Annotated in this window: 45 protein-coding genes and 2 tRNA genes (1 of these 47 only partly in view); 23 read left to right on the forward strand and 24 right to left on the reverse strand. The window is 68.5% G+C overall.

Annotated elements, in window-relative coordinates; genetic code table 11:
• Window positions 1-20 precede the first annotated feature (20 nt).
• A complete protein-coding gene (locus ACFXIV_RS38150; RefSeq protein ID WP_379379392.1) occupies window positions 21-362 on the forward strand; it encodes a WhiB family transcriptional regulator in 342 nt (113 codons plus the stop codon).
• An 81-nt stretch (window positions 363-443) separates the two neighbouring features.
• Here ACFXIV_RS38150 and ACFXIV_RS38155 read toward each other — a convergent pair whose 3' ends face one another.
• From ACFXIV_RS38155 to ACFXIV_RS38165, 3 genes are all read right to left on the reverse strand, one after another.
• Window positions 444-1,832, reverse strand: a complete 1,389-nt coding sequence (locus ACFXIV_RS38155; protein ID WP_379401847.1) for an ABC1 kinase family protein — start codon at window positions 1,830-1,832, stop codon at window positions 444-446.
• 44 nt (window positions 1,833-1,876) lie between these two features.
• Window positions 1,877-2,737, reverse strand: a complete 861-nt coding sequence (locus ACFXIV_RS38160; protein ID WP_379401804.1) for a TOMM precursor leader peptide-binding protein — start codon at window positions 2,735-2,737, stop codon at window positions 1,877-1,879.
• 111 nt (window positions 2,738-2,848) lie between these two features.
• Window positions 2,849-4,261 (reverse strand): zinc-dependent metalloprotease, encoded by a 1,413-nt coding sequence (locus ACFXIV_RS38165; protein ID WP_379401803.1) that lies wholly within the window; start codon window positions 4,259-4,261, stop codon window positions 2,849-2,851.
• Between the two features lie 85 nt (window positions 4,262-4,346).
• On the opposite strand from ACFXIV_RS38165, the gene ACFXIV_RS38170 reads away from it, so the two are divergent.
• On the forward strand, window positions 4,347-5,372 hold the full coding sequence (locus ACFXIV_RS38170; protein WP_379401802.1) for a PDZ domain-containing protein: 1,026 nt from the start codon (window positions 4,347-4,349) through the stop codon (window positions 5,370-5,372).
• A gap of 6 nt (window positions 5,373-5,378) precedes the next feature.
• Here ACFXIV_RS38170 and ACFXIV_RS38175 read toward each other — a convergent pair whose 3' ends face one another.
• Entirely contained in the window at window positions 5,379-5,987 is a 609-nt protein-coding gene (locus ACFXIV_RS38175) for a PPA1309 family protein (RefSeq protein WP_379401801.1), read from the reverse strand.
• Window positions 5,988-6,166: 179 nt separating this feature from the next.
• Here ACFXIV_RS38175 and ACFXIV_RS38180 point away from each other — a divergent pair, with 179 nt between their 5' ends.
• Window positions 6,167-9,151, forward strand: a complete 2,985-nt coding sequence (locus ACFXIV_RS38180) for a UPF0182 family protein (protein ID WP_379401800.1) — start codon at window positions 6,167-6,169, stop codon at window positions 9,149-9,151.
• Window positions 9,152-9,350: 199 nt separating this feature from the next.
• On the opposite strand, the gene ACFXIV_RS38185 is transcribed toward ACFXIV_RS38180, so the two are convergent.
• A complete protein-coding gene (locus ACFXIV_RS38185; protein WP_379401799.1) occupies window positions 9,351-10,475 on the reverse strand; it encodes an Lrp/AsnC family transcriptional regulator in 1,125 nt (374 codons plus the stop codon).
• 133 nt (window positions 10,476-10,608) lie between these two features.
• Between ACFXIV_RS38185 and ACFXIV_RS38190 the strand changes: the two genes are divergently transcribed.
• Window positions 10,609-11,469: an NAD(P)H-binding protein gene (locus ACFXIV_RS38190; protein ID WP_379401798.1), complete on the forward strand. Its 861-nt coding sequence runs from the start codon at window positions 10,609-10,611 to the stop codon at window positions 11,467-11,469.
• 88 nt (window positions 11,470-11,557) lie between these two features.
• Here ACFXIV_RS38190 and ACFXIV_RS38195 read toward each other — a convergent pair whose 3' ends face one another.
• Window positions 11,558-12,097 (reverse strand): transglycosylase family protein, encoded by a 540-nt coding sequence (locus ACFXIV_RS38195; RefSeq protein ID WP_379401797.1) that lies wholly within the window; start codon window positions 12,095-12,097, stop codon window positions 11,558-11,560.
• Between the two features lie 533 nt (window positions 12,098-12,630).
• On the opposite strand from ACFXIV_RS38195, the gene ACFXIV_RS38200 reads away from it, so the two are divergent.
• A tRNA-Met gene (locus ACFXIV_RS38200) sits at window positions 12,631-12,704 on the forward strand.
• Between the two features lie 164 nt (window positions 12,705-12,868).
• Here the strand turns inward: ACFXIV_RS38200 and ACFXIV_RS38205 are convergent.
• Window positions 12,869-13,198, reverse strand: a complete 330-nt coding sequence (locus ACFXIV_RS38205) for a hypothetical protein (protein ID WP_379401796.1) — start codon at window positions 13,196-13,198, stop codon at window positions 12,869-12,871.
• Between the two features lie 212 nt (window positions 13,199-13,410).
• Here ACFXIV_RS38205 and ACFXIV_RS38210 point away from each other — a divergent pair, with 212 nt between their 5' ends.
• From ACFXIV_RS38210 to ACFXIV_RS38220, 3 genes are all read left to right on the forward strand, one after another.
• On the forward strand, window positions 13,411-14,169 hold the full coding sequence (locus ACFXIV_RS38210) for a PP2C family protein-serine/threonine phosphatase (protein ID WP_379401795.1): 759 nt from the start codon (window positions 13,411-13,413) through the stop codon (window positions 14,167-14,169).
• A gap of 93 nt (window positions 14,170-14,262) precedes the next feature.
• Complete coding sequence (locus tag ACFXIV_RS38215) at window positions 14,263-16,260, forward strand: YhgE/Pip family protein (RefSeq protein WP_379401794.1); 1,998 nt, start codon at window positions 14,263-14,265, stop codon at window positions 16,258-16,260.
• A 64-nt stretch (window positions 16,261-16,324) separates the two neighbouring features.
• Window positions 16,325-16,398: transfer RNA gene (locus ACFXIV_RS38220), tRNA-Met, on the forward strand.
• Between the two features lie 143 nt (window positions 16,399-16,541).
• On the opposite strand, the gene ACFXIV_RS38225 is transcribed toward ACFXIV_RS38220, so the two are convergent.
• Together ACFXIV_RS38225 and ACFXIV_RS38230 are read right to left on the reverse strand one after the other, a co-directional pair.
• On the reverse strand, window positions 16,542-16,991 hold the full coding sequence (locus ACFXIV_RS38225) for a CoA transferase (protein ID WP_379401792.1): 450 nt from the start codon (window positions 16,989-16,991) through the stop codon (window positions 16,542-16,544).
• Window positions 16,927-18,912, reverse strand: coding sequence for a sulfatase-like hydrolase/transferase (locus tag ACFXIV_RS38230; protein WP_379401791.1), 1,986 nt, complete (start codon window positions 18,910-18,912; stop codon window positions 16,927-16,929). Before ACFXIV_RS38230 ends, ACFXIV_RS38225 begins: the two co-directional genes overlap by 65 nt.
• A 157-nt stretch (window positions 18,913-19,069) precedes the next feature.
• On the opposite strand from ACFXIV_RS38230, the gene ACFXIV_RS38235 reads away from it, so the two are divergent.
• A complete protein-coding gene (locus tag ACFXIV_RS38235) occupies window positions 19,070-20,086 on the forward strand; it encodes a LacI family DNA-binding transcriptional regulator (protein WP_379401790.1) in 1,017 nt (338 codons plus the stop codon).
• A 111-nt stretch (window positions 20,087-20,197) separates the two neighbouring features.
• Here ACFXIV_RS38235 and ACFXIV_RS38240 read toward each other — a convergent pair whose 3' ends face one another.
• The 4 genes from ACFXIV_RS38240 to ACFXIV_RS38255 form a co-directional block, all read right to left on the reverse strand.
• Complete coding sequence (locus tag ACFXIV_RS38240) at window positions 20,198-20,518, reverse strand: hypothetical protein (protein WP_379401789.1); 321 nt, start codon at window positions 20,516-20,518, stop codon at window positions 20,198-20,200.
• Between the two features lie 110 nt (window positions 20,519-20,628).
• Window positions 20,629-21,324 carry a hypothetical protein gene (locus ACFXIV_RS38245; RefSeq protein WP_379401788.1) on the reverse strand — a complete coding sequence of 232 codons (696 nt, stop codon included), beginning with the start codon at window positions 21,322-21,324 and terminating at the stop codon, window positions 20,629-20,631.
• Between the two features lie 303 nt (window positions 21,325-21,627).
• Window positions 21,628-23,139, reverse strand: a complete 1,512-nt coding sequence (locus tag ACFXIV_RS38250) for a DUF1254 domain-containing protein (RefSeq protein ID WP_379401787.1) — start codon at window positions 23,137-23,139, stop codon at window positions 21,628-21,630.
• Between the two features lie 39 nt (window positions 23,140-23,178).
• The gene (locus ACFXIV_RS38255; protein ID WP_379401786.1) at window positions 23,179-24,672 is read right to left on the reverse strand and encodes a DUF1214 domain-containing protein; all 1,494 of its coding nucleotides are present in this window, start codon (window positions 24,670-24,672) and stop codon (window positions 23,179-23,181) included.
• Window positions 24,673-24,791: 119 nt separating this feature from the next.
• On the opposite strand from ACFXIV_RS38255, the gene ACFXIV_RS38260 reads away from it, so the two are divergent.
• The 4 genes from ACFXIV_RS38260 (at window position 24,792) to ACFXIV_RS38275 (ending at window position 28,976) form a co-directional block, all read left to right on the forward strand.
• Window positions 24,792-25,685 carry a helix-turn-helix domain-containing protein gene (locus ACFXIV_RS38260; protein ID WP_379401785.1) on the forward strand — a complete coding sequence of 298 codons (894 nt, stop codon included), beginning with the start codon at window positions 24,792-24,794 and terminating at the stop codon, window positions 25,683-25,685.
• 302 nt (window positions 25,686-25,987) lie between these two features.
• The gene (locus ACFXIV_RS38265) at window positions 25,988-27,358 is read left to right on the forward strand and encodes a cutinase family protein (RefSeq protein WP_379401784.1); all 1,371 of its coding nucleotides are present in this window, start codon (window positions 25,988-25,990) and stop codon (window positions 27,356-27,358) included.
• 114 nt (window positions 27,359-27,472) lie between these two features.
• Window positions 27,473-28,108: a TetR/AcrR family transcriptional regulator gene (locus ACFXIV_RS38270; protein WP_379401783.1), complete on the forward strand. Its 636-nt coding sequence runs from the start codon at window positions 27,473-27,475 to the stop codon at window positions 28,106-28,108.
• A 688-nt stretch (window positions 28,109-28,796) separates the two neighbouring features.
• The gene (locus ACFXIV_RS38275) at window positions 28,797-28,976 is read left to right on the forward strand and encodes an alpha/beta fold hydrolase (protein ID WP_379401781.1); all 180 of its coding nucleotides are present in this window, start codon (window positions 28,797-28,799) and stop codon (window positions 28,974-28,976) included.
• 6 nt (window positions 28,977-28,982) lie between these two features.
• Here ACFXIV_RS38275 and ACFXIV_RS38280 read toward each other — a convergent pair whose 3' ends face one another.
• A complete protein-coding gene (locus ACFXIV_RS38280; RefSeq protein WP_379401780.1) occupies window positions 28,983-30,188 on the reverse strand; it encodes an Ig-like domain-containing protein in 1,206 nt (401 codons plus the stop codon).
• Window positions 30,189-30,362: 174 nt separating this feature from the next.
• Complete coding sequence (locus tag ACFXIV_RS38285; protein WP_379401779.1) at window positions 30,363-31,901, reverse strand: DUF4185 domain-containing protein; 1,539 nt, start codon at window positions 31,899-31,901, stop codon at window positions 30,363-30,365.
• Window positions 31,902-32,061: 160 nt separating this feature from the next.
• On the opposite strand from ACFXIV_RS38285, the gene hrpB reads away from it, so the two are divergent.
• A complete protein-coding gene (gene hrpB / locus ACFXIV_RS38290) occupies window positions 32,062-34,509 on the forward strand; it encodes an ATP-dependent helicase HrpB (protein WP_379401778.1) in 2,448 nt (815 codons plus the stop codon).
• Between the two features lie 222 nt (window positions 34,510-34,731).
• Complete coding sequence (locus ACFXIV_RS38295; RefSeq protein WP_379401777.1) at window positions 34,732-35,712, forward strand: zinc-binding alcohol dehydrogenase family protein; 981 nt, start codon at window positions 34,732-34,734, stop codon at window positions 35,710-35,712.
• Between the two features lie 12 nt (window positions 35,713-35,724).
• On the opposite strand, the gene ACFXIV_RS38300 is transcribed toward ACFXIV_RS38295, so the two are convergent.
• From ACFXIV_RS38300 to ACFXIV_RS38310, 3 genes are all read right to left on the reverse strand, one after another.
• Entirely contained in the window at window positions 35,725-37,110 is a 1,386-nt protein-coding gene (locus ACFXIV_RS38300; protein WP_379401776.1) for a DUF2252 domain-containing protein, read from the reverse strand.
• A gap of 270 nt (window positions 37,111-37,380) precedes the next feature.
• Window positions 37,381-38,943: an FAD-dependent monooxygenase gene (locus tag ACFXIV_RS38305; RefSeq protein ID WP_379401775.1), complete on the reverse strand. Its 1,563-nt coding sequence runs from the start codon at window positions 38,941-38,943 to the stop codon at window positions 37,381-37,383.
• 57 nt (window positions 38,944-39,000) lie between these two features.
• Window positions 39,001-39,621 (reverse strand): TetR/AcrR family transcriptional regulator, encoded by a 621-nt coding sequence (locus ACFXIV_RS38310; RefSeq protein ID WP_379401773.1) that lies wholly within the window; start codon window positions 39,619-39,621, stop codon window positions 39,001-39,003.
• 183 nt (window positions 39,622-39,804) lie between these two features.
• On the opposite strand from ACFXIV_RS38310, the gene ACFXIV_RS38315 reads away from it, so the two are divergent.
• From ACFXIV_RS38315 to ACFXIV_RS38335, 5 genes are all read left to right on the forward strand, one after another.
• Window positions 39,805-40,683: a DMT family transporter gene (locus ACFXIV_RS38315; protein ID WP_379401772.1), complete on the forward strand. Its 879-nt coding sequence runs from the start codon at window positions 39,805-39,807 to the stop codon at window positions 40,681-40,683.
• Between the two features lie 193 nt (window positions 40,684-40,876).
• A complete protein-coding gene (locus ACFXIV_RS38320) occupies window positions 40,877-42,070 on the forward strand; it encodes a diguanylate cyclase domain-containing protein (RefSeq protein WP_379421402.1) in 1,194 nt (397 codons plus the stop codon).
• A 129-nt stretch (window positions 42,071-42,199) separates the two neighbouring features.
• Window positions 42,200-42,859 carry a phosphate uptake regulator PhoU gene (locus ACFXIV_RS38325; RefSeq protein ID WP_379401770.1) on the forward strand — a complete coding sequence of 220 codons (660 nt, stop codon included), beginning with the start codon at window positions 42,200-42,202 and terminating at the stop codon, window positions 42,857-42,859.
• Window positions 42,860-42,980: 121 nt separating this feature from the next.
• Complete coding sequence (locus tag ACFXIV_RS38330) at window positions 42,981-45,509, forward strand: MFS transporter (protein WP_379401769.1); 2,529 nt, start codon at window positions 42,981-42,983, stop codon at window positions 45,507-45,509.
• 129 nt (window positions 45,510-45,638) lie between these two features.
• Complete coding sequence (locus ACFXIV_RS38335) at window positions 45,639-46,538, forward strand: SGNH/GDSL hydrolase family protein (RefSeq protein WP_379401768.1); 900 nt, start codon at window positions 45,639-45,641, stop codon at window positions 46,536-46,538.
• A gap of 9 nt (window positions 46,539-46,547) precedes the next feature.
• Here the strand turns inward: ACFXIV_RS38335 and ACFXIV_RS38340 are convergent, their stop codons facing one another.
• A complete protein-coding gene (locus tag ACFXIV_RS38340) occupies window positions 46,548-48,512 on the reverse strand; it encodes a molybdopterin-dependent oxidoreductase (RefSeq protein ID WP_379401767.1) in 1,965 nt (654 codons plus the stop codon).
• Between the two features lie 182 nt (window positions 48,513-48,694).
• Between ACFXIV_RS38340 and ACFXIV_RS38345 the strand changes: the two genes are divergently transcribed.
• A complete protein-coding gene (locus ACFXIV_RS38345) occupies window positions 48,695-49,105 on the forward strand; it encodes a hypothetical protein (protein ID WP_379401766.1) in 411 nt (136 codons plus the stop codon).
• Between the two features lie 240 nt (window positions 49,106-49,345).
• Window positions 49,346-50,098, forward strand: coding sequence for a DUF6319 family protein (locus ACFXIV_RS38350; protein ID WP_379401765.1), 753 nt, complete (start codon window positions 49,346-49,348; stop codon window positions 50,096-50,098).
• A 77-nt stretch (window positions 50,099-50,175) separates the two neighbouring features.
• Here the strand turns inward: ACFXIV_RS38350 and ACFXIV_RS38355 are convergent, their stop codons facing one another.
• Entirely contained in the window at window positions 50,176-51,696 is a 1,521-nt protein-coding gene (locus ACFXIV_RS38355; RefSeq protein ID WP_379401764.1) for a diguanylate cyclase domain-containing protein, read from the reverse strand.
• A 272-nt stretch (window positions 51,697-51,968) separates the two neighbouring features.
• Here ACFXIV_RS38355 and galK point away from each other — a divergent pair, with 272 nt between their 5' ends.
• Window positions 51,969-53,081 (forward strand): galactokinase, encoded by a 1,113-nt coding sequence (galK, locus tag ACFXIV_RS38360; protein ID WP_379401763.1) that lies wholly within the window; start codon window positions 51,969-51,971, stop codon window positions 53,079-53,081.
• A 310-nt stretch (window positions 53,082-53,391) separates the two neighbouring features.
• On the opposite strand, the gene ACFXIV_RS38365 is transcribed toward galK, so the two are convergent.
• From ACFXIV_RS38365 to ACFXIV_RS38380, 4 genes are all read right to left on the reverse strand, one after another.
• On the reverse strand, window positions 53,392-54,114 hold the full coding sequence (locus ACFXIV_RS38365) for a hypothetical protein (protein WP_379401762.1): 723 nt from the start codon (window positions 54,112-54,114) through the stop codon (window positions 53,392-53,394).
• A gap of 134 nt (window positions 54,115-54,248) precedes the next feature.
• On the reverse strand, window positions 54,249-55,724 hold the full coding sequence (locus ACFXIV_RS38370; RefSeq protein WP_379401761.1) for a PepSY-associated TM helix domain-containing protein: 1,476 nt from the start codon (window positions 55,722-55,724) through the stop codon (window positions 54,249-54,251).
• Between the two features lie 241 nt (window positions 55,725-55,965).
• Window positions 55,966-56,541: a hypothetical protein gene (locus ACFXIV_RS38375; RefSeq protein ID WP_379401760.1), complete on the reverse strand. Its 576-nt coding sequence runs from the start codon at window positions 56,539-56,541 to the stop codon at window positions 55,966-55,968.
• 76 nt (window positions 56,542-56,617) lie between these two features.
• Window positions 56,618-57,671, reverse strand: the 3' portion of a protein-coding gene (locus ACFXIV_RS38380) for an acyl-CoA synthetase (RefSeq protein WP_379401759.1). Its footprint extends 608 nt past the window's final position; the window shows 1,054 of its 1,662 coding nt (coding positions 609-1,662); its start codon lies off the right edge, out of view; the stop codon is at window positions 56,618-56,620.

The following is a 57,671-nucleotide window of genomic DNA, read 5'->3' on the forward strand; positions in this document are numbered from 1 at the left end:
CGCGAAACACCGAACGACCGATGCACGAGCTGAAGGAGCCCGACGTGTCCACCACGGTCATCCGTGAACGAGTGACATGCCGCAACACCGTGGCCAACACGACGACCCGCACCCGCCGGGGAGTCACCATCACCCTGCCCTGCCGAGTCGGCAACCCGGACCTCTGGTTCGCCGAGGCCCCCGCCCAGCTGGAAGAGGCGAAGGCGCTGTGCGCGTCCTGCCCGATCCGCCAGGGCTGCCTGTCGGCCGCACTGGATCGCGGTGAGCCCTGGGGTGTCTGGGGCGGTGAGATCTTCGACCAGGGTGTCGTGATCGCCCGCAAGCGCCCGCGTGGCCGCCCGCGCAAGGTCGCGGTGGCATGACCGCCCCGGCTTCCGGGGGAGTAGAACGCATACGACCCGCTTACCAGACGGTAGGCGGGTCGTTTTGCGTCGCAGGGGAATTCAGCTCGCGGCGCCGAGGGTCTCGACGTAGCCGGGGACCCAGTCGTTCATGAGCTTCATGAAGGGGATTTCGGCGTCGAGCTGGGCGCAGATCCCTACCGAGCCGCCGAGGACTCGGAAGATCATCACGTGTTCCGCCGGGAGTTGCAGGGAGCGAGCGGTTTTCATCATGTCGGCGTTGGAGATGTCGGTGGCCTTGCCCGCCACGCGCTGCATCCACCGGCGGGTGAAGTGGAAGGTTTCGGTTTTGATGGGGTCGGTGAAGGGTCGCAGGTAGTCCTGGATCTCCTGGATGCTCACGGTCTTGCCCGGGATGACCCAGCCGTTGTCGTGCAGCAGCGCCGTCAGTTCGTCGTAACGCTGCTGGACCTCGAGCGCCACCATCTGGCCCAGGATCTTGGGGAAGCCATTGGGCAGGGGAGCGCAGGCACCGTAGTCGATGACCGCGAGGCGGCCGTCCTCGAGCACCATGAAGTTGCCCGGATGCGGATCGGCGTGCAGCAGGCCCGCGATCGACGGTGAGCTGAAATGGAATTCGCCCATCAGCGAGGCCGTCCGATTGCGCAGGTCGACCGTGCCGGCCGGGTCCGCCATACCGCGCTGAATGATCTTCGAGACCGGGGTGGCATTGTCCAGCCACTCGGTGACGATCACCTTCGGTGCGCTGGCCACCACCTTCGGCACGAGGAAGCGCGGGTGCCCCTCGTAGGCCCGGGCGAACTGGCGCTGATGCCCGGCCTCGATCCGGTAGTCCAGCTCCTCCTCGGTGCGCTCACTGATCTCGGCGAGGATCGGCTTGATGTCGGCGCCCGGAATGAGCGCGCTCATCATGCCCGCCATCCGGTTGAGCGTCTTGAGATCGGCCCGCAGCGCCTCGTCGGCGCCCGGGTACTGCACCTTCACCGCGACCACCCGGCCGTCGGACCAGATCGCCTTGTGCACCTGGCCGATGCTGGCCGAGGCGGTGGGCGCGTCGTCGAATTCCCGGAAGCGTTGCCGCCAGCCGGTTCCCAGCTGCTGGTCCAGCTGCCGGTGCACGGCCGCGGCCGGCATGGGCGGCGCGGCGGCCTGCAGCTTGGTGAGCGCCTCGCGATAGTGCTCGCCGAACTCCTCCGGGACGGCGGCCTCCATCACCGACAGCGCCTGACCGAACTTCATGGCGCCGCCCTTGAGCTCACCGAGCACGGCGAAGAGCTGTTCGGCGGCCTTCTGATTCAGCTCGGCGTTGATCTCCTGCTTGTCTCCCCCGGCAAGTTTGCGGCCGAAACCCACGGCCGCCCGCCCTGCGATGCCGAGTGGAATCTTGGCCAGCTTGGCATTGCGGGAAGAGCGCTTGCTCACAATCTCTGACACGTTCCCATCATGCCGATGTCCCAGACGGTCCGCCATGGGATTGGGGTGTTCTTCCGGGTTGGCGGCGATAGTGGTTTCCATCACACCACGGCGCTTTCATGGCAACCGCAGTTCGGATGGACGGGCCACGGACGCCGATCCAGGTGCGGAATCTCCGGATCCAATTCGAGCGTGGCATGCAGCGTGGCCGGTGGCCGCTCCGCCCGGCCGAAGGACACGGTCTCGATCTCCTTCAGCGCCAGCGCCGCGGTCATGGCCACCCCCGCCGGGGATGCGTACCCGACCCGCCCCAGCAACTGCGCCGCCAGTTGCGGCCACGCCGGTTCGGACTCGGCGCGATACATGTCCGCGCAACGCAGGCAACCGGTTTCGCCCGGCAGCACCAGCGGGCCGACGATCCCGCGCCCATCGCGGATACGGACCTGCAGATGGGGAATGCGGCGGCGCATGAGCGCGGCCACCAGGGCCGGATCCGGGACCAGGGTGTCGGACAGCACGAGCAGATCCGGCCGATCCGCCTCCAGACTCTCGATGCCCGGCTCTCCGCAGCGCGCGTGGGAGTGCTTGGCCCGCAGGCCGATTCGGCGCAGGCCGTCCAGCAGTGCGTCCGCCAGCGGCCCGCGGCCGTGGACCCGCACCTTCCGCAATCGTGCCCGCGGCTCATCCGCGGCCAGTAGCTCCGCGGCCGCCATCTGCCCGAGCAGCGACTGCGCGATATCGGTCCCGAATCCCAATTCCCGGGCCTGCCAGAGAATCTCGGCCTCGGTGCGGGACCCGTCCAGTAGCCGCAGCAGCGCGGGCACCGCCTCGATCGGCCCCGGCGGTTGCAGGATGACCGCGTGCTCGGGATCCCAGCCGAGCTGGACCGCGCCATTCGGGCGCACCAGCACGGTGATTCGGGGATGGAGCATCGGTCCACGGGTCGGCAGCACAGTCGTCATGCCATCAGCGTGCATGCTCCCGGAAACGCCGAAACCCGCGAAAACGCTAGTTCATCAGCGCTTTCACGGGTTATCCACAACTCGGGTCAGGGCCTTGCACCCATCCACAGGTCAGGCGGTGGCGTCGCCCTCGGGCTTGTCGCCGGTAGCATCCTCGCCCTTGCCTTCCTTTTCGGCGCGCTCCCGCGCCTCCGTCTCGGCCAGCTGCGCCAGCGGATCGTCGAACACCGCCGCGCCGCCGCCCAGCACCGAATCGATGAAGCCCGCCGGGGCGTCCAGGTCGGAGGAGTCGGGCAGCAGGTCCGGGTGCGCCCACACGCCGTCGCGCTTCTCCAGCCCCGCGTCGGTGGTCAGCCGCCGCCACAGGGCCGCGGCCTCGCGCACCTTGCGCGGCCGCAGCTCCAGGCCGACGAGAGTGGCGAAGGTCTGCTCGGCCGGCCCGCCGGTGGCGCGACGACGGCGCAGCGTCTCGGCCAGCGCGCCCGCACCGGGCAGCCGATCGCCCACGGCGTCGGTGACCACGGTCTCCACCCAGCCCTCGATCAAGGCCAGCAGCGTCTCCAGTCGCTCCAGCGCGGCCTTCTGTTCGGGGGTGGTCTGCGGTTCGAACGTGCCCTGCGACAGCAGCTCTTCCAGCTTCGACGGATCCTGCGCCAGCGCCATGGGATCCAGGTTCTGGGCGGCCTGCTCGATGGCCGAGAAGTCCATCTTGATGCCGCGGGCGTAGTCCTCGACCGCGCCCAGCACCTGCTGGCGCAGCCACGGCACGTGCGCGAACAGCCGCTGGTGCGCGGCCTCGCGGGCGGACAGGTAGACCAGGATCTCGCTCTCCGGCTGCTCGAGCCCGGCGCTGAATTCCGAGATGGCCGCGGGCAGCAGTGCCGCGGTGCCGTCGGGACCCAGCGGCAGGCCGATGTCGGTGGAGGTCAGCACCTCCTTGGCGAGCTGGCCCAGGGCCTGGCCCAGCTGCGAACCGAATGCGAGTCCGCCCATCTGGCCGAGCATTCCGAACATCGGCGCCGCGAATTCCTTGGCCTCGGCCGGGAGTGTGGCGGTCCACATGCCCGAAACCTGTTCGGCCACCGGATCACACAGCCGCTTCCAGGTGGGCAGCGTCTCCTCGATCCAGTCGTTGGCGGTCCACGCGACGGTCTTGGTCGCGCCCGCGGGGAAGGTGGTGGCGGCGTCGAGCCACAGCTCCGCCAGGTGCGCCGCGTCGGCGACCGCGCGCTGCGCGCCGGCCGAGACGGGCGGGACACTGGACCCGAGCTGCTGGCGGGCCAGCCGCTTGGCGATGTCGTAATTGACCGGACCGGTCTGTGCGCCCGGCTGTCCCATGCTCGAGAACATGGCACCCAGCTGCGTCAGCATCTGACCGAGTTGCGAGGGATCGAATCCGCCGCCGCCCGGACCGCCCATGGCGAATCCGAACGGGTTGTTCGCACCAGAATCGCTGGACTCGTCCCCGGGCTTGCGCTCCGGATCGTCGTCGCGATTCGAGAATCCGAACGGAAAATCACTCATACCCACTACGGTACTGGAGCCGCGGATCACGCGAACCGCCGAGCGGAGCGCGGCAATGGCCTCGATGACCAGTACCCTTGGCCGCGTGAACCGTCGGATATTCACCCTGCTCGCCGCTCTGATCCCGATTCTGGCGCTGGGCATACTGGGCAGTGTCGTCACCGTTCCGTTCGTGGCGCTCGGACCAGGGCCGACCTTCAATACGCTGGGCGAAGTCGACGGAAAACAGGTGGTCGACGTGCAGGGCGCGGCGGTCAAACCGGTGTCCGGCAATCTCAATATGACGACCGTCTCCGTTCGCGATCGGCTGAATATTTTCGAGGCGATCGGCTTGTGGATCGACGGCCAGCACGGTTTGGTGCCGCGCGCGGAGGTCTATCCGCCGGGACAGTCGCGTGATGATGTCGACAAATCCAATCAGCAGCAGTTCAAGGATTCCGAGGACTCCGCGGAATTGGCGGCCCTCAACTATCTGAAGCTGCCGACCGCGGTGCAGCTGGCGAATGTCGCCGACGACGGCCCGGCCAAGGACATGCTGAAGAAGGGCGACGAGATCGTCAGCATCGACGGTAAGCCGATCGCCACCACCAAAGACGTTGTGACCGCGGTCTCCTCGGCCAAGCCCGGCACCACCGTCCCCGTGGTGGTCCGCCGCGACGGCGTCGAGCAGACCGCCGAGATCACCCTGGGCGCGCGCCCCGACGATTCCGGTAAGGGCTACCTCGGCATCACTCCCGACGAGATCAACAAGGGCCCGATCAAGGTCGACTTCAACCTCGGCGAGATCGGCGGCCCGTCGGCGGGCCTCATGTTCACCCTGGCCCTCATCGACAAGCTCACCACCGGTGACCTGTCCGGCGGCAAGTTCGTCGCGGGCACCGGCACCATCGACCCCGACGGCAAGGTCGGCCCGATCGGCGGCATCCAGTACAAGATGATCGCCGCCCGCGAAGCCGGCGCCGAGACCTTCATGGTCCCCGCCGCCAACTGCAACGAGGCCGCTCAGCGCACGCCCGCTGGCCTGCGCCTGGTCAAGGTCGAAAACCTGTCCGGCGCAGTCCAATCGCTCGAGGACATCAACGCGGGCAAGGAAGTCACCAGCTGCGGCTGACCTCGTTCAGAAGTCGTCGGGATCGTTCTCCAGCGTGTGACGCAGGGCTTCGACGAGATTCGGTGCGAGGTTGGGGGCGGTGCGCAGATCGAGGTCGGCGAAGGGATCCTCGTCCTCATCGCTGGGGCGGACCTGCAGCAGCGACAGCGAGGTGCCGTCGCGCAGGACACCGACGAACAGGCGGGCGTCGCGGCGCTCGGCGTGGGTCATGGCCGCGCGGCGGGCGGCCTGGTCGGCGGCGTCGCGGTCGGCGAGCAGGGGAGCGATGGCATCGTCGAGGGTCTGCTCGGCGGCCGGCGGCAGCACCACGATCTGCTGTACGAGCACACAGCCCGCGACCGACGGCGGCCAGCTGGTGGTGGCGAGGAACTCGTCGAGCGCCATGGCGTCGGCCTCGCCCGCGATGTCCTCGGGGAAGGGTTCCTGCGCAATGGGAGTCAGGGCGTCCTGCTCGTCCAGCTGATCCAGCAGTCCGGGTTCGGCGGCGGCCAGATCCGCGGTCGGTACCAGGGCGAACATCTGCGGAGGGCGGTCCCAGCCCTCGCCGTCGACATATTCCGCGACTTCCCGGATACACCGGTACAGGGCCGAGGCCGCCCACTGCTCAGGATTCACCCGGCAATCCTCGCATCCCGCTCGTGTCCGGCGTACGCGGCAGGTGTTGGGCCGCGCGGCGGGCGTTTTACGTAGAGTGGGGCGCGAACGGTCCCCTGGGACCAACTCGCATCATCGGACTGCGACGCTGCGTGCCGGTATCCCGGCCGGGGCGTCGCCGGACCTGGGAGAGTGGCATCGTGGGCATGCGCCCCCCGACCGGCTTACCTTCGCTGTCGCGACGCAGCCGCATTCTGCTCGTCACTGCGCTGGTGCTGGCCGCCCTGTTACTGGTCGGGCCCCGGCTCACCGACGCCTACACCAACTGGTTGTGGTTCGGGGAGGTGGGATTCCGCAACGTCTACACCACCGTGTTGTTCACCCGGATCCTGTTGTTCCTGGTGGTCGCGGTGGTCGTGGCCGTCATCATCTGGCTGGCGCTACTGCTGGCGTACCGGTCGCGTCCGGTCTTCGTGCCGGCGAACGGACCCGCCGATCCGATAGCCCGCTACCGGACCACGGTGATGAGCCGGCTGCGTCTGTTCGGTATCGGCATCCCGGTACTCATCGGCGTGCTGTCGGGTCTGGTGGCGCAGTCGAGCTGGGTGACGGTGCAGCTGTTCCTGCACGGCAGCTCCTTCGGGGTCAAGGATCCGCAGTTCCATCTGGATGTCGGCTTCTACGCCTTCGATCTGCCGTTCTATCGGATGGTGCTGAACTGGCTGTTCGTCTCCGTGGTGATCGCTTTCTTCGCGAACCTGGTGGCGCACTACGTCTTCGGCGGGCTGCGGCTGTCCGGCCGCGAGGGCACGCTGAGCACCTCGGCGCGCGTGCAGCTGGCCATCCTGGCCGGACTCTTCGTGCTGCTCAAGGCGGTCGCGTACTGGCTGGACCGCTACGCGCTGCTGTCGAGCACCCGCAAGGAGCCGACCTTCACCGGTGGCTCCTACACCGATATCAACGCGGTACTGCCGGCCAAGCTGATCCTGCTGTCCATCGCGGTCATCTGCGCCATCGCCTTCTTCGCCGGAGTCGTGCTGCGCGACCTGCGGATTCCGGCCATGGCGGCGGCGCTGCTGGTGCTGTCCTCGGTGCTGGTGGGCGCGGTGTGGCCGCTGCTGGTGGAGCAGTTCTCGGTGCGCCCGAACGCGGCCACCAAGGAACAGGCCTACATCGAGCGCAATATCGAGGCCACCCGCGAGGCCTACGGGCTCACCTCCGACAAGGTCGAGTACGTCAACTACAAGGGTGAGGCGACCAAGGACCCGGTCGCGGTGCCCGCCGACCAGCAGACCATCAAGAACATCCGGCTGCTGGACCCGAACCTGCTGACCCAGACCTTCATTCAGCGCAACCTGCAGCTGCAGAACTTCTACGGCTTCCCGGACCCGCTGGACATCGACCGCTACACCATCAATGGTGAGATGGGCGATTACATCGTCGCCGCGCGCGAGCTGCAGCCGCAGAACCTGTCCGGTAACCAGACCGACTGGATCAACAAGCACACCGTGTACACGCACGGCAACGGCTTCGTGGCCTCGCCCGCCAACAAGGTGAACGCGGCCCCGCCCAAGGAATCCCAGCAGGCCGGGCAGTCCGCGGGCAGCGATTCCGGTGGCGGCTACGGCTATCCGGTGTTCAATGTCGGCGACCTGTCCACGGTCAGCGACCTGTTCACCGACAAGGCCAAGGAGGCCATCCCGGTCGATCAGCCGCGCATCTACTACGGCGAGCTGATCTCCAAGTCGGATGCCGACTACGCGATCGTCGGCAGCAACAACCAGCCCAAGCGCGAATACGACACCCCCACCGACCAGTTCACCTACGACGGCGCGGGCGGCGTGCCGCTCGGCAACTGGTTCAACCGGCTGGCCTTCGCGGCCAAGTACGCCGAGCGCAACATCCTGTTCTCGGGCGCCATCGGACCGGATTCGAAGATCATCTTCAATCGCAATCCGCGCGACCGCGTCACCCAGGTGGCGCCGTGGCTGACCGCCGACGGCGATGTGTACCCGGCCGTGGTGAAGGGCCGCATCGTCTGGATCGTGGACGCCTACACCACCCTCGACAACTTCCCGTACGCGCAGAAGACCTCGCTGGACGGCGTCGTCGAGGACTCCATCGACCAGACCACGGGGCGTCTACTACCCCGCAAGGAGGTCTCCTACATCCGGAACTCGGTGAAGGCCACCGTCGATGCGTACGACGGCACCGTCAGCCTGTATGAGGTGGACAAGACCGATCCGGTGCTGAAGGCGTGGATGGGTGTGTTCCCGAACGCGGTGAAGCCGGAGAGCGCCATCTCCGACGAGCTGCGCGCGCACTTCCGCTACCCGGAGGACCTGTTCAAGGTGCAGCGCGAGATGCTGGCGAAGTACCACGTGGACGATCCGCGAGAGTTCTTCACCAACAACGCCTTCTGGTCGGTGCCCAATGATCCGACCCAGGAGGGCGCGGCCAGCGGGGCGCATCAACCGCCGTACTACGTTCTGCTCGGTGATACGAAGACCGGTAAGTCGCAGTTCAACCTGACCAGCGTGATGGTGGGTTACAAGCGCAACTTCCTGTCCGCCTACATCCAGGCGCATTCGGATCCCGACAACTACGGCAAGATCACCGTTTTGAAGCTGCCCGCGGATTCACAGACGCCGGGCCCGGGCCAGACGCAGACGTCCATGACGACGGCCGATCAAGTGTCCCGAGACCGGAACCTGCTGACCGGTGGCAATGTCAACAAGATCAAATACGGCAATCTGCTGACCCTGCCGGTCGGTGACGGCGGCATCCTGTACGTCGAACCCTGGTACCTGGAACGCAATACCGGCGGACCCAACGCGCCGTCCTTCCCGCAGCTGGTGAAGGTGCTGGCCAGCTACCGCGACAAGGTCGGTTACGGATCGACGGTCAAGGAAGCGCTCGACCAGGTGCTGCCCGGAACCGGCAGCGCCGCAACCGATCAGCCGGGACAGGCGGCCACTCCGCCGGCCCCGGGCGCGACGCCGCCGGCCACACCGGCGACACCCCCGGTCACCGGGTCCGCCGGTAGGGATGCGGCGGTCAAGCAACTCGACGACGCCTTGAAGGCGGTTCAGGACGCGCAGAAGTCCGGCGACCTGGGCCAACTGGGCAAGGCGCTGGAGCAATTGCAGACCGCCGTGAACAACTACGAGAAGACGGGCGGGTAACTGACCCGTTAGCGCGAGGCGCTGTCACCTGTGGGTGACAGCGCCTTTCGCATTCCTGGGCTCGATGACTCGCGGTGCGGTCGCGGACCGCGGGGTTGTCCGCGCGCGCCTCGGCGACCTTGCGGGCGGGGGTGTATCGCGCATCCTTCCGGCTCGTGTTGCGTGCCGAGGCAGCGGTGTGGCTGGGGCGCTTCAGATTTCAGTGACCCGGCCGAGAGGTAAGCGTAGTGGGAGGCGCGGTCGACTTGACCGTGTAGAGGACCGGGGTGGTCTCGAGCGCGTGGATGGCGTCGAAGGATCCCAGACGGCGAGTCAGATAGCGGTGCAGTGCGGCCGGGTCGGGGCAGAGGGCCTCGGCGATCAGGTTGGTGCGGCCGGTCGTGGCGGCGACGAACGCCAATTCCTCGTGCTGGGAGAGGGATTCGGCGACCGCGTCGAGCTGACCCGGAGCGACGGTTGCCCACAGCAGGGCGCGGGTGGTGACGCCGAAGACGCGATCGTCGATGTCGACATCCAGATAGAGCGCGCCGGCAGCACGCAGGTCGGCGATGCGTCGCGCCACCGTGGACTGTGACCAGCCGGTGGCGGCAGCCAGGTCCGCCAAGGTCGCGCGGCCGTCGGCACGCAATGCGGAGAACAGTGGCGCGTCGGTGGGGGAGACCGGCTTGTGAACGCCGGCCCGGGAATTCGGTTGCCGGCCGGTACCGGACGAGTCTGAGCCGTGCATCTCGGCGCGCCCGGTTGATCCGTGCGTCTCGGTCGTCGCAACCGAGTGGCCGTTGTCGGCGGAAGAGATCGCTGCGGCCGGGGCAGACGGCGAATCAGGGCTGAAAATGTTGTGTGGCAGTAGTTTCCGACGTTGTTCGGCGTCCAGCGTGGTGAGTCGACCGGGCCAGGCGGTCGGGCCGCCGAGGTAGGTGTGCAGTACGTAGTGCGCGGAAATTCCGGTGATCGCCGAGGTTCGGGGAAGGTCGTCGAGCAGCAGCGCGGGTGCGTCGGGACCGGGGCCGTCGACAATGAGGAAGATTTCGGTGCCGCCGGAGGTGAGCATCACCCAGCTGGTGTCGCCGCGTCTCGCCAAGGCGTGCGCCAATTTTCGCGCGGCCGCCGGGGTGCAGGTGAGCCGGACCAGCCACTGGGTGGTGCTGGTGCGCCCCGGGTCCGGCAGCCCGACCACCCGCAGCCCGAACTCCGCCCGCAGGCGGCGGTAGCGGCGGGCGACGGTCTGGGTCGAGACACCGAGCACCTCGCCGATGCGGTTGAAGGGCGCGCGTCCATCGATGTGCAGGGCGTGGACAACGCCGCGATCCACCTCATCCAGCATGGAAGAAATCCTCGCAGATCAGGCTGATACGGAAAATATCCGCAATCCAATGGCACTGGATAGCCGGTATTCCGCGCCGTTCGCAGGATGAAGGAGCGGGACACACTCGCCTCTACCGACGAACGGAGTACCCATGTTTCTCGTGACCGGAGCCACCGGCACCGTTGGCCGCGCGGTGGTCGATCGGCTGCTGGCCGAGGGCCTGCCGGTGCGGGCCGTCACCCGCCGCCCCGAAGCGGCCGGCCTGCCCGCCGGTGTGGAGGTCGTGCGCGCCGATCTCGGCGACGCGGACAGCCTGCCCGCCGCGCTGACCGGAGTCCGCGGCGTCTTCCTGTCGACCGCGGGCCCCGAGATCCCCACGCACGACGCGAATCTCGCCCGGGCTGCGGCGGCTGCGGGGGCTGAGCACATCGTCAAGCTGTCCTCGGGGCGAGCCGGTGATGCGGCCGCGACCGACCCGATCCCCGCCTGGCATCGCGCCGGCGAGGACGCGGTGCGCGCGAGCGGGGTCGCGTCGACCATCGTGCGCCCCATGGGATTCATGTCCAACGCGCTGCACTGGTCGCCCTCGATCCGCGAATCCGACACCGTCCGTGCGCCTTTCGGCCAGGGCCGCATCGCGGTGGTGGATCCGCGCGATATCGCCGCCGTCGCTGTCGCGGCGCTCGCCGACCCGGCGCGCCATGCCGGTCAGGTCTACACGGTCACCGGTCCGCAGGCGCTCTCCCCGGGCGAGCAGACCGAGACCCTCGCCGAAATCCTCGGCCGCCCACTGCGATTCGAAGAGATCTCGGCCGACCGGGCGCGGGCGGATCTGCTGCGCTTCGGGGTGGAGCCGGAGCTGGCCACGGCCATCATGGCCCTGCGCGCCACGGCACTGGAGTCCTTCACCTCGGTGGTGCATCCGACGGTCGCGGAGGTCACGGGCCGGTCACCGCGAACCTTTCAGGAATGGGCTCTCGATAATCGTGCGGAATTCACTGGCGCACAATAAGAATTGTTGCCTCCGAATAGCGAAAGGTGCTGCGTCGCCATTGACGCAGCACCTTTCCATTTCTTCCGGTATGGGAAGGAGATTCGGGTTATTTGCCCCAGGATTCGATGAGGGCGGCGTTGGACTGGAGGACCTGGTTGTACTGGTCCTGCACGCCGAACTGCTGGGCGAGGCCGCCGGCAACGCTCTTGGCCTGGTCGATGACGGCCTGGCGATCGGTCGGGAGGGCGGGGACGGGAGCCGGGGCTGCGGGCTCCGGCGCGGCCTGGGGCTCGGGCTCGGTGACGCCCGCGCGCAGGTACTGGCCGCACACCGGCCAGGCGCCGGCACCCTGGGTGGACAGCACGTTCTCGGCCACGCGGATCTGCTCGGCCTTGCTGGCGCTGGAAGCGAGGCCGGCGCCGCCGTTTGCGGCCCAGGTGCTCTGCGAGAACTGCAGACCGCCGTAGTAGCCGTTGCCGGTGTTGATACCCCAGTTGCCGCCGCTCTCACACTGGGCGACGCCGTCCCAGTCGTGGGTCGGGGCGGCGGAGGCGGTTGCGGTGAAGCCGAACGGGACGGCAACAAGTGCGCCGGTGACGGCGGCGAAGCCGAGGACGCGAGTGTTGATCTTCCGGTTCTGTTTCATGGTGTTTTCCCTCCCTGTGCCGACCGGCCCGGCGCAAATGCTCCGCCGTGTCCCTGTCCCCAGGAGTCGGGGTGCCCGACCGCGGGACAGGGTTTCCGGAGTGCAGCGGTTCGGGTCGGAGCCCATCTCAGGTTTGATCCGGGCCGCAACTGACGATAACGAGTAAATCTCGACAGATCACGTCTTGATAACTTCAGAATTGCATGAAGCGAATGACCAGAAAAACGGCGTTGATGCAGGTTGGCTATGCTGCAAATGCCAATCCCGAGCGGTCTGTTATCTGGCCGTGATGTGATTCAACTCACCAAGAATTTGTGACTCCGGTCACGTTTCGTGCTCAAATGAACGACCAACCGTGCGCGCGAGACTCTCAAATGGAAGATTTTCACCCTGATTACTCCGCTTTAGGGGCAACCGTCCGGTCTGCTTCGCTCCGCCGCCCTCGCTCACCCGGCTGTCTTCCGCCCCAAAACCTGGCTTGACCAGCCGATTTGGTGCATCTCCTAGCCCGTGTGTAATGTTGTGTTCACCGACGCGGGGTGGAGCAGCTCGGTAGCTCGCTGGGCTCATAACCCAGAGGTCGCAGGTTCAAATCCTGTCCCCGCTACTAAGCGAAAGGGCCCGGAACCATCAGGTTCCGGGCCCTTTCGCATATTCGAGTCTCTCCGTTCATGGCGGCGAGCAGCCAACCCGGTGTGTCGCCTCAGGAGGCCAGGCCGGGGTTCTTCGCCGGGGTATCAGGGGCGGGCGGGGAGTCGCGCGGAATTTGTGTCAGCCGACCTTGTCGAGGAAGGCCAGGATGGCGGCGTTGATCTCGTCCGGGCGCTCCTGCTGGATCCAGTGGCCGCAACCCGGCATGACGAGAGGCTCGAGCAGGTTCGGGATGAGTGCGCGCATGACCGACAGGTCGCTGAAGCGGACAGCGGTGTCGAGCGCGCCTCCGGCGAAGAGGATCGGCTGGGGGAGCAGCTGATGCCGCCAGGAGGAGTACCAGAGTTCCGGAAACCCGTGCAGCAGGACCACCAGCGGCCCGCTGCCCGCCTCGGCCAGATGCGTCGGCAGGCCGTTGACCGTGACGGTCCGGTGTTCGATCGCGTTCATGGATCCGAGTCAACGCCGCGGCGGCATGCGGATACATCCGCGCCCAGGCGGCATCCGTGCTACGCGCCGCGGCGTAGCACCTCATTCGTGAACCTCTCGAATTACTCAGCAAGCACACAGACATTTCGGGAGCGGAGCTTGGGTTTCGGCCGTTGAATGGGGTAGTGCTGCAGGACAGCACCCCGTGAGACGGAGTCCCAGGAGGTCCGGTCGTGCACACCGAAGCCATCGAGGTGGGAGATGTCGCCGCTGTCGACGCCGATGCGCAGGCGCGGCTCGGTCTGGTGGCCGGGGCGGGGGTGAGTCGGCTGGGGCGGCGCACGATCAATGCGGACGCGTTCGCCACGTTCACCGATGCCCGGCTCGGGCGAAGCGTTTTCGTGGTGGCCGACGGGGTGGGGGATCATCTGGCGGCGGCCCGGGCGGCGCGGCTGGTGGCGCAGACCGCGGCGCGGGCGGCGGTCGGGGACGGCGCGCAGGCCGGAATCCTGGCGGCGCAGCGGGAATTGCTGCGTGAGCTACCCGAGTCGAGCGCCGACAGCGTGCTGGTGGTCGCGGTGCTGCCGAGCAGTGGTCAGCTGGACGGCCCCTGCGATATCGCCTGGGTGGGTGACTGCCGGGCCTACCGGTGGAACGGCCGCGTGCTGCACCGCACGACCACCGATCACACCGTCGCCGAGTACTTCCGGGCGCGCGGGCACGACCCGCTGCCGGGTATGCGGCATCTGGTCACGACCTCGGTGCGGACCGTGCAGCCGGGCGACATCGGGCGCGCGGCCACCGGATCGAGCGTGGGCAGGCTGCTGCTGTGCACCGATGGGGTGGGTAAGAAGCTCAACATGCCGATCATCAAGTCGATTCTGTCCCACGGGACTTCGGCGGGTCAGGCGGCGGAGGCGCTGGTGGGGACGGCCCTCGGTCGCGGCGGCACCGACAACACCACCGCACTGGTGGTGGACGCGAGCCGCTGAGCCGGGCGGGTATTTCCTCGAATTCGCACATTCTGGACGGGTGACCAGGTAGCTTGGGCCCGACTTTGGCAGTGCGCAGTATCGGGGTTCGCCGTGGCAGACAGATCGACATCCATCCGCAGTCGCCTCGGCGGTCTGCTCCGGCGCAAGCCACGGGGATCCACATTCGCACGCGCCTCGATCGTGCTGCTCCTGGTGGTGCCGACACTGGTCTCGGCGGTCTACATGTGGATCATGTGGGATCCGGAGCTGTACCTGAAGCAGATTCCGGTCGCCGTCGCCAGCGACGATGCCGGCGGCATCTCCGACGGCAAAGCACAGAACATGGGCACCGAGATTCTCGACAATCTGGTGTCCAGCGGTGAACTCCAGTTCCACCGGGTCAGCAGCGCGGAAGCGGTGCGCGGGCTGCGGGAGAGCCGGTACGCCTTCTCGGTCGTCATTCCCGCCGACTTCACCCGGAACGTGCTGAGCGTGACCGATCCCGCGCCGCAGCATGCTCGGATCATGGTCTGGTACAACGACTTCAACGGCACGCTGGGACCGGCCGTGGCCAATAGCGTTGTCACCGAGGCGCAGAACCAGATCGCGGCCACCATCGGGCGCGGTTACGCCGGTCAGATTCTGGTCGGCGTGAACAGTCTCGGCTCCGGCCTCGGCGACGCCGCCAAGGGGGCGACCCAATTGGCCCAGGGCACCACGCAGCTCGCCGACGGCTCCGACCAGCTGACCGCCGGACTCGATCAGGCCGCCACCGGCGCGGCGCAACTGGCGACCGGTACGGGCCAGCTCCATACCGGCGCGGTCCAGCTCGCCGACGGCGCGAGCCAATTGGTCACCGGCACCGATCAACTCGGCTCGGGAGCACGGCAGATCCGTGACGGCGTGGACCAGGTCGTCACGCCGCTGCTGGACGCCCTCCAACCCGCCGGACGGCTCGCGGCCCAGCTCGATCCGCTGCTCGACCAGTTGAGCAGGAACCCGGACCCCGCGGTGGCCGACGCGGTCACCCAGCTGAAGAGCCTCATCGGCCAGGTCCGTCCGGACGACCCCGATTCCCTCGTCGGCCAGCTGACCCAGTTGCGCGACGGCACAAAGGAATTGGCCCGGCAGCTCACCGATCCCAAGGCCGACTACCGCTCCGGCGTGCTGGCCCTCGCCGACGGCAGCACCCAATTGCGTGACGGCACAGCACAACTCGGCAGCGGCGCGAACGATCTGTCCACGGGCCTGGACCAGCTGGTCGCCGGCGGCCGCGACCTCCGGGCGGGCGTCACCCAATTGAGCGACGGCGCAACCCAGCTCGACAACGGCCTGCGCGACGGTGCGGCCGCCGCACCCCACATCGGCGACCCCAACGCCTCGGCCGACGTTATGGCCCAGCCCGTCACCATGGACATCCGCAATCAGGAACCCAGCCAGCTCGTCCGCGATGGCGACCGCAGCCACAAGGAGATCGCCCGCGGCGCAGGCCCCGTGCTCGTCGTGATGGGCTCCTTCCTCGCGGCCATCGTCCTGTGGATGCTGGTGCGCCCCTTGCGCGGAGCCGCTCGCGGCCGCTCACCCTGGCGGCGCGCCGCGGGCCCCGTCCTGCGCGGCACCGCGGTCGGCGCGGCGTGCGTCATCGCCGTGTCCGCCCTCGCCGCCGGTTACGGCAGCTGGCTCGGCTGGTCCCCGCAACAGTGGCCCGCCATGGTCGCCGTCATCGCCCTGGTCGGCCTGGTGGCAGCGGTGACGGCTCAACTGTTCGTCGTGCTCTTCGGCCGCGTCGCCGGTTCCATCGCGGCCTTCTCCTTCTATATGTTCCAAATCTTCGCCTTCGGCGGCGTCTTCCCCGCCGGCACCACCCCACTCCTGTTCCGCCCCTTCAAAGACATCGCCCCCATGACGTTCGCCCGCCGTGCCATCATCCGCACCGACATCGCCCTCTACGACCGGATGTTCTGGATCTCCATCACGGCCCTGCTCCTCATCCTCGCCGCCGCCCTGGCGATCATGATCGCCGCCCGCTACCTCGCCGCCTCCGTACCCGATCCGGCCCCCGCCGACCGCACCCCCGAACCCCTGCACCCTATTCCCTCCCGACCCTGAAAAACGGCTCTGACCAGTCGATTAGGTTCCCTTCCCCACTCGTGTGTAATGTTGTATTCACCGACGCGGGGTGGAGCAGCTCGGTAGCTCGCTGGGCTCATAACCCAGAGGTCGCAGGTTCAAATCCTGTCCCCGCTACAAACGAGGGCGGTCCTGACCAGAAGGTCAGGACCGCCCTCAATCTATATCGGGGTTCGTGGCGCGCAAGACCGTCTATAGCGGGGTTCGTGGCGCGCAAGACCGTCGCTTGGGTCCATTGGTCTGCGGGACGCGTCGGATGTTCAGATGATCCCTTCGGCGCGCAGCGCGGACCGGGTGTCGGTGTCCAGGCCCAGCAGCTCTGCCAGGATGTCGTCGGTGCTGGATCCCAGTGCGGGGCCCAGGCTGCGGATGCTGCCAGGGGTGCCGCTCATGCGTGGCAGGGGCGCGGCCATGCTGATGCGGCCGTGATCGGGATCGTCGACATCGATGAGGGTGCCGCGGTCGCGGTAGTGCGGGTCGGCGGCTATGTCGGCGATCGACATGAGTGGTGCGGCGGGGATGTCGTTGTCGCTCAACAGTTTCGCTGCTTCGTCCGCCGACCGGCCGGCGGCCCACTCGGCCACGAGCGCATAGAGTTGCCGCTGGTTCTGGATCCGGGCCGAAGGCTGCCGCCGATGCCGACTGTCAGGGAATGCCGACGGCGGTGTTGTCCAATGCGCGCACGGTGTGGGCGGCGGCGGTACGGACATGGCCGTCCGCGTCGGACTTGCCGGGCGCGTTGGACGCGGTGACGAGTTGGGGGCGTGCCGCGCGGGCGCCCTCGCCCAGGTGGTCGAGTGCGTTGGCGGCCTGCAGCCGGATCCAGCCGTCGGGGTGACCGACCAGAGTGTCGCCGAGGTAGGCCACGGCCCGCGGGTCGCCGACTGTCCGAGCGAGGGCTTCCGCGAGTGCGACTTTCACATGCGGTGACGGTTCGGTGTCGAATGTCCGGTGCAGGTCGTCGGTGGCCGGTGCCCCGTCGGTGTCGAGCATGCAGCAGCCGGTCGCGGCCCAGTAGCGCACGATCTCGTTGCCCGAAGCCAGATTTCGCACAAGTTCGGGGATGGCGGCGGGGTCGCGGCGGATGGCGGTGGCTGCCAGCGCCATGACTTCGCGCAGCGGGTAGACGCTAGGTTCCCGGCTCGTGGTGTAGCCTTCGGCGGCTTCGCTTTCGGGGATGAAACCGTCGTCGACCACCGCCAGCATGTGCTCGTCCAGGGCCGCGCTCATCCGTCGCAGATCGGTCGCGTAGGCGGGATCTGTTGCGAGATTGTGGATTTCGTCGGGGTCGGCGAGGGTGTCGTAGAGCTCCTCGGCGGGGCGTGGCTGCCAGAACCGGTCGGTGACCTCGTCGAGGCGGCCGTCATGGTGGAGTTGATCCCATTCGCGATATCCGGCTTGGAACCACATGAACTGGACGTGCAGGCCGTTGGGCAGATGGGGTAGATAGTTGCGGATGTAGCGGAAACGTTCGTCCCGCACGGTGCGGACCATGTCGTAGCGCTCATCCATGCGATTGCGCATGCCGAACGCGTAGGCCGCCGTGGACCTGCGCGAACCGGCGAAGGGGGTACCACCCATCCACGCGGGTGCGCCGACTCCGGCCAGGTCGAGAATCGTTGGCGGCAACGCGGTTCCGCTGCAGACGGGCTCGTCGAGCACGGTGCCCGGCGGGGCGGGGGCGAGATGGGCGAGATTGCGGCCGAAACGGGCGATCAGCGGGATATGCAGGCCGCTGTCGTAGCAGAAGCGTTTCGAGCGAGGCAGTACACCGGCGTGATCGCTGTAATAGAGCACGATGGTGTCGTCGGCGAGTCCTGCCTCGTCCAATTCCCGCAACCGAGAAGCCATTTCCTGGTCCATCTGGTTGATCTGGTTCATGTACAGTGCGGCGTCCGAACGGGTGGTCGGGGTGTCGGGATAGTACGGCGGGATGCGCACCTGGTCGGGCGTGGTGGGCCCGCCGACGATCGGCGTCGGGAGGGCGGAGTGGACGGATTGAAGTTCCTGTAGATACGGCGTGGACACCTTGCTGTCCAGTTCGTCGAGCCCTGGCGCGTTGAGGAACACCGAAATCTCATGCGTGGTCATCGGGTTGAAGATCGCGAAGAAGGGCGCGTCCGCCGGGCGATTGCGCCAGTGCGCCCGTGCCGAGGACTCGTTCCAAGTCGAGCCGACATCGAGGTCGGCGGTGTTGTAGTCCTCCTTGGCGTTATTGGTGCAGTAGTAGCCCGCCTGCCGCAACAGTCGCGGCCATCCGGCGTGATCGAGAAACGGCGGCAGGGCTCCGGCGGCACGCATGTGGTTGGCGGGGGCGCAGCTCTCCGGTGCGACTCCGGAGATCATCGCGAACCGGGACGGCGCGCAGACAGGGGCCGCGGAGAAGCAGTTGCGCCACCGAATTCCTTCCGCGGCAAGCTGATCCAGCGTCGGGGTGTGGGCGACGCCGCCGTAGCACCCGAGGTGCTGCGCGCCGCAGTCCTCGCTCACCAGGCATAGGATGTTCGGCCGCGGTCCATCCTCGGCTCGGGCGAGCGCGGGCACGAGCGCGGCGGCCGCGATTGCTGCCGCGCTACCCAGGAGTGTGCGGCGTGTGAGCACGGCGTCGGTGTGTCGAATGGGTGCAGTCATGGCCGCAACGGCCCCTCTCGATCTGCCGGCGAGCAATACTGTCGGCCGGTCAGCTACTTAGTTACACGTGTAATCAGCCGCAAAGGTTACACGAGTAAGCTGCTATTGTCATGGGCGCTGGAGCGTCCACCCCCTACTCGGGGGGAAAGGGAGGACCGTGACCTCGGAGACACCGATCGACAAGCCGAACAGCGCCGATGTCGCGCGACGGGCGGGGGTATCGCGAGCCACGGTGTCCTATGTGCTCAACGGCCGCGCCGACGCGCGGATCAGTGAGCAGACCCGCGATCGCGTGCTCGCGGCGGCGAGCGAGCTGGGCTACGCGCCCAATGCCACCGCCCGCACCCTGCGGGCCGGACGCGGCAACACTGTGCTGATCCCGATGCTCGAACTCCCGGCCAGCCCCGCCAGTGACGCGTTCCTCGAACACCTCGCCCGCGAACTGGCCGAACGAGATCTGTGCCTGCTCGTCCACGGCGGCCGACAGCGGCCGGGGTTGGAGGCGGCGCGGGCCTGGGCCGAACTCCGTCCCGCTGCGGTGATCGCCCACCCGTTGCAATGCCCCACCGAGAGCGTCGAATTCCTGCGCCGCGCCGGAGTGGACGTGGTGGTGCTGTTGGGTGCCCAACCCGGCGCGACCACCGCGATCCAGATTCCGTTGAATCCCGCGGCGGTCGCCCACACGGCCGCCGAATACCTGATCCGGCGGGGTTGCACGCGACTGGCGTGCCTGGTGCCCACCGGTCTGCTGGCCGTGTTGAGCGTGCCCCGGTTCGAGGCCGTGTCCGAGTTGGCCGGGCAGCGTGGCATACCCGTCGAGCGGGTGGACTGCGAGCTGACCGAGCAGAGTCTCACGCCGGTGGTGGAGCGGTGGCTCGTCGAACCGGGCACCCGCCCCGATGGCATCTACGCCTATAACGACGAGCATGCCTTGCTGCTCATCGAAGTCCTGCGCGAGGCCGGATTGGCCGTACCGCGAGACGTCGCGGTGGTCGGCTCGGGCAATTTCCCCATGGGCGCGGTCCTGCGACCCCGCCTGACCACCACTGTCGTTCCCGCCAACCGCCTTCCCGCACTCCTCGCGGCCACCATCCACGCGGCGCTGGACTCGGACGGCCAGGCACCTCCCCGGCAGCTGCTGCAGCCCGAACTCATCGTGCGCGAATCCGCTTGACCCGCAACGGCATCGACCGGGTCGCGGTCGTTGCTGTGCACCTGTGTGGTCCTCGTTCTGTCGATGGGGTGGAGTTCGGTGTCAGCGGAGGGTTCCGGAGAGTGATCGAACTCAGGCGTCGGTGGGTGCTGTCAGGGTGAGTCCCGCGGCGATGACGGCACCGGCGGCGCACAGTCCCCAGATCGTGAGGTAGGCCGTCACGCTGGGCAACGCGGTGTGCGGAAGGATCAGGGCTTCGAGTAACGCAGCGAATCCGGCGCTGGCGACGCTGCCGCCGATTGTGTACACGTTGTTGTAGACAGCGACGGTGCCGGCGGATCGGTCCGCGGCACTGGCCTCGACGATGACCGTCGGCAAGCCTGCCAACGCGAGCCCGGCACCCGCACCGGCGATCGCATAGGCCAGCCCGAACAGCGGCAGCGATGTATGCATCGGAAGTTCGATCGAGTCGTGTTGCCGGCGTGGACAATACGAATCGGGTCGATGCCGCGCTCGGCGAACATGGTGGCCGCGCCGGTTGGGCGCGGCCGGGGTCGCGTCGGCTACTTGGCGGCGGGCGTCGCCGGGGTGAAGGGCTCGTTGACGGTGGTGAAGTACTGGATCAGGGAGGCGACCGCGACCGGCGCGGTGACCAGTAGCGCCCCGGCGAAAGCGCCGATGCCCGCGCCGATGGCGATGCCCGCCAGGCATCCGGCCAGCGGGCCCGCGCCGAAGAGCGCGGCGAGGATGCCGGTGACGACACCGCCGACCACCGCCCCGCCGACACATCCGATCACACCGCCGATGGCGGTGCCCACCGCCGCGCCGCCCGCGGCGGACGTGGTGATCTGCAGGGAGGCCCGCTGGAAGGCGGCCTGCTCGCGCTCGTAGCGGGTGCGCCAGGGCGCCTCGTCCTGGTAGGGCATGGCGACGGGGGTGAGGGTGGCGGTGTGGCCGTCGATGGCCGCCTCGATCGGGTAGTCGACACCATCGATGCTGAAGCTGAGCGGAATGCCCGCCAGCACTTGGCCATTGGCGGCCTTGATCTCGAACCTGCCGTTCTCGGTGACCAGACTGCCCGCGTCCGTGGAGATCGTCGCGGCGGTGTCGGTGGCGGTGACGTCATAGTTCACGCCGGTCTCGGGTGTCGCCGCAGCGGTCGCCGACGGGGCCTGCGGTTCGGCGGAGGCGGTCGCCGTGGCGGCGGTGAGCGTCGCGGTCGCCAGGGCGGCGGCGGTGACCAGGGTGGTGATCCTCATCGGTATTTCTCCTCGAATTCAGCGTCACGGGTGTTGCGGGAAGCCGGATTTGCTCGGCGATCGATCACCGGTGATGCACCAGAAATTGATATGTGGAACATGTCACAATCGCCCGTGTTCTCGGTCACTCGAGTCTCGGTGAGTAGGACGAATTCGGCCTCGGCCGACTGGTGTCTCGCTGTCTATATCAAGGTCGGTGCAGCTTGTGGCGAGAATGCCTCCGGTTTCTTAAGGCAAACGCCTTAAGGCGATTGCCTTAAGGCAATCGCCGGTGGTTGGCGCCGCGCTAGCGGAGGATCGTTGTCAATTTGTTCGAGTGGCTTTGGCCATGGGATAGGTGCCGTCCAAGAGTCCCGAGGTGGGGCCGTAGAAGCGCGCGGCGAGTTGGAAGCGGTCCTTGGGTGGCGTCGGTAGCCAGTTGCGCCGTTGGTCCGGGTCGGCGGGCGGGTCGGGTTGCAGGTAGAAAGTCAGTTTGCCGTCGGCGACCGCGTATGCACCGGCGGCGAATTGGCCGCTGGTCACGCTGTACCGGTTGATCGGGTTGTCGATGAAATAGCCCGCCGAGTCGTACATCGGCAGCTCCCAGAATTCCGTGGTGGGCGGCAGATTGCCGATATCGAAGGTGAGCGTGTACCGGTGGCTGCCGTCGAGGTCGCGCCCCTCACTGTCCTTGAACAAGTAGGCGATGGTGTGGGATTGGTACGGCACAGGCGTGCCCCAGGCGACGTCGTCGGCACCGGCTTTGGCCGGGTAGTCGAGGGGGTCGGAGAACAGATCCGATTGCAGTCGCCAGCCGTTCATGTCGATCTGTGTGGCGGTGAAGGCATTTCGCGCGTTCGTACGGGCGTGGGTGAAGCCTTCTTCGATCTTGGCCCGCTGAGCCGAGTCGACCTCGGTCGGGTCGAAGATCGTGCCCGGCTTCAGGCCCAGCCGGGCCAGATCGATCAGGGTCCGAGTTTCCTTGACCGAGTCGGTCTTTCGGGTCAGGGTGGGGTCGTTGAGCGACAAGCTCAGCAACTGCAGATAGTCGAGCGCGGTCATCGACTTGGCGATGTCGGTGATCTGATCCATACGCGGAAAGTCGCGATAGTCGCCCTTGATCTTCGGCTGCTGATCGAGCGGGGGAACATGGCCGCCCGCAGTGGTCCACTGGCTGAGCGGAACCGCGCCGATGCCGAGCACGACCGCTCGTGCGGCGGCCATATCCGCGTCGGTGCGGGAGGTGACCGCGATGCGAGCCGACAGCACGAAGGAGTCGGAGGGCGCACGCACGATCTGGGTTCCGGTGAAACCGGCTGGTAGTTTGTCGTGCCAGTTCGGGCCGATGATCAGATACCGTTGTGGCGCATTGCCGGTGAATTGGGAACCGGCTTTGAAGAACCAGTCGGCGTATTGGTCACCGGCCTGCACACTCCAGTACCGGCCGTCGGTCACCGCCGGTGTTTCGATGACGACCGGATCATTCGACAGGTCGAACATGCCGCCCGAGTACAGCGTCGAGGCGTTGACCGTGGTGGCGACGCGACTGGTCTTGGCATTGAACAGTTCCAGCTGCGGTTGCAAGTGGTTGAGTCCGTGGAAGGCGGGACCGTCCTGCTGGGTGTACAGGTGGCGCAGTTCGTAGAATCCCGCGATATTGAGACCCCAGTCGAAAGCCTGCTCGGTCAAATCCGAGATCTCGGTGCCGGACAGGGAACTATCGATCTGTCCGGTGCCGGCGGTGGGGGAGCCGCACGCGGCGATCATCGGAATGAGTGTCACAGCGGCGGCGGCCGCGGTGCGGGCCCGCAGTAATTGTCGTCGGGTCGTCTTCAAGAGCCACCAGTCCTTCGTATTGTTCGCGGATTCGGGGAGTCACGCGGCAGCGATATCGGGCAGCGGCCAGCTCCCGGTGTAGTAATCCGCGGTAGGTGCGTAAAGCCGGAAAAGTACGAGGAAACCGCGCCCGGGAACGGTCTTGATCCAGTTCGATTCGCTGGTTCCGGCAGGCAGACTCGGGCCGAAATGGGCATCGATCGTGCCATCGGGGTTGACCGTCGGGTTCTTCAGCGACGAAATCGACGGTCGGCGGGTGTCGGTGACGACGAAATGGAAGTCGTCGGCGTCATAGGCGGAGGCCGACCAGTACGCCAGCATCGGGGCCTTCGGCGGCACCCGGAGCACATAGTGTTTCGAGCCGTCGAGGAAATTGCCCGATGAGTCGCGGAAGCTGGTCAGGTAGGCCGCGCCGGAGCCGATGGGAGGTTTGGCGTCCGGGTCGAGGAATTTCTGCATGGCGAAGCCGAACCGGAACAGCGCCGCACGCTCGTCCACCTCGGTGATCGAACCGCGCTCCTGGGTATGGGACACCAGACCGGTCGGACTGCGCCAATGTGTTTTCGGATAGATGCTCGGGCGCGCCACCCGTGGATCGGCTTCCAGCGTGGCGACCATTTTCCGACCCGTATCCGAGGCCCGGGTCAGGATCGACTTCACGCGATCGTCGGGCTGGAATGTGTGCCCGATGCCGAGACCCAGCGGGGCGAGCATGCCGAGCATGATCCGGTCGCGCTCTTCGGGATACTCGGCCGCGAGGGCTTTCCCCATGAGGGTGAAGTAGTCCAGACCGCGTGGGGTCAGTCCGTCGTAGTCGTCGAAATTCATGAGCCGGAACCGCGGGGCGGGCGGGTTCGTCACCGCGGAGTAGGCGAAGAGGTTCGCCCGCTGTAGCCGGGCCGCGGCGTCGGCGGCACTGTCGCCGCGGTTGCGGACCGCGCGCAGGAAGAGCATGCCGGTGTACGTCTTCGATTGGCGGACAAAGAATCCCGTCTCGGGCAATGGTCCGGTGTACCCGGGCGGCACCACCAGGTAGCGGCCGCCGCGCCCGGCATCTGGGCCGGTGCCGCCCACGTCTTCGATCGGCCGCTGCCAGGCGTCCAGCAGTACGCCGTACTGGCCGCCGCCCGGAATGTCGATCACCAGCGGGCCGGTCGCGGTGAGGTCGAAATAGGCGAAGGAGTAGACGACATCGTCATTGCCGGTCTGCAGTTTCTGGTTGACCTGCTCGAGCTGGTTGAAGATGAACAGCTCCAGCGGCGCGATGCCCAGTCGTCGCGCACCCTCGGCCATGGCGGCCAGGCCGACCAGCGGCTGCGCCCAGATGTAGCCCTGTACGGCACGCTGATAGTCCATTTCGTCGTAGAGCGCCGCCGCGGTGTCCGCGCTGGGGTAGCCGGTGGATTCGAGCTCGAAGACCGGATCGCCGGGATCGTTCGACCGGCGTTGCGGTGCTTCGGTTCTCGTGCACGCGACGGCGGTGGCGAGTCCGCCCGTGGCCAGTGCCGAGGCCAATAGTGCCCTGCGATTCATGGTTCGACTCCCTTGTCGTCACCCGCCGCGCGCACCTCGGTGTGGACCGTGTGGCAGGATGACAAATATTCATCATCATGTGTCTAGTATTTGGCAGCCGGACAGGATAGGTCGTCGCCGTGACGGAAAGCAAGAGCGCCGAGAGCGCCGGGCAGTCGGGCTCGCCGCCGACCGAGCGGGTCGTGGCCGTCGTGGAACTGCTCGCGGGCCGTGGTGAGCCGCTGTCGGCTTCCGAGATCGCCGGCCGCCTCGATCTCAATAGATCGACCGTGGGCCTGATCCTCGGTGCGCTCGAGAATGCCGGGTGGGTGGCGCGGCGACCGGATCGGCGCTATGAGCTCGGCGTCGGCCTGGTCGGCGTCGCCGAGGCCGTGCGGGATGCCGTACCCCTGCTGCGCGGTCACGACCGCGCCCTGCGCGCGCTGGCCGACCGTACCGGGTGCGGTGTCGCCCTTGTTCATATCGGAACCAGCGAGGCGACCATCGTTGGTATCGCGCGTGGCGACGCGGGCATACCGACCCACGTCGGCGTCGGTACTCGACTGCCGCTCGCGGCACCATTGGGTGCGACCGTCGTCGCGCACCGCCCACCCAACTTGCGTCGGGCCTGGCTCGACACCGCCGCACCCGAACTGCGAGAAGACCTTTCGGCCGCTCTCGAGAACATATTCGATACCGGCGTCGCGGTGTTCGCGCTCGGCCGCACCGATCCGCGGTTGTTCGTTTTGCTTGCGGAGATGAGCGAGGTGCTGGCCGCGCACCCTGGACGAGTCGCCCTGCGTCGTAAGGTCTTCGACATGATGACGGCACTGGCGGCCGCACCGTACGACCCGGACCGGATGGCCGCCGAAGAACCGCTGTCCATCAGCTTCATCGCGGCCCCGGTCGCCGCCGTCGGCCGCCCCGCGTACGAACTTCAACTGGGCCCCATGCGCACTGGAATCGGAAGGGCCGAGCGAGAGCGGATGGTGAGCGAATTACTCATCACCGCAAGGGAATTGGGTATGAACTGACGGTGCCGCCGCGGTCCTGCCCGGTCTATGGATGATGAGCGTCGGTCCGCGCAGGTCAGCGGAATATCAATCGTCCACGGTACAAATGAAGGGCCCCGGAGAGATTCTTGCCGGGGCCTCTTCGCTGTCCGTCTGGTCGGCGTGGTGGTCCGCGGGCCTCTGACGTGGTCTGAAACGATTATGTGTCTGAAAAGCCTGCGAAACCGACCGCGAGTGGCGAGAATTGTCTATGCTGCGCAGCGGAAACGAGGACCTGCCGCCGCACCCGCCCGAAACCCCTTCGGCACCAGAGGAATTGGACAATGAGCAGGCTGGCGACAGCGTGCGCGGCGATCTTGGTTGCCGCGGGCGTCACGGTCGGGACCACGGTGGTCGGCGATGCGCGGGCGGAGACGCACGGCGCACTGCCCTGCACCCCGTATACGGCGATTCTCGCGCCGGGGACCTGGGAGACGCGCTTCGATGCGGATCCGATGGTGCCGGTCGGCATGCTCAGGCCGATCGGCGATGGGCTGCAACGGCAGTACGGCAGTGACATCACCGTGCTCTACGCCCCGTATGCGGCGAGCGCTTTCGATCAGGGGCTGAGCTATGCGCAATCCCTGAGCACCCTCGAATCCCGGCTGCACCAGATGGCGAGCAGCCTGTGCGGTTCGACGCGAGTCTTCCTTGCCGGGTACAGCCAGGGTGCGGACGGGATCGGCGATTTCGCGACCGAGATCGGCAATGGTGAGGGGCCGATCAGCGCCGATCGGGTGGTCGGAGTGGGGCTGCTGGCCGATCCGCATCGTGATCCGAGAACCACACTCTCGCTGGGCGACCCGCAACCCGGTCACGGCATCGCCGGGACGCGGAGTCAGGACTTCGGTGCGCTGACCGATCGGGTGCGCACCCTGTGCGTCGAAGGCGACCTGTACTGCTCGCTCAATGCCGCCACGTCCCCGTTCCTCTTTGCGCTCGGCCGGGTGCTCAGCGGTGACTCCGCGATGATCGCATCGCTGATTCCCGCGGGCACGGATCCCAGCACACTCCTCACGCAGGCCGTGAAGGTCGGCGCCGGCTGGACGGCGACCGCGGCGAACCTGCCCGCCATTCTCCAAAGCCTCACCAACCTCCCCGATCTGATCCAAGCGGGCGATATCAGTGGCGCGCACGAGATCGCGAGCAACCTCAATATGGCCCTGGCTCCGATGGTCCAGGCGGCCGCGGGCGTGGACCTGCCTCTCATCGGCTCGGTCATCCGGGCGGCCGCGGCCATCGACCCGTCGGGCTGGACCGCCGCGGCCAGCGTGATCGCCGATGCCCTGACCCAGATCGATATCCTGCGGATCGCGGGGAATGTCGGCCACATGCAGGAAACCCTCTGGCGCGCAGTCGAATCCCTCACCCGCAACGACGCGTCCGGCGCCGCTGCCGAAGTGGCGACCCTCGCCCCGGCCGGACTCGATCTGGCCGGCTCCGTTCTCGGCCCCCTCACCAACGCCGTACGCGGTGATCTCCGCGTCGCCGCGCAAACCCTGCTCAGCATTGGCGGTATCGACAGCATCAACGATCTGCTGGAACTGAGCCGCCAGGGTGTCGACATGGCCACCTTCTACGCCTCGAAGGCGCACGTCGACTACGGCGACGACGCACAGATACTCCTGGGCTTCCTGGGCTCCCTGGCTGCTTGACAGGACGCCGCTCCCCGCCCCGGAACCACTGGTTCCGGGGCTGCCCGCGTCGGGGCGGGTTAGGATCTGTGATTCATGGACCGGTGGGGAGCCGGACCTGAGGGGGAGCGAAACATGGTGACTACCACCGATATACCCGTGATCGGCCGCAGGGAGCGCAACCGGCAGCGGGTCCGTGCTCGGATCTATACGTCCGCGCTGGAGTTGTTCGCCGAAAAGGGCTACGACGCAACGACAATCGACGAGATAGCGGAACGCGCGGACGTGTCGCGCGGCACCTTCTTCAATCACTTCCCGCGCAAGGAAGACCTCATCACCGAGTGGGCCGAAGATCGGCGCCGCACACTGATGGACCGGATCGAGCAGCCACTCGGGACCGGGGCGAGCGACACCGGCGCGCTGCTGCACCGGTGCATGGCCGGTCTCGCCCAGCTCAGCGAGGCGCAGCGCGGAGTCACCGAGATCATGCTGACGGCGTGGGTGAAGACGGGCCGGCCCCTCACCGAAGAGCCGTACACCGCCGAGGTTTTCGCGCGGATCATCGACATGGGCGTCCGGCGCGGCGACATCGACTCACGCGTGGATCCGGTCCTGCTGGGGAACCTCCTCCGCGACGCCTACCTCGGGGTCGTGTACCGCTGGGCACGCCGCACGACCGACCAGGAGCGGATAGCCGGCGAACTGCAAGACGTACTCGACGTCATCCTGCGCGGTGTCGCAACCCCGACCGCGACGCCGGGAGTCCGCTGACGCCGTCGCCGCTCGGCGCGCTGCAGACCCTGACCAACGACATCGACAAGGTCGCCGAGACCGAGAACGATTGGCCCGCAGCGTGACCGAACCCGCCGACTTACCGTGAATGTGATCTGGACGCCATTCGTGGTCGAGTCATGCGGATCGAATCATGCACTTTGGCACGAAATGTCCCCTAGCAGGCGCGTTCCATCCCCATCCCGCAGTCGGAACACCGATAGATTTGCCCGGTCCGGGCCCAACGAGGGGTGGGTCCGCACATACCTTGGAGCGGACGCGGAATGGAGGCTCGATGCCCAGCGGGGCGATGCGGGAGAGGATCGCGGGACTCATGGCCCGGCGCCCGCTGACCCCGCTGCCGCTCGCCCGGCTGCAACGCAACACCACGAGGAGACACCACCCATGGAGCGTTTCGACAAGGGGCGCCGGGAGTTCGCGGCGCTGATCGGCGCGGACGCCGATGTGGCACAGGCCGAACTGCGCCGCCGCTCACCGTATCTGTTCGACGCGATGATCGAGGGCGCATTCGGCGGCGCCCTGGCCCGCCCGGAAGGCCGAGAACCCGTGGCCGGTCCGCTACGCGCGCGAGCAGATCCTGCGTGGCAACGCGGTCGACTGGGCCGCCGCCTGGCGCGCCTTCAGCGGTCTCGATGTACAGAACCGGTTGTCGGACTTCACTTCTCCGGTGCTCGTCCTCGCCGGCGAGCGTGACGCCTCGACCACGCCCGCGATCATGAAGGGGGTCGCCGCACGCATCCCCGTGGCCGAGTACCGCGAACTGCCCGGCGCCCCGCACATGCAGACCCTGGAGCAGCCCGCGCTGGTCGCCGCGGCGCTCGACGACTTCCTGCCCGCAGACCGCTGACGGCCCTCAGGCCAGGGCGCTGCCCCGCTGCCAGTCCGGCCAGAGGATGGTCCAGTCACCGCCCTGCCCGATGTCGAGCGGATCGCCGCCGGTATTGCGGACCTCGACCACATCGCCGGGGTTGGCGAAGTCGAAGAACCAGGCGGCGTCCGCGGGACTGAGGTTGAGGCAGCCGTGCGAGACGTTGGTATTGCCCTGCGCCCAGACCGTCGCGGCGAGTTCGTGCAGGTAGATGCCGTCGTGGCTGATGCGGACGGCATTTCTGATGTTTTCGCGGTAGCCGAGGCCGGAGTTGACGGGCAGGCCGTAGCTGGAGGAGTCCATGCTGACGACGCTGTTCTTGTCGAGCACGGTGTAGACCCCGGGATGGGTCCAGAACGACAACACCCGCTCGCCCACCACGGCGGTACCGCCCCGGCCCATGGACGTGGGCATGGTGCGAACCAGGTTGCCGTTCTCGAAGACCTCGATGTGCTTGGTGTTGTCGTCGGCGATGGCGATGTGGGAGGGGCCGATCACCACGGAGGCCCGCTGGTCGTCCCGGCCGTACACGCCGTCGCCGAGGCGGGTGCCGAACAGGTTCGCCGCGACCGTGATCCGGGTGCCGGGCGTGTGATAGTTCTCCGGCCGCCAGTGCGCATTGCGGTCGTCGAGCCAGTACCACGCGCCCGGCACGTGGGGCTCGGTGGTGACCCGGAGGGTGCGTTCCGCGGCGGCGCGGTCGACGGCCTCGTCGAAGTGCGCGACCAGCACCAGGCCGATGCCGTAGGTTTCGCCGTCCTGGATGTCGAGGAGATTGTTCGAGCGGAAGGAGACGCTGGTCAGCGTGTCGGGCCGGACAGTGGTGAAGACGGCGGTGGTGTCGACGTCTCCGGTCTCGCCGTTGGCCGCCACCGACGCCGTATAGGTGTGGCCGTAGCCGAGTGGTTCGGAACTGATCCAGGCCAGGCGATCCACGGAGAGCGTGCCCGGTAGCGGCCGACCGGTTTCGTCGATCCAGGAGACCGAGGTCAAGGTCCCGTTGAGCACACCGACCCGGCCGAGTTGGCGCGGACTCAACTCACGCCCGGCGGCCACGGGCGGAAACACGATGGCCGCTGGCCGCGAGGCGCGCGGGAGCAGCCCGTTGCCCCGGTACGGCACGCTGCCGGCGACGAACAGGCCGCCCAGCCCCATGATCCCGGTCAATACCTGACGACGTCGCAACCCCAACGCGCGCTCCCTTCGACCTGATCCCGGACCCGGCTCGATCGTGTCAGCATCGCGCCGCCGGCCAACAAGATCACGGCGCCGGACGGGATCTCCACCGTTCCGTCGCGTAACCGACACCTGGCGGCAATCGAGCGGGAGCGCTCAGCGGGTCGGTATCACTTCAGCGTCAGGTGTTCACTTCAGCGTCGCGTGCATGAGGTAGACGTTGTAGCTGTTCCAGGTGGAGATGGTGAAGTAGAGGTCCTTGGCGGTGGACCAGGGGTGGATGAAGCCGCCGTAGGCGGTGGGGTAGTCGTCGGTGCTGAGCAGCGGGGTCGGATCCGACCAGGTGCCCTGGGGTTCGGCGGCGGTGCGGAGGACGATCTGGTTGCCGGTGACGTCGAGGTAGACCATCCGCCACTGGTCCGACTCGGGGTCGTAGTGGATGGACAGTTCGCTGGCGGTGCCGGAAACCAGTGGGGTGGCGAGCAATTCGTTGGGGCCGTCGGCGGGGGTCCAGGTGCCGTCGATCCAGTACTGGTAGGCCGACTTGTTCAGGACCTGGTCGGCGGGGACGCGGGCGAGGCCGATGACGCCGAGGCGGCCGTTGGGTGTGCCGAACATGTAGACGTAGTCGCCGTGCGGAACCATGGTGGCGACCTGGAAGCGGCCGAGTCCGAACAGATTGTCCCAGCGGGCCCACTGCGATTTGGTCCAGGTGCGGCCGTTGTCGTCGGACCAGGCGATGCCGCCGAGGTTGGTCGACCACATGCCGGGGATCTTGGACCAGTGGTTGACCGACATGTAGGTCAGGTACTGGCGGTCGCCGACGGCGAATCCCGAGGTGGGGATGGTGGTGGTCTCGAAGTTCTTGATCTTGCGGCTGTCGAGCAGTTCGGCGGCGTGGCAGCGGCTGTTCTGCACGAAGTCGTCCAGGATCAGACCCTGCGACAGATCGCGAGTGCTGCTGTAGGCCAGCACATTGCTGCGCCAGTCCTGCTGGTCGGTGCCGGCGCCGGTGGGTTTCCAGCCCTTGCCGAAGGTGTCGCCGAACATGACGGCGACCTGGCCGGGCTTGGTCTCCCACATGAGCCCGAGGTCGGTGCCGTCGACCGACCAGCGCATATCGGTGCGATTGACCGAACCCTGTCCGGTGACCTGGTTGACCAGCTGGACCGAATCCACCTGCGGCGCGGCCACCGGCGCGGCCACGGGTGCGGGTGCGGCGGACTGGACGGTCGCGGTGGGTGCGGCCTGGGGTTCGGGTGGCTCGCCGCCCGGCACCACGATCGGGATGGGTTCGGGCTCGGTGGTGATCTCTACCTGCGGCAGCGACGCGCTGCCGCCGCCGGGCTGATTCGCCGGGGCCGGGACGGTGTCGCGGACATCCGGGCACGGGTTGGCGCAGGGATCGGATGGCAGCACGACCGGATCGACACGGGTGTTGTCGGGCTTCGGGCCGGGCACCTGGACGGTGACGATCTGGGGCACCGGCACCGGGACCTTGATGGTCTGATTGCTCTGCGGCTGGGCGCCATTCGGGTCCGCTCGGCGGTCCAGCGGATCGAACCCGGTCTCGCCGCAGCTGTTCACCGGCGCGGGCGCCCAGGGATGCGGCGCGGCCCCGGCGGGCGGCGCGGGCAGCAGCATCGCGCCCAGTGCGACGACGCCCGAGAGTGCGGGCGCCGCAGGGAATCCGGAATGACTCGACCAGCGGCGGGATCGAATTCCCATGTGGTGTGCGGCTCCTCGTCCAAGATCGGCTGACTCACCCTAGTCCGGTTCCGCCCGCTGCGCGTAGCGGCACGAACCGGTCAGGGTATCGGTCGATCCGGGCCGGCGCCGCCGACGCCGGTGGCGGCGGCGCGTCGCCGGGGCGGCAGACTGAGCGGTAATGAAGCTGCCTGATCTTCCCGACCTCCCCGTACGCCCGGCGCTGGACCGCATCACGGCCACCCTGGGCGAGTGCGGGACCGCCGTGCTGGTCGCGCCGCCCGGAACCGGCAAGACGACGCTGGTTCCGCTGGCCCTGGCCGCGACCACCGGCGGACGGGTGGTGGTGGCGGAGCCGCGCCGGCTGGCAGCGCGGGCGGCGGCCGCGCGAATGGCGGCGCTGCTGGGCGAGCGGGTCGGAGAGACCGTCGGGTATGCGGTGCGCGGAGACCGGAAGGTGGGGGCCGGGACTCGGATCGAGGTGGTGACCTCCGGGCTGCTGGTGCGGCGGCTGCAGAACGATCCGGAGCTGGCCGGGGTGGACGCGGTTGTCATGGACGAGTGCCATGAACGCCACCTGGACGCGGATCTGCTGCTGGCCCTGCTCCTGGATGCCCGGGCCGGGCTGCGGCCGGACCTGCGGGTGCTGGCGACCTCGGCGACCGTTGCGGCGGAACGGCTTTCGGCGCTGCTGGGCGGGGAGGGGGAGCCCGCCGCGCCAGTGCTGGAGGTGCGGGGCCGGGCCTATCCGGTCGAGCTGGAGTACGTGCCGCCGGCCGCCCGGGAGCGGATCGAGCAGCAGGTGGCGCGGGTGACCCGCCAGGCATTGGCGGGCAGCGCGGGCGATGTGCTGGTCTTCCTGCCCGGGGCGGGGGAGATCCGCCGGACCGCCGACCTGTTGTCGGGACTGCCCGAGGTGGACGTGCTGCCCTTGCACGGCAGGTTGTCCGCCGCGGCCCAGGACGCGGCGCTGCGGCCGGGCGCGCGGCGGCGGGTGGTGCTGTCCACGGCGGTGGCCGAATCCAGCCTGACCGTGCCGGGGGTGCGGGCGGTGGTGGACTCGGGACTGGCGCGGGTGCCGCGCATCGATCATCGGCGCGGGCTGTCCGGGCTTGCGACCGTGCGGGTTTCGGCCGCGGTGGCCGAGCAGCGGGCCGGACGCGCGGGCCGCGAAGGCCCGGGGTGGGCGTGGCGGTGCTGGCCGGAATACGAGCACGCGACCCTGCCCGCGTATCCGGAACCGGAGATCCGCACCGCGGATCTGACCCGGCTGGCCTTGGAATTGGCGTGCTGGGGCACCGTCGACGGGCAGGCGCTGGCCTGGTGGGATGCCCCGCCGGCGGGTGGCCTGGCGGCGGGGCGGGCGGTACTGCGGGCGCTGGACGCGGTGGATGACCATGGGGCGGTGACGGATCGGGGACGGCGCATGGCGGCCGTCGGATTGCATCCGCGCCTGGCGCGCGCACTGCTCGACGGGGCGCGCGAGGTGGGGGCGCGGGCGGCCGCCGAGGTGGTCGCGCTACTCGATGACGATTCCCTCGCTCCCGGTATCGATCTGGCCGCGGCACTGCGGAGCCTGCGCGGCGACCGGCCCGCCCGCTGGCAGCGGGAGGCGCAGCGGCTGGCGAAACTCGTCCAGGGCGACGGCGTGGACGACCCGGCTCTCGTTGCGGCACTGGCCTATCCGGAACGGCTGGCCCGCCGCCGGGCCCCCGGTTCGGCCAGTTACCTGATGGCGGGCGGCACCGCGGTGACCCTGCCACCGGGCAGCGGGCTGGGCGATGCCGAATGGCTCGCCATCGCGGTGGCCGGGCGCGACCCGGGTCAGGCCGAGGGGCGAATCCGATTGGCCGCCAAGGCCGATGAGCAGCTCGCCCGGCAGGCCGCCGCGAACCTCCTGGAGACCGTCGACGAGGTCGATTGGGCCGACGGTGATCTGGTGGCCCGCCGGGTGCGGCGCCTCGGCGCGATCGTGCTGTCGGAGCAGCCGCTCAGGGAACCGGATCCGAGCCTGGTGTCGGCCGCCCTGCTGCGCGGACTGCGCGCCACCGGCCTGGACCTGCTGCGCTGGGACGAGGATGCCCGCAGCCTGCGGCAGCGCCTGGACTTCCTGCAGCACACCCTCGGCGCGCCCTGGCCCGCCGTCGATGACGCCACCCTGCTGGCCGACGCCGAAACCTGGCTCGCCCCAGAACTTTCCACCGCCCGCCGCCGTGCCGACCTGGAGCGCGCCGATGCGGGTCAGGCCCTGCGCCGCCTGCTCCCGTGGCCCGAGGCCGCACGCCTGGACGAGCTCGCCCCGGAACGCCTGGAGGTTCCCTCCGGCAGCCGCGTCCGCCTCGACTACTCCACGGACCCGCCGGTGCTCGCGGTCAAGGTGCAGGAGATCTTCGGCTGGACCGAGCCTCCCCGCCTGGCCGGCGGCCGCGCCTCGATCCTGCTGCACCTGCTGTCCCCGGCCCAGCGCCCGGTGGCCGTCACCGCCGACCTGCCGTCCTTCTGGCGCACCGGTTGGCCCCAGGTCCGCGCCGATCTGCGCGGCCGCTACCCGAAACACTCCTGGCCCGAGGACCCCACCACGGTCACCGCCCATCGCGGCACCGCCCGCAACGCCAATCGCTCCGGCTGACCGGGGCCCATCGCTTCGACTGACGGTGGCTGACCGGACCGGGCGGCGACGGCCGATCGCTGCGGGTAGCGGTGTCCCGCCGGACCGGGTGGCGGGAGCGAGACTTCAAGGGCAGCATGCGGAATAGCCGGTGACGCCCGGGTGCTGCAAGGCGGTGGGTCCGGCGTTCGGATGATGTTGTTCGACCTGCCCGGTGAACAGGCGGAGAGGGAGTGTGGCGGCATGCGTGCGATTCGATTCGACGAATTCGGCGGACCGGAGGTGCTGCGGTCGGTGGAGCTCGCGGTGCCGGAGCCGGGGGCCGGGCGGGTATCCATCGATGTGGCCTATGTCGGAGTGAATTTCGCCGATCTGCAGGCGCGGGCCGTGGGCTATCGGGTGCCGGGGCTGCCGTTCGTGCCGGGCTTGGAATTGTCCGGGCGGGTCCGGGCCGTGGGCGAGGGTGTCGAGGGTTTGAGCGTCGGCCAGCCGGTGGCCGCCATCACCGACGGCGGCGCGTACGCCGATGTCGCGGTCGTCTCGGCCGCGACGGTGTTCCCGGTGCCGGAGGGCGTCGATCTGCGCACCGCCGCAACGCTTCCCACGGTGCTGCCGACCGCCTACGCCCTGGTGCACACCGTCGGCCGCCTGCAGCCCGGGGAGACCATGCTGGTGCAGGCCGCGGCGGGCGGCGTCGGCACGGTGGTCGCGCAGATCGCCAAGCTCGCGGGCGCGGGCGCGGTGTACGGCGTGGTGTCCAGCCCGGCCAAGGCCGAGTACGCCCGCGAATACGGTTATGACGCAGCATTTCTGAACGAATCCTTCGACGCGGAGGTCGCCGCCGCCACCGGCGGTCGCGGCGTGGACCTCGCGCTGGAGTCCATCGGCGGTGAAACCCTGCGCCGCACAATGGATTCCCTGGCCCGCTTCGGCCGCCTGGTCTCCTTCGGCAATGCGGGCGGTGCGGGCCCGTGGCAGGTCGGCGCGCCCGACCTCTACCCGCAGGGCCGCTCGGTGGCCGGGTTCTCCATTCTCGGCCTGAGCGTCGAGGCCCCGGACGTTCTGCACGAGATCGCCTCGCACGCCTTCGAATTGGCCACCTCCGGCAAGGTACGGCTGCCCATCACTGCCGAGTTCCCGCTCGCCGAGGCCGCGGAAGCGCACCGGCTGATGGCAGGTCGCTCCTCGACCGGCAAGCTGGTGATCGCCGTCAACCCGGAGTAACGCCCGGCCCGCCTACTGCCCGTTCTTCTCCGGTGCGAGGTTCTCGGCAGCCGTGACGCGACCGGATTCGATGGCGGCGAGCAGGGATTCGCGATCGGCCGCCGTCTGATCGGCGTAGGCCAGCGCGAAGGCCCCCATCGCCTGGTCGAAGACGTCGTTGCTGCCGAGATACGCGGCGATGGCCACCCGATCTCCCGATCGCGCGTGGCCACGCGCCAGCGTGTGCCCGCACAGGCCGGCGTACTGCCGCAGCTGCGCCGCCGACATCTCGTCGATGACCAAGGAGCCCTTCATGTCTCGCAGCTGCCGCCAGTAGTAGAACAGCCCATCGGGGCCGGTCGCCCAGCCCAGGAAGATGTCACCGGCCGACTGGGTGAGCCGCTGCCCGTGCACCACCCGGTGCCCCTGATGCTGGAACTTGCTGCTCCGCAGGTGCGCGGCCAATACCGAATTCTCGGCCTGCTTCACCTGGAGGAAGAGCGGATCGCCGGTATTGCGCCCGGTCAGCAGCGCGATGAAGCAGCGCGTGCCCACGCTGCCCATGCCCACGACTTTCATGGCGATATCCCGCAATTCGTACCGATCCAGCAACACCCGGCGCTCCTCCGGCAGCGTGTCCCGGTAGTTCGAGAGCACCGAGAGCAGTTCGGTGTGCAGCTCTTTTGGTACCGGTCTGAGCAGCGGCGGATCGGCCTTGATGCGCGGCACGCCATCGGGCCCGGGTTCGGTGAGCTTGTCCAGCGCCTGCAAGCTGGTGCGCGCCCGCGCCCGGCTGATCACCTTCTCGGTCTGCTTGCGGTCGTGCGGGCGCAGCAGCTCGGCGACCCGTTCGGCGTCCACCATCTCGTACCAGACGTCGGTCTCGCCCAGACCCGCCAGCCGCACCATGGCCTCGCGATAGGCCTGCGCCGCCGCGGCCGCCGCCCCGCTCGCCTCGGCGTCGTCGCACCCATTGGCCCGCGCCGCCACCGCCACGCTGGCCGCCAGCCGCTTCACATCCCATTCGAACGGCCCGGGCAGGGTCTCGTCGAAGTCGTTGACGTCGAACACGAGTGACCGTTCCGGCGAGGCGAACAAGCCGAAGTTCGACAGGTGCGCGTCCCCGCACAACTGCACGGTGAGCCCTGTGTTCGGCCCGCTCGCCAGATCGGCCGCCATGATCGCCGGCGCACCCCGATAGAACGGGAACTGCCCGGCCGCCATGCGCGCGTACCGGATCTCGACCAGCTCGGGCACCCGGGTCGTGGCCTGACGCTCCAGCACCGCTATCGGATCCTCCCGATCCGCCGCGGGCTTCCACTCACCGAGCGATCGCCGTGGCACCTGCTTCCGCGCGGCCCGCCCGGCCTCCGCCGCCCCGTTACCGCCCGCCGCCGACTCCGCCTCCGATGTCGCCATGGGAGGACTCTAGTTCGACCGCACGCGGATTCCCAGGACACCGCCGGCGACAGTGCCGATGCCGCGCGACGATGTGACCGCCGAGCCTTCGGTGCTGCCGGTGGTCGGTGGCCACGAAGGCGCCGGCATCGTCCAGGAGGTCGGGCCCGGGGTGACCGCCCCACCGTGACCGGCCACGAGCCCGACCGCGGTATGGGTATCGCCAACGGGCTCGATCAGGTTGGCTGCCTGGCCTTCGGCGGCGATGCCTGATCGAGCCCGTGTGACCCCCTATCCGGCCGCGCCGTCGGGAGTGGGTGCGCCGAACCATCGGTGCAGCGCGTTCCGGAGGCTCTCCCGAGCTGCCGGGGTGACGTCGTCGGCCGCCCAGGCCACATAGCCGTCCGGGCGGATCAGCAGCGCCGCGGCGGGTGCGTCGGTGGCGGTGGCGGTGAGGGGCGTGACGCGGTCGGTCCAGCCCGCCGCGGCGGCGACCGGATCGAGGGCGGCGTCGAAGGTCAGCAGGAGGGGCCGGGCGTCGCGCAGGAGTTCGGCGATCCGGGTTGGGCCGCCGGCTGTTTCGAGGGCGCAGTCGGGGAAGAAGTAGCCGGACAGCCGATGATCGTCGCCGACGTCGTAGCGGATGTCCGAGCCCGCCAGCAGCCCGGCGATATGGGCGGCCGCCGCCGGGAGCCGCAGCAGTTCGCCGAAAAGCTCTCGGAGAGCGGTGATTTCCGGACCGGGGGAGACCAGAGCCGCCTGCGAGAGCGAGTACATCACCACGCGCTCGGCCACCGGGTGGCGCTCGGACTCGTAGGTGTCGAGCAGGCCCTCGGGTGCCCAGCCCCGGATTTCGGCCGCGAGCTTCCATCCGAGGTTGACGGTGTCCTGCAGGCCGAGGTTCAGCCCGGGCCCGCCCATCGCCGAATGCACGTGTGCGGCATCGCCGAGCAGCAGGACGGCGCCCCGCCGGTAGTGCTGCGCCACCCGGGTGTTCTGGCCGATCGTGCGGCGCAGCGTGTGCGGACCCGGGCCGGGCGGCGGCGTGATGGGCAGCGGGGCGCCGAGAACGCGTTCGACGCTCTCGCGCAGTTCCGCGAACGTCAGGGGTTCGTCATCGGAAAACTGCTCGCCGCCTTGGAATTCCATGGTTCCGATGATCGGCCGTCCCGGATCGAGTTCGGCATAGATGAAGATGCCGCGTTCGAGCCGGTGATGGCCGAGTCCGAACCGGCCCACCCCGGGAATCTCGATGGCGCCGTCGCCGGAACGGAACTCGTCGGGCAGGGTGGCATGGCCGACCCGGCTGACATGACCGTCGGAGGTGATGCCCGGGAACTCGATCCCGATCCGCTTGCGCACCAAGCTCTTTCCGCCGTCCGCCCCGACCAGGAAGCGGGCGGTCAGCGGGTAGGGCCCGTCGGGCGCGGACACCGTGACCGTGACCTGGTCGCCGGCGGGTTCGATGCCGGTCAGCTCGTGTCCCCAGCGCAGGTCCACGCCGAGGTCGATGGCGCGCTTGGTGAGGATCTCCACCATCTCCGGTTGCGGCTTGAAGACGAGGTGCACCGGATTCGGTTGTACGGCAGTGAGATCCAGGGGCAGGCCGCCGAAGATGTAGCGCGGCGCCGGGGCCGGTGCGGCCGGACTGCCGCTGAACGCGCCGTACAGCCCCCGCATGTCGAGGACCCGGACCACCTGCCCGGCCAGGCCGTTGGCCTTCGGTTCGGGGCTGGGTGCGGGGAGCCGATCCAGCACGATCGGGCGGAGGCCGGCGAGTGCGAGTTCGCAGGCGAGCATCAGGCCGTTCGGCCCGGCTCCGGCAATGACGATGTCGACGGTGTTTTCGGGCATGGCAAATAAACCTCTTGTCGTTGAGGGTATTTGGAGAAACCGGCGAAAGCGGCGCTGCTATGCCGGTGGTTGCGGCAGGCCCGCCGCGAGCGCGGACAGGGCCTGGCGGAGCAGATGGGTGACGGGGACGGTCGGCGCCGTGCGCACATAGGCCTCGAAGGCGGCCTGCAGCGCGGCGCCGGCCGCCCCGGCCACCAGCCGCGGGTACAGATCGAGTTCCGGGTCGGTGCCGGTGCGTTCGGCGATGGCGATGATCAGGTTGTCTTCGACGCCCTTGGACAGCAGGGCCCGAGTCTCGGGGGCGGCCACCAGTTTCCGGACCTCGGCGAGCTCCGTGGGCGAGGGCAGATACCCGGGCGACTCGGCGTGTTCCGCCTCGAGTGGCTCGAGCAGTGCCGCCGTGAGCGACTCCCACAGCGGCTCGTTCGCCGGACGGGCGCGCAGAATCTCGACGGCGCTGCTGATTCGGGCCAGCTGCCGGTAGGCGAGCGCGTCGTACTTGCCGGAGAAGTAGTTGTTGAAGGTGCGCACGGACACTCCCGCGCGGGCGGCGATGTCCTCGCGCACCACGTTCTCCAGGCCGCGCTCGAACATGAGCTGAAGTGCCGCGTCGCTCAAGGCTTTCCGGGTGTCGAGCTTCTTGCGTTCGCGGAGACCGAGGGTCTGTTCGTCCGGCATGACTCCAGTATGCGCAAAATGTGCCCAGTGGGCAATGTTTCTCGCTGGGAAAGTTTTGTAGCGACCGAAATAGTTCGGACGCCCATGGCGTTCGGACGACCGATTCAGCGTGTCGGCGGCGTGGCTTACGCTCCCGGGGATTCGGAAGGAGCGTGTTGTGCGACGAGGTTGTGGGGTCGGGCGGTGAGCAAGCGCGGCTGGCTGCTGTTCCTGGGTATGGGTGTGATCTGGGGTGTGCCGTACGCCATGATCCGGGTCGCGGTGCGGGATTTCGATCCGGTGTTCGTGGCCTTCGGGCGGACCCTCCTCGGTGCGCTGGTGCTGTTGCCCATCGCGCTGTCCACCCGGGTGCTGCGGCCGGCGCTGCGGCACTGGCGCTGGGTGCTGGTGTACACGATCGTCGAGATCACCGGTCCGTGGCTGCTCATCGGGCGCGCCGAGACCAGGCTGACCAGCTCGACGGTGGGCCTGCTGATCGCGGCGGTGCCCCTGATCGCCATCGTGCTCACCACCCGCCTCGGGCACGAACGCCTCGACCCGCGGCGCATTCTCGGCCTGGTGATCGGCTTCGCAGGCGTGACCGCCCTGGTCGGTCTGGATATCGACGTCTCGAATCTGGGTGCGCTGGCGGCCATCGGCGTGAGTGTCATCGGCTATGCGCTGGGCCCGATCATCATCGACCGCAAGCTGGCCGAGTTGCCGCCGATCGGCGTGGTGACCGGGTCGCTGATCTTCGCCGCCGCCATCTATCTGCCGTTCGCGCTGTGGCGGGTGCCTTCTCGCTTTCCGGCCGGAGCGAGCTGGTCGGTGGTGGGCCTGGGCCTGATCTGCACCGCGCTGGCCTTCGTGGTCTTCTTCGCCCTGATCGGCGAGGTCGGCCCGTCGCGCGCCACCGTCATCACCTACATCAATCCCGCGGTGGCACTGCTGATCGGCGTCTCGCTGCTGGACGAGCCCCTCACCGCGGGCATGGCGATCGGCTTCCCGCTGGTGATCCTGGGCTCGATCCTCGGCACCGCCCGGGCCCGGGTGCGGCCCGCGGCCGAGCCCGCGCCGGCCTAGCTCGGTCGGCCTGCACCGACACGGGCACAGCGGTTCTTTCGTATGCTCATTGTTAGCGAGTGGGGAGGGAAGTGCTGGACCTCCATGGTCCGGCGATGGAGGAAGGTCCTCACGGATGGACAGTCGTGAGGTTGCCGAGATGGCGCGGGAATGGTCGGCGGCCCTGGTCGATTGCGGTGGCGTGCCGACATCTGTGCCGCCCGACATCCGCCAGTTGACGACGAGATGGATCGTCACGCTGGAAGCTGCCTTGTCGGCCGAGTCGTTCGACCCGTCGCCCGCCTGCCGCGTCGGGGTCGAGATGGTCCGGTCGAACCTGACGGTCCCCGCCATGATGACCCCGACCGCGGCGGTGCTGGCGGGTTTGCTGGAGCGGTCACGGCGGCCGGATCGAGCACAGCGGTTCGGCGCGCTCCTGGGCGAGCTGGGCCGCGGCTACACCACCGAGCTGCTGGACGTCCACGCCCGCAGCCAGGAGGCTGCCGAGCAACGCTTCCGCGTGGTGTTCGACAACGCCGCGGTGGCTATCGCGCTCTACGACGACTACGGCATCACGCTCGAGGCCAATGCCACGACGGCACGGATGGTCGGGATGAACCAGGAGGACCTGCCGGGGGTGTCCGCGCTGGACCTGATGCACCCCGACGACCGCGACAAGCTCCGGCACGTGGTCGTCGGTCTGCTCAAGCGCAGAAGCGGCACCGCGCACCTGGAAGGCCGCTTCTGTCGCCCCGACGGCAGCGTCTGCTGGGGCGCCTGGACGATGACGCTGGTGCATGACGCGGACGGACGTGACGTGCGCGTGCTCGCCGTCGGGGAGGACATCACCGAACGGCGGGCCATGCAGCAGAAACTGTGGTGGGAGGCCCGTCACGACCCGTTGACGGGTCTGCCGAATCGCCATTGCCTGCTCGAGCAGTTGGAGGCCATTGTGGCGGCGGCCCGTCCCGGCGATCACATCGGTTTGTGCTTCCTCGATCTCGACGCGTTCAAGAAGATCAACGATCGCTACGGCCACCACGCGGGAGACAGCGTGCTGGCCGAGGTCGGCCGCAGGCTCGACGCGACCCTGACCTCGCCGACGGTCACGCCGGCCCGCATCGGCGGAGACGAGTTCGTCGCGCTGCTCGCACCGCCCTGCGACGACGACACGGCCCACGCGGCCGCCGAGACCATGCTTGCGACGCTGCGAGACCCGGTTCCGGTCGGTCCCGGCGATCTGCTGTCGATTTCGGCCAGCATCGGCGCCGTTGTCACTCCGGTTGCCGGCGCGAATGCCGAAAAGCTGTTGGACGAAGCCGATGTCGGCCTGTACCGCGCCAAAGCCGCGGGCCGCGGCACCTGGGTACTGCACCGCACCGATAACGGCCCCGCAGCCGGGCAGTAGCCATGGAGCCGCCGCACGCCCGACTGGGCGGTCGGTTCTTGTCTCGGGAAGCGAACCGAGAGCCATTCGGGGATAAAGGTTTTGCCGCGATAGTGTGCAGGCATGCGGGTGGGCGGCCAAGATATGCGAGTGCGCACGAAATTCTCCAGCGAGCTGATAGCGCTGACCGATGAGCTCGCGCATATGGCGCGACTGACGCATGAGGCTTCCGAACGGGCCGCGGCGGCGCTCCTCGGCAGCGACCTGACCGCCGCCTACGAGGTGTTCGCGCTCGAAGAGCAGGTGGAGATCGAGCACGCGAAATGTGAAGACCGGTCGGTCATTCTGCTCGCCCTGGAGGCGCCGGTGGCCCGCGACCTGCGCCAGGTGGTGACGGCCATGCAGATCGCCGACGACCTGCTGGCGGTCAGCCGCGCCCTGAGCCGGGTGGCCGATGTGGTGGTGCGCCGCTACCCGAATGCGGTGGCCCCGCAGCACGTCCTCGACCTGCTCGCGGAAATGTCCGCCGCGGTCACCGATCTCACCGATCTGGCGGGCAAAGTGATTGCGGCACAGAATCCGCCGCGCGATCGCGCCCTGGTGCCGCGCGACGAGAACCTGGAGCGGCTGCGCGGCCGGCTGGTGGAGCTGGCGGCAGATGACGGCTGGCCGCACGGGTCGGCCATGGCCATCGATATCGCGCTGCTGGCCCACCACTTCGAGCGCGGGGCCGACCACTGTGTGCGCATCGGGCGGCTCATTCGCTTCTTCCACACCGGTATTCCGCTCTACGCGCAAACGGAGGCGTAACCACCACCTCGTGTGAGGGGCCCCGATCGGCGGGAGTAAGCTGCCCGAATTGCTTCATGGCGAGGTCTTTTCGAGTAGCACCGCACGCACGGACAGCCGAAATCCGACAAGGGCCCCAAACATGACCAACATCTCCACCCAGACATCGGTGTCCACCCCGGCACGGGTGGCGGCGCCGGTCCGGGTCGCCCCGGCCGCCCCGGCACCGAGCGACCGGGCAGCGCCGATCGAGAGAACGCTGTCGCATCGTCAGATCATGACCATCCTGTCCGGCCTGCTGCTGGGCGTCTTCCTGGCGGCGCTGGACCAGAACATCGTGAGCGTGGCGATCGTCCGCATCGCCAACAGCCTGCACGGCTTCGACAAACAGGCCTGGGCCACCACGGCCTACCTCATCACCGCCACCATCTCGACGCCGCTCTACGGCAAGCTCGCCGACATCTACGGCCGAAAACCCTGCTACCTCATCGCCATCGGCATCTTCGTGATCGGCTCGGTGTGCTGCACCTTCGCCACCTCCATGTACCAGCTCGCGGGATTCCGTGCGCTGCAGGGCGTCGGCGCGGGCGGGCTCATGTCGCTGGCCTTCACCATCATCTGCGATATCGTGCCGCCCCGCGAAAGGGTCAGGTACCAGGGCTATTTCATGATGGTCTTCGGCATCGCCACGGTGCTGGGACCGGTACTGGGCGGCTTCTTCTCCAATGCCGACCACATTCTCGGGCTCGCGGGCTGGCGTTGGGTGTTCCTGGTGAACGTGCCGATCGGGGTGCTGGCGCTGCTGGTGGTCGGCAAGGTGCTGGACGTGCCCTTCGCCCGGCACCGCCACCGCACCGACTGGCTCGGGGCGATAACCCTTGCGGCGGGCACGGTTCCACTGCTCATCGTCGCCCAGCAGGGCCGGGACTGGGGCTGGGGCTCCCATCGTGCGCTGCTCTGCTACGGCATCGCGGCGGCCGGGCTGGTGCTGTTCCTGATCGTCGAATTCCTCATGAAGGACAGCGCGCTGATTCCGCTGCGGCTGTTCACGAATCGCACCTTCAGCATCGCCATCCTCGATGGGTTCATCGTCGGTGTCGCCATGTTCGGCGCGATCGTGCTGGTGCCGCTGTACTTCCAGGTGGTGCGCGGATATTCGCCCACGCGTTCCGGGCTCTTCATGCTGCCGCTGGTGTTGGGCATCATGCTGGGCGCGCAATTGTCCGGGCTCATCACCAAATTCACGGGGCGCTACAAGGTGCTGCCGATCCTCGGTTCGCTGGTGATCGGCGCCGGGTCGGTGCTGTTCGCGCTGGTGCAGTACGACAGCCCGCTGTGGCAGCCGCTGCTGTACTGCGGCATCATCGGTTTCGGCCTCGGCGGGTGCATGCAGACGCTCATCATCGCGGCGCAGAACGCCGGGCCGCGTTCGGATATGGGTGTGTCCACCGCATCGGCCACCTTCTTCCGGCAGATGGGCGGCACGCTCGGCGTCGCGGTCTTCCTGACCATCCTGTTCAACCTGCTGCCGCGCAAGATCCTGGCGGCCTTCGGCGGACAGCTGCCGCCGGGATTCGACGCTGGGCAGCTGGGCCGGATCCAGAGCAACACCAGCGGCATCGCGGCCCTGCCGGACCAGCTGCGCGTACCCATCCTGACCGGATTCACCCACGCCATGGGCGGGGTGTTCGTCGTGGCGGCCGCGGTGGCGGTGGTGGCGGCGTTCGTGCTCATGTTCATGAAAGAGATTCCACTGCAGGATGTTCCGACGCCGGTCGTGGAGGAGATCGCCGAGCCGGAACCCGAACTCGAGCCGGAGCCGGAGCCTGAGCCGGAACTCGAGCCGGAGTTCCATTTCGTCGAGCCGTTCGGGCTGTCGGTGTCGGGGTGCGTGCACCGCGAGGACGGGCAGTCGGTGCCCGACGCAGTGCTCACCCTCATCGACCAACGCGGACGCCAGGTTTCACGAGCCGTCGGCGAATCCGACGGCGGCTATGTCATCGGTGTCCCGCGGGCGGGCGGCTACGTGCTGATCGTGTCCGCGTTCGGTTATCAGCCCGCCGCGGTGACCGTTTCGGTCGGCAGCCGCCCACACCGCCTGGATGTGGCCCTGCTCGGATCCGGTGAGGTGTCGGGCGTGGTGCGGTCGCTGGGACGCGGTGCGCCACTGGGCGATGCGACCATCACCCTCACCGACGCGTTCGGCGACGTGGTCGGCTCGACGGTCACCACCCCGGAGGGCGATTTCATCTGCCGTGGCGTGCTGGCCGGCACCTACACGTTGGTGGCGGTGGCCGATCACATGCGTCCCTCCGCGGTCACCCTGACCGTGCCGGACAGCGGAATGCTGCGCCACGACATCGAATTGGCGCCGCGCGCGGTGCTGGCCGGATCGGCCTGCAACGATCGCGGGCACGGCGTGCCCGATGCCCAGATCACGGTGCTGGACGAGGCCGGCGATCTGATCGCCGTGACCCGCACGGACGACACCGGCCGCTACGCCGTGCCGGATCTGGCGGAGGGGCGCTACACCGTGATGGCCCGGGGATATCCGGCGGCGTTCAGCCGGGTCACGGTCGCGGACGGCGAGGTCGCCCACGATGTCCTGCTGGGCTACGAGCGGGTGGAGTCGCCCGAGCGGGAGCGCTGGGAGTCGGTGGATCGGGTCTGAGCCAGGGCCGGGAGTGGTTGCGACCGAGGATTGTTTCAATTCGCCGCGCGCCGCGGTTCCGCAGCTGTTAGGTTTCCGACTGAATACAGTCCAACATTCGGTATTGGGCTGGTTCAGGGGAGAACAGACATGAAGACCTCGCGTGCACTGCTGACCGTGGCCGCCCTCGCCGCTCTCGTGCCCACCGCCACCGCCCAGGCCGAACCCGCCACCCCCGACACCGGCGCAGCCGTCAACGAGTATGTGGCCCTGGGCGATTCCTGGGCCGCCGACGCCACCCTGAGCCAGCTCACCACCGCCTTCACCCCGGCGCCGTGCGTACAGAGCGTCCACAATTACGCCAAGCAGGTCGCCGCGGCCCTGGCCGTACCGGTGTTCCGTGACGCCACCTGCGGCGGCGCGGTCACCGCCGACATGACCCGGCCGCAGCACACCGCGCTCGGCGACAACGCGCCGCAGTTCGACCGGCTGACCGAGAACACCGACCTGGTCACCCTCGAAATCGGCGGCAATGACGCGGATCTCGCGGCCACCGTCACCGACTGCATCACCCCCGACCCGGCCGTCAGCCCCTGCCTGAACGAGATGGTGGTGGGAGGCGTCGACCGGATGTCGCAGAACATCGCCCGCACCGAACCCCGGGTGGCCGCCACCATCGCCGGCATTCGCGAGCGCGCCCCGCACGCCCGCATCCTGCTGCTCGACTACTTCGAGGGCATCGGCCTCGACGGCGGCTGCTGGCCGGAGATCCCCATCTCCGACGCCGACGCCATCTGGCTGGGGCAGAAGCTGATCGAACTGCACGACATGCTCGGGCGGGTGGCCGCCGAGACCGGAGTCGAGTTCGTCGACACCTACGACGGCAGCTCCGGGCACGACGCCTGTCAGCCCGTCGGCACCCGCTGGGTGGAGGGGCTGCTGCCGTTCTCGGGCAGCCCGGTCGGGCTCGCGGTGCCGTTCCACCCCAACCAGCTCGGCGCGAACTACCAGGCGCGGCGGGTTCTGGAGACCCTCGACGCCACCTCCTGACGGGCGTAGTCAGCGGCGCGGGGTGATCGATACCCGGTTGTCGTGGAACACCGCGCCGCCGCCGAAGTCCGAATCACGTTCCGCGACCGTCGCATTCACCGTCGCACCGCCGGAGTGCTTGGCCCAGCGGCCCTTCGTGGTCGCGGCGACGCCGGGCCGGACCCGGTCGGAGACCTCGGCGACGGCCTCGAAGGAGCCGCGATCGTTGTGGACGGTGACTGGATCGCCGTCCGCGATGCCGCGCGCCGCCGCGTCCCCGGGATGCATCGTGACGGTCGGTTCGCCTGCGCGCCTGCGTAATTCGGGATCGACGCCGAAGCTGGTGTTCAGGAAGTAGTGCGACGCCGCGGAGATCAGCACCAGTCCGTCGCCCGGATCGGCGGGCGGGGTGTACCCGGCCAGCGGATCGTGGCCGGCCCGCGCCGCGCGGTCCGACACGAACCGGAGCTTGTCCACGGGCACCGGGCGCGGATCGATCTTCAGGAAGCCGTCGGCGCGCAGCCGGTCGACGTCGTACTGTTTCAACAGCTGGTTCGCCAGGTCCTCATCCGACTCGTACAGCGCCGGTTCGGTCAGCCCCAGGCGCCGGGCCAATCGGCGGAAGGTCTCGGTGGTGGGCAGGCATTCACCGGGCGGGGTCACGGCCGGTTCGTTCCAGACCAGATAGAGATTGCCGTACGCGGCCAGCACATCGAGGTGCTCGGGCTGCATGGTGGCCGGGAGGACGATATCGGCGTAGTCGACCGTGTCGGTCGGAAAGTGTTCCAGGACAACGGTGAACAGATCCTCGCGCGACAGGCCCTCGATCACCCGGCGCTGATCGGGATTGGAGCCCACCGGATTCGCCGCGATCACGAACAGTGCCTTGACCGGCGGTCCGTCGGTGTCCAGCAGCACCTCGCCCATGCGGGTCATGGACAGCGTCCGCACCGGATGCGGCAGCAGATCGAATCGCATCAGCGCGGGGGTGTCGAGCCGGAAGTGCCCGCTGGTCGAATAGTGCAGTCCGCCACCGGGAATCGCCCAGTCGCCGGTGACACCGGGCAGGCAGGCCAGGGTGCGCAGCGCCATCCCGCCGCCCGCGTGCCGCTGCATTCCCTGCGAGGCGCGAATGGCCGTGGGCCGGGTGCGGGCGATGCGTTCGCCCAGAGCCACGATGCGTTCCACCGGCAGCCCGGTGATCTCGGCGACCCGCTCCGGCGGGTACTGCGCTATGCGCTCGCGGAATTCGGGCCAGCCCTCGGTGCGGGTTTCCAGGAACTCGGTGTCCTCGGCGCCCAGCCCGACGATGACGTGCATGAGCCCCAGCGCCAGCGCCGCGTCGGTGCCGGGCAGCGGGGCGAGGTGTTCGTCACAGCGTTCGGCGGTGCGGGTGCGCACCGGGTCGATGGCCACCGTGTACGCGCCGCTGTCCTGGATGAACTTCCAGACATGATGGCCGGAGCTGAGCGGATTGGTGCCCCACAGCAGGATCAGCCGCGACTGCGCCAGCTGCTCCGGGTCCATGCCGCCCGCGGTGCCCAGGGTGTATTTCAGCCCTGTGCTGCCCGCGACGGAGCAGATGGTCGGGTCGTGCAGGGAGGCGCCGAGCGCATTGAAGAACCGCCGGCCGGAGAAGCCCTCCAGTCCTTGGATGTAGCCGAGGCTGCCGGTGCCGTGGAAGGGCCAGACGGCCTCGCCGCCGTACTCGGCGAGGATGCCGGTGAGCCGGGTGGCGATCTCGTCGAGCGCCTCGTCCCAGGTGATCGGTTCGAAGCGGCCCTCGCCCTTGCGGCCGACCCGGCGCAGTGGCCGGGTGAGGCGCTCGGGGGAGTGGACCTGGTCGAGGTAGCGGTTCACCTTCACGCACAGCGCGCCCCGGGTGACCGGGTGCTCGCGGTTGCCGCGCAGGCCGGTCGCCCGGCCGTCCTGCACGTCCACCACCCAGGAGCAGGCGTCCGGGCAGTCGAGTGGGCATGCTCCGAGAACCTTCACCCGATCGATCGTAGGCAGGTCCGCGCGGGCGCGCGAAAGGCGAGCGTACGGCCGGTTTCCGGGCGCGACACGCTTATGCCGTCATGTGACGACACGCGGTCGAGCTGGGGTACTCTCGGCGCGCGGCTAATCAGCCGCAACAGGAGTGCGGGGGCGGAAGTGCGCGGTGGAATGGGAGATTCATGATCACCCCCGGCCGAGGTCTCGTCGGTGTCGTCTCGGGATGTGCGGCGCTGCTGACCGGATGCGCCCACGCCGGCCACACCGATGCCGCGCACGCACACCAGGCGAACAGCGAGATGGCCGCCAGCGACTCGGGCGAGATGCAGCGCAGCGCCTTCGTCACCGCCTGCGCGGGGACCTCGGCGGGCTGGCAGGCGACGGCGGTGGTGAGCAATCGGGATGTGGTGGAGCACCGGTATCTGGTGGTGATCAGTTTCATGTCGCCGGAATCCACCGATCTGGAACGGACACGCACCGAGGTGCTGGTGGCGCCGGGCTCGACGCAGGACTTCACCACGGAGACGCGGCTGAATCCGGTGTCGCGGCCACAGACCGTCCGGTGTGTGCTGCGCGGGGTCGAGCAACTCTGACCGATGCTCGCGAATCGGGCGGCCGGGCGGTCGCGCTGCCTCGAAAGTTGCGCGGGGACAGGGGCGGACGCTTAGGATCACCAGCGCCGGCCATGCTCTGTGGGCCGCACCAGTAGGAATAGCTGATGGTTCACTGGCTCTCGGGCGGTGACCATGTGCGTTCTCCGGATGTGGATTTGTCGGTGCCATGGTGCATGCTCTTGGCACGCAGATGTCCGCCCCGTCCGCCCGGAGTGCCCCATGTCGACCCGTACCAAGCCACAGCCCTTGTCGGATACCGAAATTCGGCAGATCGCCGCGGAAATCGACGCGGGCCGGCCACCGATGGTGTGGTTCACCGCGGTGGCGGTCGGCGTCCCGGAAGGCCGTTCCGGAAAGGTGATGTCCCTCGGGGATCCGTCCGAGGGGGATTTCCTGCAGGTGAAGCCGACGGGCTCGAAGGATGTGCTGTCCTTCGGTCCCACCGAGGTGACCCTGACCAAACCGGCCCGGCAGAACCCGGCCAAACCGGCCGGAGCTCAACCGAAAACGGCAACCAGGAAGGAACCCACCGTGACGATGTCGTCTCCCGTGACGATGCCGGCCAGCGTGCCGAGCGCTTCGCCCGCTCCGGAAGCCAAGGTCGAGACCCCGCAGCCGGCTGCGGAATCCGCGCCCGAGGCCAAGGCCAAGCCCGCCGCGTCGCGTCCGGCACGCAATGCCGCCAACAGCGCCGCCGCGAAGAAGCCGAAGGCTCCCGAGGTGACGGTCACCCTCAGCGGCACCGCCGAGGGGGAGTGGACCCTGGATGTCGTGAACGGCAAGAAGCGCACCATCAAGGGCCTGCCGGTCACGAGTTCCGCTGTGGCCCAGGCAGCCAAGATTCTCCACCCCGAATTCGCCGAGGTCGTCGACTCCATCCACGAGTCGGTCCGCGCCGCCCAGCAGGCCAAGGTCGCGCAGCTGCAGGCCGAACTCGAATCGGCCCGTCGGCTACTCGAAGACCTGGCCTGACGAGATTCCACGCGGGTAACTGCGGCGCGAGGACCGGTGGCCCAACCCTTTTCGTGTGGGGCTGGGCCGCTTCCGGTTCACACCGCGGATTCGCGCTGCCAGGTGCGAGGACCGGATTCGGGACGGCTGCGGCGCAGGTCGTCGTGGAAGATGTAGCCGAGGGAGCATTCCTTGGCGTGGTACATGGCCGAATCCGCCTCGCGCAGTAGCTCGTAGACGGTGGTCTCGGTCTCTCGTGGCTTGGTGCAGGCGATTCCGATACTGGCCGCTATTCGCACCTCGGCCGCGCTCAGCTCGAACGGTTCTCCCAGGGTGGCGAGTAGCCGCTCCGCCAGCTGGCGGGCCTGCTGCTGCGCGAGCGGGGCGAGCACCACGAATTCATCACCGCCGTAGCGGGCGGCCGCGTCATCGCGGCGGATCACACGGCGGATGCGGGCGGCGGCATTGGCGATGAGCTCGTCGCCCACCGCATGGCCGTAGTTGTCGTTGACCCGCTTGAAGCCGTCCAGGTCGATGAACAGCAGGGCCAAAGGCTGTCCGGCCCAACGCTCCCGATTACGATGCAGCGCCCGCAGCAGGGCGGCGCGGTTCAGGAGTCCGGTGAGCATGTCGTGGTCTGCCTGATACTGCGCGCGCCGTTCGCTGCGGGCGCTGCGTTCGATGGCGCGTTCGCTGCGTAGTAGTACGCCCGCTAGTAGTAGGGCGAAGAGCGAGGACACCACCACGCGGTCGAGTGTGTCGAGGCTGGAGCCCACCACCGGCACCAGCGAGGCCACGATCATGACGATGGCGATGATGCTGGCCCGCTGCCGGGACCGGTGCGGATGGATGTCGCGTGGTTCGCCGAGGACCACCATGCTCGGGTGCAGGGCGGCCGCGCCGATCAGCGTGAAGCCCAGTTGCAGTGGCAGCAGCTGGATCTGGCGGCCGAAGACCGCCGAGCCCGCGGTCTCCAGGTTGTAGGCCAGGTCACCGGCCAGGATCACCAGCATGGCGAGGTGCACCAGCCGCAGCGAGGTTTCCGAGCGCGCGGAGGTGACCACCGAGTGCACGATCACGGTGAGCAGCAGGGCGTCCACGATCGGATCCGCGACCGAGGTGATGGTGGTGAAGTAGGTGTGGTGCGTCATATGCAGCACCGGTGAGATGAGGAATGTCCACGACAGCAGCAGCGCGCCCAGGCCGATCAGCCCGGAGTCCAGCAGCAGATCGTGATCGGTGCTGTTCTGCCGCGGGCGCAGCCACAGCACCGCGGCCACGCCGACGCAGCAGTAACCGCTGAGGGTGAAGAGATCGTCGAAGGGGTGGCGCTGCGATTCGGAGATGTGGCGCAGCCCGGTGCCGATGGCGAATTGCACGGCGGACGCCGAGAGCAGATACCAGGGCAGGGGGTGGCGGGGGTGGTACCTGCGGACACCGAGCCCGATCATGGTGAGGCTGATGGCCACCGACACGAACAGGGTGCCCAGGGTCACCGCGCGGGTATTGACCACCATGGGCAGGCCGAGAATGAGCACGCCACCGATGAACAGCACGGTGCGCCAGCAGATTTTGAAGCGCGGACCAGACCGTTCGGCCGGTTGTGCGTCCGTTCCCACCAGCCCCCCTTGTCCGAGCAGTACTCGAAAAGACACCGCCGATCATCAACCGAGTGTTGCGGTACGAGCATAGGTCCCGCGCAGCAGTGACAGAGTGCCCGGTAGAGAAAAGGCGCTGCCACTATCTGGGCAACCGAACCGATCATGACATGAAAACGGCCGCTCCGGAGCGGAGTTCGGCGAACCCGCAGGATCACTTTCCGCGAGACTCGTTATGCTCCCCAGCGAATCGAACCGTACGGCCTGCGCGAACCTGTGAACAGGAGCCGGAAGTGGAAACGACGGCGGGACGCTGGTGGGCCCCGGGCCGGGTGAATCTCATCGGCGAGCACACCGATTACAACGACGGCTACGTGCTGCCGATGGCCCTGCCACTGGGTGTGACCTGCACCGCGGCGGCCGGACCGGGTGGTGTGGTGCGGCTGAGATCCCGGCAGGCGCCCGGTGACCCCGTCGACACCACCACTGCCGCCCTCGCCACCGGCGGCTGGTCCGAATTCCCCGCCTGGTCGCGCTACCCGCTCGGCGTCATCCGCGAATTCGAGCGCCGCGGCCACGAGGTGCGCGGCGTCCACCTCGACCTCGACGGCACGGTCCCCATCGGCGCAGGCCTTTCTTCTTCCGCCGCCCTGTCCTGCTCGGTCGCCATCGCCCTGCGGGACCTCTTTGCCCCCGCCACCACCGACACCGAGCTCATCGACATCGCCCGCACCGCCGAGAACGTCTACGCCGGCGTCCCCACCGGCACCCTCGACCAGTCCGCTTCTCTCCTCTGCACCGCGGGCCACCTGCTCTTCCTCGACACCCGCACCGGAGCCACCGAGCAGATCCCCTTCGACCTGGCCACCTTCGGCCTGACGCTGCTCATCATCGACACCGGCACCCCCCACCGCCTGGTGGACAGCGACTACGCCGCCCGCCGCGCCGAATGTGCCGACGCCGCAGCCCAACTGGACGCCCCCACCCTCCGCGACATCCCCTTCGCCGCCGAAGCCGACCGGCTCACCGACCCCCTCCTCCGCCGCCGCGCCCGCCACGTGATCACCGAAAACGCCCGTGTCCTGCAAATAGCCGAACAATTGCGCACCGGCGCCGACCCCCGCACCATAGCCCCCCTCCTCACCGCCGCCCACCAATCCCTCCGCGACGACTTCGAAGTCTCCGCCCCACCCTTGAACACCGCCGTCGACGCGGCTCTCGCCGCCGGCGCCCACGGCGCCCGCATGACCGGCGCCGGCTTCGGCGGCAGCATCCTCGCCCTCGCCGACCGCGACGACACCCCCAACATCGTCACCGCCATCCGAGAATCCTTCGCCACCAAGGGATTCCCCCCACCCCACGACTACGCGGTGACCCCCTCCGCCGGCGCCCACCGCCTTCCCTGACCCGCGCTGCACCTCCAAGTCGTCGTCAGAGGCTGTCCGCCGTAACTGGATCCACGTGCGGCCGGACTCGAGCGGTAACCCTCCGCCGAGCAACGCGCTGTTCGCCGAGGCCGCGAAACTGCAGTGCGTGTGGGTTATTCGCCCGGCCTCGGTCAGTTCGCCGGTATGGCAGCAGTGAACAGAGACCGTTGGTGTGCTGCTGCCGTCCGGGTCGGTGTAAATGGTGGCGGGACACCCGTTTTCGATCGTAACCACGGTGCCGCCGGCCGATCGTGGAGTCGGTGGATCGGTCGGCGGCAACGGTTTCGGGTTACTTAGCGGGTGTGATCGAGGGCTGGGTGATGGTTGTGAAGTACTGGACTGCGGCGGCGATGGCTACCGGGGCGGTTACGAAGAGCTGGCCGGCGATGGTGCCGACGAAGCCGACGGCGCCTGCGCCGATGAGGCAGCCAGTGCCGGCTGCGCCGAGGAGCGGGACGAACATGGCGGCGAGGACGCCTGCGGAGCCGAGGGTGACCAGGCCGGCGGCTCCGACGGCGCCGAGCAGGCAGCCGAGAGCCGCGCCGCCGAGGCCGCCGGCCAGGGTGCCGACGGTGGCGCCCATGGAGAGGGTGCTGCTCATGCGGTTCCAGGCGGCCTGTTCACGCTCGTAGTCCGACTTCCAGGGGGCGCTGTTCTCGAAGGGGAGGGCGACCGGCTGGTAGACCGCGTGGGCGGCGTCGAACTGCGGGGTGAGCGTGGCGACGTGGTCGTGGATGTCGGCGGCGATCGGGAAGACGAAATCGTCCACCCGGAACGACAATTCGGTGCCCGCGACCGTGGTTCCGTCGGCGGCCTTGATCTCCAGTACGCCGTTGTCCACCACCAGCGACCCGGCATCGGTGCGGATGGTCAGGTCCCTCTCGCCGGTGGTGGCGCTGTAGCTGACGACACCCGCGTCGGACTGGGCGGGTGCGGCGTTCACGGTTCCGGCGGTGACCCCGAGCGCGGTCGTCACGAGGGCGGCGGACACGGCGAACTTGTTGAGCTTCATCAGGTTTCGTCTTTCGTCAGTGCGGGTCAGGGTCCGCACGGATGGCGCGGCTCTTCTATGTGCGTGAGCCGCGAAAGGATGTGACCGGCCGGCGGCACGGCCTGGAGGCCGTGTCGCTCAGCGGTTTTCGTGGACTAGGCGGTGGCGCACAGGCGGGCTCCCACACCCACCAGCACGTCGATCACCAGGAAGCCCAGCAGCGGAATGCCGATCATGGGCGTGAACCAGCCGACCACCGCGGCGGCCGCTGCCAACGGCGCCAGGACGATCAGCGGGGTCTGCGCCAGTGCCCGGCGCGGGGCCTTGCCCGCGGCGAGCCTCGGCTCCTTGGTCGGGCGGCGCCGCCACCACATGAGGTAGCCGCGCACGATCACGGTGACCAGCCCGGCCATGATGACCAGCAGCAACAGCTGATTGGCCAGGCCGAACATCAGGCCCATGTGGAACTGGATGCCCCAGTTGGTGAGCTTGGCCATGAGCGGCCAGTCGGAGTACGGCAGCTTGTCGGTGACATTGCCGGTCGCGCCGTCCACCGCGATGGCATCGCGGGTGTACTGGCCGGGCCGGCGCAGCTCCTGCGCCACGAAGGCCGTGCCGTCCTTGGCCGGAATGCTGATCTCCAAGGGCCCGGTCAGGCCGTTGGCCCGGGCGACGCCGTACACGGTGTCGACCAGTGCCGCCTTGTCGGCGGGAGGCATGGCCGCGGCCGCACCGCCACCGTGGTGATCATGTTCGCCGCCCGCGGACATGGCCGGACCGGTCGACCCGGGCAGCTTGGCGCTCACCGCGGGCGTGGTCCAGCTCATCGCCTGCCGCAGCTGGGTCACGTTCTCACCCGCGTACTTCGACCAGGTCATACCGGTGACCGACAGCAGCAGGAGCACCGGCAGGATCCAGACACCCACCACCGCATGCCAATTCAGTGTCCGGGCCCGCGGCCGCGACCGATCCGGCCGCAGTAGCCAACCGGGCGACCGCTTCTCGCGCCGCGCCCGCACCCGCCGGTACCAGAGCACCAGCCCGGCCAGCGCCACCAGCCACAGCCAGGAGGCCGCGATCTCGCTGTAGTAGCGGCCGAACGCGCCCAGGTGCAGATCCTTGTGCAGCTGGTCGATCCAGGTGCGCATGGGCAGCGCGCCCGAGCTGCCGTAGACGACGCTGTCGCCCACCGGCTGGGCGGTCACCGGGTCGACGAACACCGCGCGGCGCTCGGATTCGCCCAGCGACGGATCGCTGAAGAGCACGCGCGTGGTCTCCCCGGCGTGCTGTCCCGGGGCCACCGCCACCAGCGCCAGGTTCGGCTCGGCCGTCTGCCCGGCGGCGACCTGCTCCCGCAACGGCTTGGCCGGGCCGGTCGAATCGGTGTGCAGCAGGCCGCTGGAGGTGACATTCTCCAACGTCGGCGAGATCGCGTACAGCGCACCGGTCACGGCCGCGATCAGGATGAACGGCGCCACGAAGACGCCGGCGTAGAAGTGCAGTCGCAGCATGAGCGCCTGAAAGGCATTGCCCGCACCACGTTTCGGGGGCCGGCCGGACGGCGGCGGCTCCGTCGTCCGGGTATGGGAGGGCGGCGGTGTCGTATCGACACCGCTGTCAGTGATTGTCACCAGCGATCTTTCGGGTTCGAGGGAACACCCGGGGACACGCGGTACGGGGAGCGAACACGTCGAGGCGACGCATGTCAGGGCGCACCATGACCCCCTCATGGTGCGCACGCGACTGCCACCGCGTGCGCACAGCGGTCATGGGGATGCCCGGACGCGCATGACGCCACCGCGACGGACGCGGGCGTACAGCGAAGTCACACGGACGCGAAAGTCCGTGTGCCCGGGTGTGAAAAGAAGGGAATCAGCCTCGAACGAGCGCGGGTGGTCCGCGAGTGCGGAAGACGTCGGCCGCGAAGATACGCAGCACGACGAGATCCCGGTGCGCGATGGGCAGCAGCGGCGGCCCGGTGAGCACCGGTAGTGAAATAGGTAGCGGCAGCGCCCAGGACAGCACCGTGGTGCCGATCCGATAGGCCGCCTCCGCACCGAGAATTACGACGGCCGCCGCGCACGCTGCCACGATGTGCGCGGCCAGCATGGCCGGACTCCACATCGAGGCATTGTGGTGGTGATGGTGCATGCTGCCCGGCGAGCCCCACATCATGCTGAAGTGACCCAGGAATTGCCCGCCGATCAGCGCGACCACCAGCCCGAGCGCCGTGGTGCGCAGCGTGTGCACGCTCGCCACCACCGCGCCGACCGCGGCCGAGGCGGCGACCAGCAGCGTCAGCGGACCGGACTCCAGGGGTGCGGCCCCCGAGATCCAGCCGTGCGCGGCCACTGCGAGCGCCCCGGATACCGAACCGGCCGCCCCACCGCGCAATACCGCAGCATCGCTGCGGGAATGCGCTGTAGAGCGGCCGGATTCGATGTTCACGCGCTGATAATAGCCAGGCCTGATCTCGCCCCTGCCCGTACCCTGCCGTTAACCGGCGGGGTGCGAACGGTTTTGGCTAATTCTCCGTGACTTCCATCTCGATCAGCGGCTTGCGCAGCAGCTTCCCGGTGGCATTCCGCGGCAGCTCGTCGAGGAAGATCACCTCGCGCGGCACCTTGTAGCGCGCCAGGTTCTCCTTCACGTAGTCCTTGATCTCCTGGACGTCCCGCTTGGAGTCGGGCCCCGGAACCACGATGGCGCGCAGGCGCTTTCCGAAGTCGCGGTCGTCGACGCCGACCACCGCCGCCTCCAGGATGTCGTGGCGGTTGGACAGCAGGTTCTCGACCTCTTGCGGGAAGACGTTCTCGCCGCCGGAGACGATCATGTCGTCGTCACGGCCGTCGATGAACAGCAGCCCGTCGGTGTCGAAGTGGCCGACGTCGCCGGAGGACATGAGGCCGTCCACGTACTCCTTGGTGCGGCCGTCGGTGTACTCCTTGAAGGAGTGCCCGTTCTCGATGAAGATCGTGCCGGTCACGTTGGGCGCGGAGATGCGCTTGCGGTTCTCGTCGTAGAGCGCGACGCGAATGCCGACGGGCGCCTTGCCCGCGGTGGTCGGGGCCTTGCGCAGTTCCGACGGGGTGGCCACGGTCATGACCGCGCACTCGGTGGAGCCGTACACGTTGTAGAGGGTCTCGCCGAAGTAGTCGAGGGTGCGGGTGACGACGTCCGGCGGGATGGCCGAGCCGGCGGCGAAGACGACCTTCAGGGTCTCCGCCGGGTTGTACTTCGCCAGCGTCTCTTCCGGCAGGTCCAGGATGCGCTGCAGCATGGTCGGGACCACGGTCAGACCCTGCGCGCGGAACTTCTTGATATTGGCCAGCGTGCCCTCGGGATCGAAGCGGCGCTGCTGGAACACCACCCGGTTGCCCAGCGCGATCGACAGCGTGAACTGCGACAGGCCGGTGGCGTGGAAGATCGGGGCGGCCATCACCACGGTGCTGTTGCGCGGCAACGGGATTCGATCCAGGAACTGGGCCGTGATGAACGGGCTGACCTTGTCACGCGGTGCGCCCTTGGGGGTGCCGGTGGTGCCCGAGGTCAGGATGACCATGCCGCCCGGCTTCTCC

The sequence above is a fragment of the Nocardia sp. NPDC059236 genome (assembly GCF_042754085.1).
Taxonomy (GTDB): Bacteria; Actinomycetota; Actinomycetes; order Mycobacteriales; family Mycobacteriaceae; genus Nocardia.

What these genes read in the sequence shown, in the direction of transcription:
- ACFXIV_RS38150 (WP_379379392.1), top strand. Translation starts at nt 21, where the DNA reads ATGCACGAGCTGAAGGAGCCCGACGTGTCCACCACGGTCATCCGTGAA.
- ACFXIV_RS38155 (WP_379401847.1), bottom strand. Translation starts at nt 1,832, where the DNA reads ATGGCGGACCGTCTGGGACATCGGCATGATGGGAACGTGTCAGAGATT.
- ACFXIV_RS38160 (WP_379401804.1), bottom strand. Translation starts at nt 2,737, where the DNA reads ATGACGACTGTGCTGCCGACCCGTGGACCGATGCTCCATCCCCGAATC.
- ACFXIV_RS38165 (WP_379401803.1), bottom strand. Translation starts at nt 4,261, where the DNA reads ATGAGTGATTTTCCGTTCGGATTCTCGAATCGCGACGACGATCCGGAG.
- ACFXIV_RS38185 (WP_379401799.1), bottom strand. Translation starts at nt 10,475, where the DNA reads ATGCTGGATGAGGTGGATCGCGGCGTTGTCCACGCCCTGCACATCGAT.
- ACFXIV_RS38190 (WP_379401798.1), top strand. Translation starts at nt 10,609, where the DNA reads ATGTTTCTCGTGACCGGAGCCACCGGCACCGTTGGCCGCGCGGTGGTC.
- ACFXIV_RS38195 (WP_379401797.1), bottom strand. Translation starts at nt 12,097, where the DNA reads ATGAAACAGAACCGGAAGATCAACACTCGCGTCCTCGGCTTCGCCGCC.
- ACFXIV_RS38205 (WP_379401796.1), bottom strand. Translation starts at nt 13,198, where the DNA reads ATGAACGCGATCGAACACCGGACCGTCACGGTCAACGGCCTGCCGACG.
- ACFXIV_RS38225 (WP_379401792.1), bottom strand. Translation starts at nt 16,991, where the DNA reads ATGTCCGTACCGCCGCCGCCCACACCGTGCGCGCATTGGACAACACCG.
- ACFXIV_RS38230 (WP_379401791.1), bottom strand. Translation starts at nt 18,912, where the DNA reads ATGACTGCACCCATTCGACACACCGACGCCGTGCTCACACGCCGCACA.
- ACFXIV_RS38240 (WP_379401789.1), bottom strand. Translation starts at nt 20,518, where the DNA reads ATGCATACATCGCTGCCGCTGTTCGGGCTGGCCTATGCGATCGCCGGT.
- ACFXIV_RS38245 (WP_379401788.1), bottom strand. Translation starts at nt 21,324, where the DNA reads ATGAGGATCACCACCCTGGTCACCGCCGCCGCCCTGGCGACCGCGACG.
- ACFXIV_RS38255 (WP_379401786.1), bottom strand. Translation starts at nt 24,672, where the DNA reads ATGAATCGCAGGGCACTATTGGCCTCGGCACTGGCCACGGGCGGACTC.
- ACFXIV_RS38265 (WP_379401784.1), top strand. Translation starts at nt 25,988, where the DNA reads ATGAGCAGGCTGGCGACAGCGTGCGCGGCGATCTTGGTTGCCGCGGGC.
- ACFXIV_RS38270 (WP_379401783.1), top strand. Translation starts at nt 27,473, where the DNA reads ATGGTGACTACCACCGATATACCCGTGATCGGCCGCAGGGAGCGCAAC.
- ACFXIV_RS38285 (WP_379401779.1), bottom strand. Translation starts at nt 31,901, where the DNA reads ATGGGAATTCGATCCCGCCGCTGGTCGAGTCATTCCGGATTCCCTGCG.
- hrpB (WP_379401778.1), top strand. Translation starts at nt 32,062, where the DNA reads ATGAAGCTGCCTGATCTTCCCGACCTCCCCGTACGCCCGGCGCTGGAC.
- ACFXIV_RS38295 (WP_379401777.1), top strand. Translation starts at nt 34,732, where the DNA reads ATGCGTGCGATTCGATTCGACGAATTCGGCGGACCGGAGGTGCTGCGG.
- ACFXIV_RS38300 (WP_379401776.1), bottom strand. Translation starts at nt 37,110, where the DNA reads ATGGCGACATCGGAGGCGGAGTCGGCGGCGGGCGGTAACGGGGCGGCG.
- ACFXIV_RS38305 (WP_379401775.1), bottom strand. Translation starts at nt 38,943, where the DNA reads ATGCCCGAAAACACCGTCGACATCGTCATTGCCGGAGCCGGGCCGAAC.
- ACFXIV_RS38310 (WP_379401773.1), bottom strand. Translation starts at nt 39,621, where the DNA reads ATGCCGGACGAACAGACCCTCGGTCTCCGCGAACGCAAGAAGCTCGAC.
- ACFXIV_RS38330 (WP_379401769.1), top strand. Translation starts at nt 42,981, where the DNA reads ATGACCAACATCTCCACCCAGACATCGGTGTCCACCCCGGCACGGGTG.
- ACFXIV_RS38335 (WP_379401768.1), top strand. Translation starts at nt 45,639, where the DNA reads ATGAAGACCTCGCGTGCACTGCTGACCGTGGCCGCCCTCGCCGCTCTC.
- ACFXIV_RS38345 (WP_379401766.1), top strand. Translation starts at nt 48,695, where the DNA reads ATGATCACCCCCGGCCGAGGTCTCGTCGGTGTCGTCTCGGGATGTGCG.
- ACFXIV_RS38350 (WP_379401765.1), top strand. Translation starts at nt 49,346, where the DNA reads ATGTCGACCCGTACCAAGCCACAGCCCTTGTCGGATACCGAAATTCGG.
- ACFXIV_RS38365 (WP_379401762.1), bottom strand. Translation starts at nt 54,114, where the DNA reads ATGAAGCTCAACAAGTTCGCCGTGTCCGCCGCCCTCGTGACGACCGCG.